Genomic DNA, 57,671 nt, shown 5'->3' on the forward strand with positions numbered 1-57,671 from the left:
CCTGCAGGCCGCGGTGGCGGTCCTCGCCGACTGGGCGCGCTCCGCGGGCGGCTGGGCGCCGAGTGTCCCGGACGCCACTGCACGGCCGGTGGGCGTCGTCGCCGTACCGTCCCTGACCCGCCCGCAGCTGGTCGGCTCCCTCGCCCGGGGAATCGCGACGATCGGCCGCCTGCCCTTCCTCGGCACCCTGACGTACACCGGGCCGGACGGCGCGCATACGGCACGCCGCAGCAACTCCGCCCAACGCCTCCGGGCGCTCTCCGGCGCGTTCGCCGTCCCCGAGGAGCTGGCCGACGCCCTGGCACGCACTCCCGGTCCCGTCCTGCTCGTGGACGACTGCACCGAATCCGGCTGGACCCTCGCGGTCGCCGCCCGGCTACTGCGCCAGGCAGGCAGCGACCAGGTCCTACCACTGGTCCTCGCCGCAGCAGGCTGAGGCGCGCTGTCGGCACCCGCCGACGAGTCGGGCACGTACGGAGTCGGCGAGGCCCTGAGAGCCGCGCGGGTCGAGTGCGTCATGCCCCCATGCAACCCGCCGGGTACGGCGGACCGCCAGCACCCCGTGCCCCCTGTGGACAAGTTATCCACAGGGGGTCGCGGAATCCCGCTTCTCGCGGGACGGTCATGCCATGAACCAGCACCACGAATCCACCGGTCCGGCCGACGAGCAGCAGATCACCCTCCGAGGGCCTGCCGAACTCGCCGATGCTCTCCCCTACCTCATGGGGTTCCACCCGAACGACAGCGTGATCATGGTCGCCCTGCACGGCGGCAGGGGCCGCTTCGGCGGCCGGCTCAGGCTCGGCATCCCGCAATCGCCCCAGGAGTGGGCGCCCGTCGCCGAGCAGCTCGCCGAGTGCCTGATCAAGGGGAGCGAGCGGCGCGGTGAACGCCCCGACGCGATCGTCATCTTCCTCTGCCAGGACCCCGCCGAGGGCGAGTCCGGCAGCCGGATCATGGAGCGGCTGCGGCCATTCGCCCAGCGTCTGCGTACGGCCTGCGGCGGGCTGGACGTACCGGTGCTCGAAGCGCTCTGCATCTCCGACGGCCGGTACTGGTCCTACTGCTGTCCGGACGAGCGTTGCTGCCCGACGGAAGGAAACCAACTGGCCATGCCCGGCACTTCGGTGATGGCGGCCGCTGCCGCGTACGCCGGCATCCAAGTGCGGGGAACGCTGCGGGAGATGGAGGCGAGGCTCGCTCCTCTGACCACCTCGGCGGCTGTGGGCCAGCAACGCGCGCTCGACTCGGCGGGTGCCGAGCTGGTGCCCAAGCTCCTCGACGAAGCGGGACGCGAGGACGTGGCCCGAGAGACCCTGGACCTGGCCCGGCAGCTCATGAAACGCCTGGGGGAGGCGCCGGGGACGACGCCCTCCGCCTCGGACATCGGCGATGACGGACTGATCAGTCATGACGAGGCAGCCGCCGTGATTCTCGGACTGCAGGACCGGGAAACCCGCGACAGGGCGGCGGAGTGGATGGAGGGCCCGGAAGCCGATTCGGCGCTGCGGCTCTGGCGCGCGCTGTCCCGTCGTTGCGTGGCACCGTACGAGGAGCACGCCGCGGCGCCACTGACCCTGGCCGGATGGGTCTCGTGGTCGACGGGCGACGAGCCGGGCGCGCGGGTAGCACTGGGCCTCGCCCTGCGGATGGATCCCACGTACACCTTTGCCCAACTGCTTCATGAGGCGTGCAACCAGGGCCTCGACCCGGAGACTCTGCGCCGATGCCTGCGCGGGGAGCGCAGTGTACGAACGGGGCGGCGCGGGCACCGGCCGGACCGGAGCGCGCGACCGCGCACAGCCCGGCCGGCCACCACGCGCCGGAAGAAGACCCCGTCCGGCTCCGCCCGTCCCGAATCGGCGGCCACCCGGCGCCGCTCCGGGCAAGGCACCCCCGGTCGGCGTGTGTCCCAGGACGATGGATGACTCGCGCGCCCCGTCGCTCCACGAGGCCTCGCGTCACTGCCATGTACTGGGCGTCCGTGCCAGGGCCCATGCGGTGCCGTGGTGACACGCGTCCCGGCGCCGTGCCAGGACGCGGTGCGGCCATCCGCCCCCGGAGGAGCCACTACCGGAACAGCCGAGGGACGAGCCCTGCGAAGGGAGTGTTTATCGTCAGGCAGACGACTATGATCACCGCATGCCGCCCTACGACCCGTCGACCTTCCCGCCCTTCGCCGTCACCGTCGACCTGGTCGTGCTCACGGTGCGCCGCCACGCGCTCTGCGCGCTGGTGGTACGCCGTGGTGAGCCACCGTTCCAGGGGCGATGGGCACTGCCCGGCGGGTTCGTCAAAGCCGATGAGGATCTCGGAGCCGCAGCAGCGCGCGAACTGGTCGAGGAGACCGGCCTGTGCGCCCAGGATCCGTCGGCCCCGGCGGTCGGTAACGGTGCCCACCTCGAACAGCTCGCCACCTACGGGGACCCCGGCCGTGACCCGCGGATGCGAGTCGTCAGCGTCGCCCACCTCGCCCTGGCACCCGACCTGCCGGCCCCACGGGCCGGCGGCGATGCGAACAGCGCGCGATGGGCGTCCGTCGAAGACCTGCTCGGAGCGGACGGGAGCTTCGGCCACGAGGGAGAGAGTCAGGCCCCGCTGGCCTTCGACCACGCGCAGATCCTTGCCGACGGGGTCGAACGCGCCCGCTCCAAGATCGAGTACTCCTCCCTGGCCACCGCCTTCTGCCCTCAGGAGTTCACGGTCGGCGAGCTCCGGAGGGTGTACGAGGCGGTGTGGGGAGTGGTTCTCGACCCGCGGAACTTCCACCGCAAGGTCACCGGCACCCCCGGCTTCCTGGTGCCCACCGGCGGTACGACCACGCGCCAGGGCGGTCGCCCGGCCCAGCTCTTCCGGGCCGGGGCGGCCACCGTGCTCAATCCCCCGATGCTGAGGCCGGAAGTCTGACCTCGCGGAACACTCACCGGGCTGAGGCTGCGCAAAAAGTCGGATATGTCGGGTTATATTTCATTGGTACCCGCACTGCCGTCGAGCGGTCTCACCTTCCGCGAGGGAAGCGATGCTCCAGGCCATCGGACTCACCACCAGCGCCCCCCGCCGCGGCCCTCGGGCCGCCGTGGACGATCTCACCTTCGAAGCCCGGCCCGGCCATGTCACCGCTCTTCTGGGCGCCCCCGGCTCGGGCAAGACCGCGGCCCTCCGCCTCATGCTGGAGCTCGACCCGGGGCGGGGGGTCACCTACTTCCGGGGCAGGCCGATGCACCGGATCCCGCACCCCGCGCGTGAGGTGGGTGTGCTGCTCGGAGACGTACCGGGGCATCCGGCCCGGACCGCTCGCGGTCAGCTCCGGATGCTCTGCGCCGCCGCGGGCGTACCCGCGACACGGGCTGATGAGCTGCTTGAGCTCGTAGGCCTCGCCGGGCTCGGTGACCAGCGCATCGGCGCCCTCTCGCTCGGCATGGACCGACGTCTCGCCCTCGCTTCGGCGCTGCTGGGTGATCCGCACACGCTCGTCCTCGACGATCCGACGGAGGGCCTCGCTCCGCGCGAGGGCTCTTGGCTGCACGGGGTGTTGCGGGCCCGTGCGGCCCGGGGCGGGACCGTTCTGTACTCCACGGCAGACCCCAAGGAGGCCGCCCGGTCCGCCGACCGAGTGGTCACCATCGACGGCGGTCGCCTGGTCGCCGACCAGGACGGCGGAGACTTCTCCCGTACCCGTCTGCGCCCCCGGGTCGCGGTCCGGACCCCGCACGCGGCCCGCCTCGCGGCAGTGGTCAGCCGTGAGGCCCGGGCGGCCCGGCGCTCGGTCGAGGTGGTCACCGAAGCCGGCGGCCGTCTCGCCGTGTACGGCTCCACCTGCGCGGAGATCGGTGACATGGCGTTCCGGCACGGGCTTCCGGTGCACCAGCTGGCCGACGAGATCGGTGACACCGGCCCCACGGCGCCCGGGAACTCAACGGATTCAGGAGCCCCCGGAAGCCCCACGGATCCCGCAAATCCCACGGATCCCGCACGCCCCGCAGACCCTGACTCCGCAGACCCCGCCGGACGAGACGGCGGCGCGGGAGCAGGCGGTCCGCGACCGGTCACGCGGGCATCGGTGCCGGAGTCGGCGCTGCTTATCCGGCGTCGCCCGGCCCGGGGCCCGCTTCAGCCGCTGCGATACGAGTTGCGCCGTCTGTTCGGCGTCAGAACAACCACCTTGATCATGGCCGCTGTTCTGGCCGTCTCCGTCGGGCTCTCCGTGCTCCTCGCCCGCAACGCCCATGCGCCTCTGCCGAAAGTGCTGGCGGCCTGGCCGTCGCTGCTGCCGCTGCCGCCCGCGGCGGTCGGGGCCGGAGTGCTCGGCGCCCTCTCGTTCGGCGACGAATTCCGCTACCCGGCGCTCGCGGCGGGCCGTGGCACGGTTCCCCGCCGCCTGGGGCTGCTCCTGGCCAAACTGATGGCGTCCGCGGGTGTCGCCGTGGTGCTCGCCCTGGCCGTCGTACTGGTCTCCGCGGAAACCCTTCGCCTCGTGTACGGCCATGACTGGATCCATGTACCGCCGAATTCCGTTTCACTGGCAGCGAGTTGGGTGGCGCTGAACGTGGGCTGCGCCTGGGCGGGCCTCCTGGCCGCCGGGGTCTTCAGGGTGACTACGGCCGGTGTCGCCGCGGTACTTGCCGTTCCCGTACTGGTCGTACCACTTGTCCAGCTGGTGCTGACGGGACCCGGGGTCCGTCCGGTCGCCGGGCTTCCGGCCGGGCTCCGTGAACTGATGTGGCCGCGCTGGCCGCACGAGACGGACCACTGGATCGCACTCGCCGTGGGTGTCGTGGCGCATCCGGTGGGGACCGCGTTGGCGCTCTCGCTGTCGGTTCTGGTCTGCGCCTATCTGTTCACCGGCCTTCACGGCAGGGCCCGTTGGCGGTCGCAGAGGACCGCCGGGTCGAGTCAAGTCTCGTAACCCTCTTAAATGTGCCCGGTTTATACCAGTAAAGCGTCAATTGGGGGGCTGGCGCCGATCACCCTTTCGTGTGCTTTTCACCAAAGACCTCAAGAGCCGAGTGAGCTGCGCCGACAAAAGATGCGTGAGTACCCTTGCGCACACCATGATGACCGCCGCCCGCTCCGCCGATTCCGGCCTCGCCGGCCCGGGTGAAATCGACCGCTACCCGTACGCGGAGGCGCCGGCCGGCGAGCGGGCCGCTCTTCGTTCCTGGGGCGGCCCCGACGCCGACCTCGGTCGCGTGAGCCGGCGGGGCTCGGCCAGTCGGGGCCGCGGCCTCCACGGCCAACTCGTTCAGCAGCTGGGTCAGATGATCGTCTCCGGTGACCTGGGCGCCGACCGCCCCCTCGTGCCGGAGGAGATCGGTCAGCGTTTCGAGGTCTCCCGCACCGTCGTACGTGAATCGCTGCGTGTCCTGGAGGCAAAAGGCCTGGTCAGCGCCCGGCCCAATGTGGGCACCCGGGTCCGCCCCGTCAGCGACTGGAACCTGCTCGACCCCGACATCATCGAATGGCGCGCCTTCGGCCCTCAGCGTGAGGACCAGCGTCGCGAGCTCGGGGAGCTCCGTTGGACGATCGAGCCCCTCGCGGCCCGTCTCGCCGCGGGCCACGGCCGCGAGGACATCCAGCAGCGCCTCGGCGACATGGTCGAGATCATGGGGCACGCCGTTGGGCAGGGTGACGCGATCACCTGCTCCCGGGCCGACGCGGAGTTCCATTCCTTGCTCATCCAGGCGGCGGGCAACCGCATGCTGGAGCACCTCTCCGGCATCGTCTCCGCGGCACTGCAGGTCTCGGGCGGCCCGGTCACGGGCTGTGACCGCCCCGGCGAGGCGTCCCTCGGCCACCACGCCCGGATCGTCGACGCCCTCGCATCCGGTGACGCGGCGGGTGCCGAATCGGCCATGCGGCAACTGCTCGTCGTCCACCCTGAGGTGGAGCGCGTGGTGCCCGCGCCCCGCGAGCACTGAGCGCAACACGGCCGGGGTCTGTGAACCTCGTGTCGCCGGGCCGCCACGGTCCGGCGACACAGTTGTGGGGACTTTGTACCCTTGGTCAGGTCTATCGCAAATGAGGTGTGACTCGGGCCACGCGGATTGGGCGTAACACTCCTCGAAACAGTGCGATGACTTAAGAGGTGACCGTCGCGGAAGGAATACAGCAGCCATTCAGTGCGCTGTGCAGTTCTGAGGCCAAACCCGCGCCGCCGGTACATTCCCAGCCCGGCGGTCGTCGGCTCCAGTCCTCTCCAGGACAGGGCCGGAAGCCGTTTCCATCGTTCCGAGAGGTTGTTCGTGTCGGCCAGCACATCCCGTACGCTCCCGCCGGAGATCGCCGAGTCCGAGTCTGTGATGGCGCTCATCGAGCGGGGAAAGGCTGATGGGCAGATCGCCGGCGATGACGTGCGTCGGGCCTTCGAGGCTGACCAGATTCCGCCAACCCAGTGGAAGAATGTTCTGCGCAGCCTCAACCAGATCCTCGAGGAAGAGGGTGTGACGCTGATGGTCAGTGCCGCGGAGCCGTCCAAACGTGCCCGCAAGAGCGTCGCAGCGAAGAGCCCGGTCAAGCGCACCGCCACCAAGACCGTCGCGGCCAAGACGACCGTGACCAGGACGGTCGCGGCCACTGCCGCCCCGGCAGAGACCGTGGACGTGGTGGCTGACGACGCTGCCGCGGCCGGCCCTGCGAAGAAGGCGGCAGCCAAGAAGACGGCTGCCAAGAAGACCGCCGTGAAGAAGACGGCGGCCAAGAAGACAGCATCGAAGAAGTCCGGAAAGCAGGACGACGAGCTCCTCGACGGCGACGAGGCGGTCGAGGAAGTAAAGGCTGGCAAGGGCGAGGAAGAGGAGGGCGAGGGCGAGAACAAGGGCTTCGTCCTCTCCGACGACGACGAGGACGACGCACCTGCGCAGCAGGTCGCCGTCGCCGGCGCCACCGCCGACCCGGTCAAGGACTACCTGAAGCAGATCGGCAAGGTTCCCCTCCTCAACGCCGAGCAGGAGGTCGAGCTCGCCAAGCGCATCGAGGCCGGTCTGTTCGCCGAAGACAAGCTGGCGAACTCCGACAAGCTCGCTCCGAAGCTCAAGCGCGAGCTGGAGATCATCGCCGAGGACGGCCGCCGCGCCAAGAACCACCTGCTGGAGGCCAACCTCCGTCTCGTGGTGTCGCTGGCCAAGCGCTACACCGGTCGCGGCATGCTCTTCCTGGACCTCATCCAGGAAGGCAACCTCGGTCTGATCCGTGCGGTCGAGAAGTTCGACTACACCAAGGGTTACAAGTTCTCCACGTACGCCACCTGGTGGATCCGTCAGGCGATCACCCGCGCCATGGCCGACCAGGCCCGCACCATCCGTATCCCGGTGCACATGGTCGAGGTCATCAACAAGCTCGCCCGTGTGCAGCGCCAGATGCTCCAGGACCTGGGCCGTGAGCCCACGCCGGAGGAGCTGGCCAAGGAACTCGACATGACCCCCGAGAAGGTCATCGAGGTCCAGAAGTACGGGCGTGAGCCGATCTCCCTCCACACCCCGCTGGGTGAGGACGGGGACAGCGAGTTCGGTGACCTGATCGAGGACTCCGAGGCGGTCGTCCCGGCCGACGCGGTCAGCTTCACGCTCCTCCAGGAGCAGCTGCACTCGGTCCTCGACACGCTCTCCGAGCGTGAGGCCGGTGTGGTCTCGATGCGCTTCGGTCTCACCGACGGTCAGCCGAAGACCCTGGACGAGATCGGCAAGGTCTATGGCGTGACGCGTGAGCGCATCCGTCAGATCGAGTCGAAGACCATGTCGAAGCTGCGCCACCCGTCGCGTTCGCAGGTGCTGCGCGACTACCTCGACTAGGTCGCAGGAGTACACGGACCGAGGGCCCGGATCCCATTGAGGGAACCGGGCCCTCGGCCTATCAACGCGTGCGGTCGGCGACCGGTGGGATGACCCTGGGTGGGAATGGTTCACCACAGAGTCAGGAGCCCGCATGTCCCGTACCGTCTTCCGTACTCTGACCGGGGCGTTCGCCCTGGTCGCCGCCACGGCCCTGATACCGCTCGGGTCTCCCGCCAGGGCGGCCGAGGACGGCATAGTCATCGGTGGTCAGCCGGCACACGTCAAGGACAGCCCCTGGGTCGTGGCACTCTCCAGCCGTGACCGGTTCGGGGATGCGCGGGCCGGCCAGTTCTGCGGCGGTGTCGTGGTGGCGCCGAAGAAGGTGCTGACCGCTGCGCACTGCCTGAGCCACGAGGCGCTCGGCGTAGATGTCGGCAGCGTGCGTGATCTGCGGATCATCGCGGGACGCGACGCTCTGCGCGGGACCGGGGGGCAGGAGGTACCCGTACGGGAGACCTGGACCAACCCTGGATTCAACCCCGCCACGAACGCGGGAGACCTGGCCGTGCTCACCCTCGCCGACGCACTACCCGGGAAGAGTGTGATCCCGATGGCCGAAACCGGCGATGAGGCGTACGCGCCGGGCACGGCGGCGGTCGTCTACGGGTGGGGTGACACAACGGGCAACAGTGACTACGCGTCGTCGCTGCGGTCCGCGAAAGTGAGCGTTCTGCCCGACACCGCGTGCGCACAGGCCTACCCGGGCGGCAGGAACGGCACGTACGACGCCTCAGCGATGCTCTGCGCGGGCGAACTGCTCGGTGGGTACGACGCATGCCAGGGCGACAGCGGCGGGCCGCTGGTGGCCCGTGGGAGGCTCATCGGACTGGTGTCCTGGGGGAACGGCTGCGCCAGGGCAGGCAGCCCCGGGGTGTACACGCGGATCTCCGCCGCGATCGGCTGGATGCCGGAAGGCGGCTGAACGACACCACCGCGCTGGTACGAGAACGGGCGGCCCCCCTTGGGGGAGCCGCCCGTCGGCAGGTCCGGGACCTGGCCCTTGCTCGTCGTGGATGCGAGGTGTCAGTGTTGTTCCTCTTCGGCGGCTTGGGCCTGCACAGCCGTGAGCCGGTCCGTCTCATCCTGTATTTCCGCGGCGATCTTCTTGAGTTCCGGCTCGAACTTGCGACCGTGGTGGGCGCAGAAGAGCAGTTCACCGCCGCTGATCAGGACGACGCGCAGATATGCCTGGGCGCCGCAACGGTCACAGCGGTCTGCTGCGGTCAGCGGGCTCGCGGGGGTCAGAACAGTAGTCACGTCGCCTCTTCTCTAGCTCGACGAGCTGTCGTACCAGGGTCAACATCCAACCAGGCCGAAAACGTTCCCGCTCGTGGCTTTTCTTCGAAACTTCTTCTCGAGATGGCTGTCTGTTGCCGGTTGGCGGCGAATGTGCCGTATTGCGGAGCGCTACGGTTTCGCGTTGCTTGTCTTGGTGGGATCCTCCCGGCCGGCTTGCCGGTTTGTTCATGAGGACGTGCCCGGAGCCTAAATGGTTCATGCCTGGAAGGGAACGTGATGTTCGCGTCACTCCTACGAGGGATCGAACGTGCATGCGAGGCTGGACTAGTGTGAGGGTTGTCGAAGGGTGGCGGTACAACCGCTCTACCAGGCCTCGGTACCCTCTCAGCGGCGACCGAAGCCGAGCCCGTTACCCACTGGGCCCCAAATGAAATTCAGCGAGGAGCGAACCGCGTGACCGCCGATACGTCCGTGCCGTCCACTGCGCTGCTGACCGGAGCAGACCGAGACGGTTCCAACTACACCGCGCGGCATCTGCTCGTACTCGAGGGGCTCGAAGCGGTTCGCAAGCGCCCCGGGATGTACATCGGGTCCACCGACAGCCGCGGTCTCATGCACTGCCTCTGGGAGATCATCGACAACTCCGTCGACGAGGCCCTGGGCGGTTACTGCGATCACATCGAGGTCATTCTCCACGACGACAACTCCGTGGAGGTCCGGGACAACGGGCGTGGCATCCCCGTCGATGTCGAGCCCAAGACGGGCCTGTCCGGCGTCGAGGTCGTGATGACCAAGCTGCACGCCGGAGGAAAGTTCGGCGGCGGTTCCTACGCCGCGTCCGGCGGTCTGCACGGCGTCGGCGCCTCCGTCGTCAACGCGCTCTCCGCCCGGCTCGACGTCGAGGTCGACCGCAGCAGCGCGACGCACTCGATCAGCTTCCGGCGCGGAGTGCCGGGGATCTTCACCGAGCAGGGGCCGGACAGCCCCTTCGACCCGGCCAACGGCCTGCTCAAGGGCAAGCGGGTACCGAAGACGCGCACCGGCACCAGGGTGCGTTACTGGGCGGACCGGCAGATCTTCCTCAAGGACGCCAAGCTCAACCTGGAGACGCTCCACCAGCGGGCACGGCAGACGGCCTTCCTCGTTCCGGGCCTCACGATCCTCGTCCGCGATGAACGCGGGCTCGACGGCGAGGGCAAGACCGAGGAGACCTTCCGCTTCGACGGCGGCATCAGTGAATTCTGCGAGTACCTCGCCCAGGACAAGGCGGTCTGCGACGTCCTGCGCCTGACCGGACAGGGCACCTTCAAGGAGACCGTGCCGGTCCTGGACGAGCGCGGTCACATGACGGCGACCGAGGTCACGCGTGAGCTCGCGGTCGACATCGCCCTGCGCTGGGGCACCGGGTACGACATCAACCTCAAGTCGTTCGTCAACATCATCGCCACCCCCAAGGGCGGCACCCATGTGACCGGATTCGAGCGCTCCGTGACCAAGACGGTCAACGAGGCGCTGCGCTCCGCCAAGCTGCTCCGCGTCGCCGAGGACGACATCGTCAAGGACGACGCGCTGGAGGGCCTCACCGCGGTGGTCACCGTGCGTCTGGCCGAGCCGCAGTTCGAGGGCCAGACCAAGGAGGTGCTCGGCACCTCGGCGGCCAACCGGATCGTCGCCAACGTCGTGGCCAAGGAGCTCAAGGCGTTCCTGACCTCGACGAAGCGCGACGCCAAGGCCCAGGCCAGGGCGGTCCTGGACAAGGCCGTCGCGGCCGCGCGGACCCGCATCGCGGCCCGCCAGCACAAGGACGCCCAGCGTCGCAAGACGGCGCTGGAGTCCTCCTCGCTGCCGGCGAAGCTCGCCGACTGCCGCAGCGACGACGTGGACCGCAGCGAGCTCTTCATCGTCGAGGGCGACTCCGCGCTCGGTACGGCGAAGCTCGCCCGGAACAGCGAGTTCCAGGCGCTGCTGCCGATCCGGGGCAAGATCCTCAACGTCCAGAAGGCCTCCGTCTCGGACATGCTGAAGAACGCCGAGTGCGGCGCGATCATCCAGGTCATAGGAGCCGGGTCCGGACGGACCTTCGACATCGACGCGGCCCGCTACGGGAAGATCGTCCTGCTGGTGGACGCCGATGTCGACGGCGCGCACATCCGCGTCCTGCTGCTGACGCTCTTCCAGCGGTACATGCGGCCCATGGTCGAGGCCGGACGGGTCTTCGCCGCGGTGCCGCCGCTGCACCGGATCGAGCTGGTCCAGCCGAAGAAGGGCCAGGACAAGTACATCTACACGTACTCGGACAACGAGCTGCGCCAGCGGCTGCTGGAGCTCCAGCGCAAGAACGTCCGGTACAAGGACTCGATCCAGCGTTACAAGGGTCTGGGCGAGATGGACGCCGACCAGTTGGCGGAGACCACGATGGATCCGCGCCACCGCACCCTGCGGAGGATCAACATCGGAGACCTGGAAGCGTCCGAGCAGGTCTTCGATCTGCTGATGGGCAATGAGGTGGCGCCGCGCAAGGAGTTCATCACCAGCTCCGCCGCCACGCTGGACCGCTCGCGCATCGACGTCTGAGCGACGCCGTCTCCACCCCTGGGTGGAGACGGCACCTCCACCCGTGATCAACCCCTGAGCCGATGCTCCGATCAGGCCGCTTCCGTAGCGTCGAAGGCATTCACCTTCCCGCACATCGGAGGCAGCCATGTCAGGGGTCGTCAACGTCCTGGTGATCGGCGCAGTGATCGCTGTCGTCGTCTTCCGCCAGTGCTCGGCACAGCGGATCACGGACGACCGGCGCTGGTGGGTCCTGCCGGGGATACTCCTCGTCCTGTCGCTGCGCGAGCCCGGGTTGGTGGATCCGCGTCACGTGGCGCTGTCCGCAGCGGTCCTGGGCGCCGAGATGGTGGTGGGGCTCGTGACGGGCGCCGGCTGGGCCTGGACCACCCGGCTGTGGCGCGAGGCGGACGGCTCGCTGTGGAGCAAGGGCACCAGGGCCACCGCCTTCGTCTGGACAGGGGGATTGGCGCTGCGGGCGGCTCTCTACGGGGCTGCCGCCCTGATGGGTATACATCAGGGCACCGCGGCCCTGCTGGCGGCCCTCGCGGCGATGCTGGTGGCGCGCGGCGGTGCGCTGATGTGGCGGGCCGGGCAGATGCGTCCGGCGTCCGGCGACTCCGTGCGCGGCGACTCCATGCATGGTGGCTCCGCGTACGGTGGCTCCGACGGCAGGGCGATGTCGCGGCCGGCGTGGAAGGACCGCGTATGACGACGCGTACGACCTGGACCAGTTGGCCGTCCTGGGAAGCTCTGTCGGGAACGAGCCGTACGCGTCCGCGAAAGCTGATCACCTGGTCCATCCGGGTGGGGCTGCTCACCGCCATGCTCTGGGGCACGTTCAGCGGCGGACAGTTCGGGCCCTGGGAGATCGTGCTCGGTCTGGTGGGTGTACTGGGCTGTGCGTTCGCCGCCTGGGCGTTCTTCCGGACCAGCCTGGAACACCGGCTGTGGCCCTCGCTGGGACTGCTGGCGCTGTTGATGCTGGTGGCGTTCGGGGCGCAGCAGGCCGGTGCCGATGTGCCCGCGGTGATTCTCTGGTGCGGATGCGCGATCGCCGCGCTGGAGCGGTTGCCGCTCACCGCGGGCCTCCCGGCCACGGCCGTCGCCCTCGGCGCGTACGCCGTCGTCAACACCGACGGTTGGCTCTCCACGGCCATGTCCACAGCGGGTCTCTCATTGGCGGGTTACGTGCTCCGGCTGGATGCCGAGGCCCGGGGAAGCGCCCAGCGGCTCCTGGTGCAGGAGCGTGCGGCACGCAAGGCCGAGGCCGAGACGGCCGCGCTGGACGAGCGGGCCAGGATCGCCCGGGAGATACATGATGTGCTCGCACACAGCCTCTCCGCCCAGTTGGTGCATCTGGAGGCGGCACGGCTGCTGATCGAGCGGGAGCCTGCGGGGGAGTTCCGGGACCGGGTGCTGGAACGGGTCGTGGCGGCGCGTGCCATGGCACGTGAGGGGCTCGCGGAGACCAGGCAGGCCCTCTCCGCGCTCCGGGGGGAGGTGTCTCCGGTGGAAGAATTCCTGGAGCAGTTGGTGGCCACGGATCCGGCGCAGGTCAGTGTGGAGGGGGAGCAGCGGACGCTGACCGCCGAGGCGTCACAGACGGTTCGGAGGGTGGCGCAGGAGGCCCTGACCAATGTGCGCAAGCACGCGCCGGGGGCCAGGGTTCTCGTGAGGCTGGAGTATCTGCCGGACGAAGTCGCCCTGGAGGTCAGTGATTCGGGTGGACGTAGACCCGGGGGAGAGCTGTCCGGCAGTGGCTCCGGATACGGTCTGCTCGGGATGAGGGAACGGGCCGAGCTGATGGGCGGGACGCTGGAGGCAGGCCCCGGCGAGGAGGGTTTTGTGGTGAGTCTGCGGGTGCCGACGTGAACGCACGGGTCGTGGTCGCCGACGACCAGTCGGTGGTGCGTGAGGGGATTGTGATGCTGCTGGGGCTGCTGCCCGGAATCGAGGTGGTCGGGTCGGCGAAGGACGGGGAGGAAGCTGTGGAGCTCGTGGCCGAACTGGCCCCCGATGTCGTTCTGATGGATCTGAGGATGCCCCGGTGCGACGGGGCGGAGGCGACACGGCGGATCCGCAGGGACCATCCGGGGACCCAGGTGGTGGTGCTCACGACTTTCGCGGACGACGACTCGCTCTTCCCCGCGCTGCAGGCCGGAGCCCGCGGCTATCTCACCAAGGACGCCGGGGGCGAGGAGATCGTACGGGCCATCCAGGCGGTGCTGTCCGGCGAGGCCGGCCTCTCGCCGAGTGTGCAGCGTCGTCTGCTGGAGCGCGTGACCGCGGGCCCGCCACCGCTCCCGACGGCACCGGAGCCGCAGCTGCCCGACGGTCTGACGCCACGTGAGCTGGAGGTGCTGCTGCTGATCGCGGAGGGCCTGTCCAACCTGGAGATCGCCCGCAGTCTGAACATCTCGCAAGCCACCGTGAAGAGCCACATCAACAACCTCTTCGCCAAGGCCGGAGTGCGCGACCGGGCACAGGCCGTTCGCTACGCGTATGTTCGGGGCCTCGCACAGCCGCCCGGATGAGCCATCACCTGAAGAGGTGAAGACCGGCGAATGAAGTGCCCGGGATCTTCCCGATCTGCCCATTCTTGGGTACACGGCCGAAGTGGTCCGTGGACAAGGGGAGTTGTTCCGTGGAGAAGGAAGCAGGGCGTGAGGCCGCAGCGATGCGGCTCGACGACCCGTGGTACGACGCGCCGGCCTCCGGATGGGGCGAGCTGGACGGTGCGGGGGGCTTCGCTCCCGCCGGACCACCCGGGCCCGTGGACCCGCGGCGCGGCCACAGCGCGGCCGACATCTATCTGGAGGTGCAGCGCAGCGAGGCGTTCCAGGAAGTGCGCCGCCGGTACCGGCGGTTCGTCGTCCCCGCCAGCCTCGCCTTCCTCGCCTGGTACCTCGTCTACGTCGTCGCCGCGATCACCGCGCCCGGACTGATGGCCCGCCCGGTGGCGGGGGCGGTCAATGTGGCGATGGTCGCGGGGCTCGGGCAGTTCCTCACGACCTTCCTCCTCACCGGAGCGTACGCGCGCCACGCGCGGCTGCGCCGGGACCGGGCCGCACTCGAACTGCGCTGGGAGACACAGGAGATGACGAGGGGAGCCGGACGTTGAACGGGAACCATCAGACGCTGGCGCTCCTGCTGTTCAGCGCCTTCATCGCGGTGACGCTCGCCATCACCACCTGGGTGAGCCGTAACCGCCATGGCTCGGCGGAGGAGTTCTATGCGGGCGGCCGTCTGTTCTCCCCCATGGAGAACGGATTCGCCATCGCGGGTGACTACATGTCGGCCGCCTCCTTCCTCGGTATCTCCGGTCTGATCGCCCTCTTCGGCTATGACGGCATGCTCTATTCGGTCGGCTTCCTCGTCGCCTGGCTCGTCGTGCTGCTGCTCGTCGCGGAACTGGTGCGCAACTGCGGCCGGTTCACGCTCGCCGACGTGGTGGCGGCGCGGATGGCGGAGCGTCCGGTCCGGATCGCGGCGGGCACTTCATCCGTCACCGTCTCCGTGCTCTATCTGGTGGCGCAGATGGTGGGTGCGGGCAGCCTGGTCGCGCTGCTTCTCGGTGGTACGAGCGGCGCCGCCCGCTCCTGGACCGTCATCGGCGTCGGGGCACTCATGGTCATCTATGTGTCGCTCGGCGGGATGCGCGCCACCACCTGGATCCAGATCGTCAAGGCCGTTCTGCTGATGGCGGGAGCGGTCGTGCTCACCGTTCTCGTCCTGCTCCGCTTCCATGGCGATTTCAACGCCCTGCTCAACTCCGCCGCCGAACGGAGCGGGCACGGAAGCCGCTTCCTGGCGCCAGGTCTCCGGTACGGCGGATCGTGGACCGCGCGCATCGACTTCGTCAGCCTGGGGCTGGCACTGGTGCTCGGTACCGCCGGGCTGCCGCACATCCTGTCGCGGTTCTACACCGTGCCCACCGCCCGTGCGGCCCGCCGTTCGGTCGTCTGGTCGATCGGGCTCATCGGCAGCTTCTACCTGATGACGATCGCGCTCGGGTTCGGGGCGGCTGCTCTGGTCGGTTCCGCCGATGTGCGGGCGTCCAACGCCGCGGGCAACACCGCGATCCCGCTGCTGGCCATGGAGCTGGGCGGCGGCGATGGGTCCACCGGGGGAACGATCCTGTTCGCCGTGGTCGCCGCGGTCGCCTTCGCGACCATCCTCGCGGTCGTCGCGGGGATCACCCTCGCCTCGTCCGCCTCCGTGGCCCACGACCTCTACGCCTCGATCAGGCGCCCGGGCTCCAAGCCGTACAGCGAGGTCGCCGTGGCCAGGGTGGCCGCGGCCGCGATCGGGGTGGCCGCCATCGGGCTCGGGCTGATCGCCCAGAACCTGAATGTGGCGTTCCTGGTGGGACTCGCTTTCGCCGTCGCCGCCTCGGCCAACCTTCCGGTGCTCCTGTACTCCTTGTTCTGGCGGAACTTCACCACCCGGGGCGCGGTCTGGTCCGTCTACGGCGGGCTGATTCCGGCCGTGCTGCTCGTGCTGCTCTCCCCGGTCGTCTCCGGCAGCCCCGCCTCGCTCTTCCCGGGCGTCGACTTCCAGCTCTTCCCGCTGGAGAACCCCGGACTGGTCTCCATCCCCCTGGGCTTCCTGGCCGGCTGGGTCGGAACGGTCACTTCCACCGATCCGCCCGACGAGGCCAAGCACGCGGAGACCGAGGTCCGCGCGCTGACCGGTGCGGGCGCGGTCTAGTGGGCCTGCGCGTTCCACGGACCAGCCTGCGCGTTCCACGGACCAGCGGCCGCGAGGGCCCAACGGCTCCGGAAACTGTCCCCCGTCGACCCCATGGCCAGACCCTGGCCTCCGTGCGGGACCGCGGTGAACATCCGTGAGCCGCTGGACATCCCTGGCCGGGCAGGGTCAGGCCTGTGCGCCGGTGGACCAGGTGTAGCGGTGTTCCGGGCGGCCCGTCTCGCCGTACCGCAGCGTCAGCCGTACCCTGCCGGTCCGTTCCAGCAGCTTCAGATAGCGCTGTGCGGTCTGCCTGCTCATGCCGGCGCTCTCCGCGATCTCCTGAGCGGAGAGCGGCCCCTCCGCGCTGCGGAGCGCCTGCCTGACCAGTTCCGCCGTGGTCGGCGAGTGGCCCTTGGGCAGATCGGGTTCGCCCGCCGCCCACAGAGCGCCGAAGAGCCGGTCCACCTCGCCCTGTTCGGCCTCGCCGCCGCGTTCCAGGGCGTGGCGCAGGGCCGCGTACGCCTCCAGCTTGGTGCGCAGCCCCGCGTAGGCGAACGGCTTCACCAGGTACTGCAGGGCGCCGTGCCGCATGGCTTCCTGCACGGTGGCGACATCGCGCGCCGCCGTCACCATGATCACGTCGGTGTGGTGGCCGCGCCTGCGCAGCTCCCGCACCATGGCCAGGCCGTTGCGGTCGGGCATGTAGTGGTCCAGCAGCACCAGGTCCACGGGCCGGCTCTCGATCGTGGCAAGGGCTTCGGCGGCGGAGTGTGCCTGGGCGGTCACCCGGAATCCCGGCACCCTGGCGACATACGCCGCGTTGACCTTCGCGACCCGGATGTCGTCGTCCACGACCAGGACCTCGATCACTGCGCTTCTCCCGCGATGCCGGTATTCGATTCGGTCATTTCCACCGTGTCGGTGAGGGCCTCCGGCAGTACGACGGTGAACTCGGCGCCGCCGTCCACGGCCTCGTCGACGCCGACGCTGCCACCCTGCCGTTGTGCCAGCCGCCGCACCAGGGCGAGGCCCAGGCCGCGCTTGCCGTGCGCCGGGACCTCCTTCGTCGACCAGCCCTCCGTGAAGATCGATTCACGCTGACCGGGCGGCACTCCGGGGCCGCTGTCGCTGACCCGCAGCACCACCGTACGGCCCTCGGCGCGCAGACCCACCTCGACCAGCGCACCGTCCGCCCCGGCCGCCGCGTCCAGCGCGTTGTCCACCAGGTTGCCGACGACCGTGACCAGCCCGCGAGGATCGACCAGACGGTCCGGGAGCAGCGTCCCCGGGGCCAGGCGCAGTGCGGCACCGCGCTCCGCAGCCACGGTCGCCTTGCCGACCAGGAGCGCGGCCAGCAGTGGATCGTGCACCTTCTCGGTGACCTGCTCGGCGGTCGCCCGGTGGACGCCCACGATCTCGGTGACGTACTCCATGGCGTCCTCGTGCATGTCCAGTTCCAGCAGCCCCAGGAGCGTGTGCATCCGGTTGGCGTGCTCATGGTCCTGGGCCCGCAGCGCGTCGATCAGGCCGCGCGTCGAGTCGAGCTCGCGGCCCAGATGTTCGAGTTCGGTGCGGTCGCGGAGGGTGGCTACGGCGCCGCCGTCGTCGGTCGGCATCCGGTTGGCGAGCAGGACCCGCGCACCCTGCACCGTCAGCAGATCGTCGCCGAGCACCCGGCCCGACAGCACATCGGCCGTCCGGCCCGCGCCGAGCACGGCGTCCAGCGGGCGGCCCGCCACATCGGGACCGAGCCCGAGCAGCCGCTGCGCCTCGTCGTTGAGCAGCCGGATCCGGCCCGTCCGGTCGAGTGCGACGACCCCTTCCCTGATGCCGTGCAGCATCGCCTCGCGCTCCGTGAGCAGCGCGGAGATGTCGGAGAACGCGAGGTCATGGGTCTGCCGCTGAAGACGCCGGGAGACCATATAGGCGGCCAGTGCCCCGACGGCCAGCGCACCGCCCGCGTAGGCGAACAGCCCGGGAATCGCGGCGAGGAGCCGGGCACGCACGCTGTCGTACGCGATCCCGACGGAGACGGCGCCCACGACGTGCCCCGCCCCGTCGCGCAGCGGCACCTTGCCGCGGGCGGAGCGGCCGAGCGTCCCGCTGTCGATCTCCATGACGTCTCGGCCCGCGAGGGCGTCGCTCGGGTCGGTCGAGACGACCCTGCCGATCTCGTCGGCGTCCGTGTGCGACCAGCGCACCCCGCGCCGGTCCATGACGACGACGTACTCGGCGCCGGTGGCGCGCCTGACCCGCTCGGCCGCGGACTGCACGGGGCCGGTGGGGGAGGGGGCCGTGGCGAGCAGCGCCTCGGTGAGCCGCGGCTCGGCCGCCGTGCTCTGCGCGATGGCCAGCGCACGGCGCATCGCCTGGTCGTCGAGCTGGGCACTGAGCGGTGCCAGGAAGAGGCCGGTGGCGAGCACGGTGACGCCGGTGGCGATGGCCAGTTGCATCAGCAGGACCTGGGAGAAGACCCGCCGCGGCCAGACGGACCGGCGTGCTCTCCTGGCGGTGGGCGGTGGGGCGCTCATCGTATGAACGGTAAAGGGCATTCCGGCGCTTTCTGAAATTCCCCTCGCGCGAACTCCCCTCGTGCGTGCCCTGCGGACCGTCTATCGCGGCGGTTCGCCCGTGGCGGCGGGCAGCGGCTGCGGTGGCCGGGGCCCGGCGTACTGCCCTCTGGGGCGCATCCGCAGGGGCCGTTCGCTGTACTCCTCCAGGGCATGGGCGATCCAGCCGGCCGTGCGGGACACCGCGAACACCGTCTCACCGGCCTCCGCGGACATGCCGCAGGAGACCGAGAGCACGGCGAGCGCCAGGTCGACATTGGCGTGCAGGGGAGTGTGCCGGGCCGTCGTGGTGACCACGTCGCGTGCCGCGGCGAGCGCCGCTGCCGCCTGCGGCACCTGTGCGAGCAGGGCGAACAGCGCCCGCGCCCGCGGGTCCTCGGCGGTGTAGAGCCGGTGGCCGAGTCCGGGCACCCTGCGTCCGGTACGCAGATGGTCCGCGACCACCGGTACCGCGCTGCCCCGCTCCAGGACCTCGGTCAGCATCCGGTGCGCCAGCCCGCTCGCCGCCCCGTGCAGCTGGCCCTCCAGGACTCCGAGGCCCGCGGAGACCACCGCGTACGGATGGGCGCGGGCGGACGCGGCGACCCTGGCGGCCAGTGTCGAAGCCGCGAGGTCGTGGTCGATCAGCAGGGCGAGAGCGGTGTCCAGCGCGGCGATCGACGGTTCGTCGGCCGGTCGGGGGGTGAGTTTCGGCCACAGCTGCCGGGCCAGCCCGGCATCGCTCGCCTCCGCCCGTACCTCGGCTCTCCCAGCCGCCGACGATGCGTCCACGGCCGGGGGGAGCGCGCCGACCAGGGTCGGGACGAGGCTCCGCGCGGCGGCGAGCACCGCCTCGTGCGAGAGGTCGAACCGGAGCGGATCGGCGGTCGACGAGGCGACCACCGCCACCCGCAACCGGTCCGTCGAGCCGCTGTGCACGGGCAGCGCGCCGACTGCCCGGCGCGCCGCGGCCAGCGTCTCGTCCGGTGCCGTGAAGCGGACGCCGGGCCGCAGCTCACCGGTCCAGAGCCACTCGGCGACCTCCTCGTAGGCGTACCGCCGGGCCAGCTCGACCGCGTCGACCCCGCGGAAGTAGTAGGCGTCGTCCTCGATCAGCGTGATGCCGGTACGGAAGGCCAGGTCACCGACAGCGGCGGGGGAGGGGGTCCTGCGGCCCGTGCGGCGGGCCAGCGCATCGACCTCGGCGGCGTCGAACGTGCTGCCGCGGCCGCCCGGGGCGCGGCTGCTGCTCAGCTGGCCCCGGCTGACGTACGCGTACACCGTCTCGGGCTTCACGCCGAGGCGTTCGGCCGTCTCCCGGGTGCTGAGCCGACGCGGAGCCGTCGCCCCCGGGTCGTCGCCGGGCTCTGCTTGATCCTTCATATCGCAACCGTATCCATATTGATTCAATCAACATTGACAGGATTATAGTCAAGCATGGAAGGTCTGGATCAATATCAATGAATCCACCGGAACACTCACGGAGGAAGAGATGCCGACCACGACCGGCGGAACCCCGCTCGACGTACCCCGAGGTCTCGCGGGTGTCGTCGTCACCGACACGGCCCTCGGCGACGTCCGGGGACGCGAGGGTTTCTACCACTACCGGCAGTACTCGGCGATCGAACTGGCCCGGACCCGCAGCTTCGAGGACGTCTGGTACCTGATGTCCGAGGGCACGCTGCCCGACGCCGCGGCCCGCACCGAATTCGCCGCCCGCACCGCCGCGCTGCGGCCGCTGCCCGCCGAGGTCCGCGACGCCCTGCCCGCCATCGCACGCGCCGGCTCGGGACCCCTGGCCGGTCTGCGCACCGCCCTCTCGCTCCTCGGCGCCTCGACCGGCTTCCGGCCGGTGTACGACATCGACGCCGACGACCGCCGCGCCGACGCGCTGGCCGCCTGCGCCGCCGTCCCCACCGTGCTCACCGCCCTGCACCGCCTCGGCCGGGGCCTCGAACCGGTCGAGCCGCGCGACGACCTGCCCCACGCCGCCAACTACCTCTACATGCTCACCGGCTCCGTACCGGACGCCGCCCGTGCCAGGGCCGTGGAGCAGTACCTGATCTCCACCGTCGACCACGGCTTCAACGCCTCGACGTTCACCGCCCGCGTCGTCGCCTCCACCGGCGCCGACGTGGCGGCCTGCCTGGTGGCGGCCGTCGGCGCGCTCTCCGGGCCGCTGCACGGCGGGGCCCCCAGCCGGGCGCTCGACACCCTGGACGCCATCGGTACCCCCGACCGCATCGACGGCTGGATCCGTGAACGGGTGCTCGCGGGCGAGCGGATCATGGGCTTCGGACACCCCGTCTACCGCACCGAGGACCCCCGCTCACGAATGCTGCGGGGCATCGCCCAGAGCTTCGGCGGCCCGCTCGTCGACTTCGCCGTCGAGGTCGAGCGCCAGGTCGAGGCGATACTCGCCGAGCTCAAGCCGGGCCGGGAGCTGCACACCAACGTGGAGTTCTACGCCGGAGTCGTCATGGAACTGTGCGGGCTGCCGCGCGAGATGTTCACGCCGACGTTCTGCGCGGCGCGGGCGGTCGGCTGGAGCGCCAATATCCTGGAGCAGGCGGAGGACTCGAAGATCATCCGCCCGGCGGCCCGCTACGTCGGTACGCCCCCGCCCCAGCCGGTCCCCATGCCCTGAGGACCCCGAGAGAGGTCTCCGTTGAACGCGTCGTCCCCGCCCCGCAAGCAGCAGATCCCGGTCATCGTCCTCGCGGGGTTCCTGGGGTCGGGCAAGACGACGCTGCTCAACCACCTCCTGCGCAACCGCGCGGGAAACCGGATCGGCGTGATCGTCAACGACTTCGGCGCCATCGAGATCGACGCCATGACGGTCTCCGGACAGGCCGGCTCCACGGTCTCGCTGGGCAACGGCTGCCTGTGCTGCGCGGTCGACGCGAGCGAACTCGACACCTTCCTGGAGACGCTGACCGGGCCCGCCGCCCGTCTCGACGTGATCGTGATCGAGGCCAGCGGACTGGCCGAGCCGCAGGAACTCGTACGCATGATCCTCGCCAGCGGGAATCCGCACATCGTGTACGGGGGACTGGTCGAGGTCGTCGACGCCGCCGAGTTCGACGCCACCCGGGACCGCCATCCCGAGATCGACCGCCATCTCACCGTCGCCGACCTCGTCGTCCTGAACAAGACCGACCGGGTCGCGAGCGAGGAACAGACCCGCATCCAGGACGTCATCGCCGCGACAGGCGCTCCCGGCCGCCCCGGGGCGGCCGTCATCCGCGCCACGTACGGACGCGTCGACCCGGAGCTGCTCTTCGACCCGGCACTGCGGCCGGACGGCGAGGAGAAGGTCCGTCAGCTCACCTTCGAGGATCTGCTCCGGGCTCAGAGCGAGGAGGAGGCGGGTGAGGGCGGGCACGCGCACCACCTGCACGCCGCTTACGACAGCGTTTCCTTCACCGCGGACGTGCCCATGAACCCCCGCCGGCTGATGGAGTTCCTCGACTCCCGGCCGCAGGGCCTCTACCGGATCAAGGGGTTCGTCGACTTCGGCGTGGGCGACCGGGCCAACAAGTACGCCCTGCACGCGGTCGGCAGGTTCCTGCGGTTCGACCCGCAGCCCTGGGGGCGCGACGAACCACGCCGGACCCAGCTGGTGCTGATCGGCTCGGGCATCGCCCCCGACTCGCTGCACAAGGAGCTGGCCGACTGCCGCGAGAACGCCGCGCCGGCCCCGGACGCGACGCAGGACGCCGCACACGAACGAAGCATGTGGGGCGTCCTGCGGTACGTACAACGGCCCGACGACGACGCGTAGCACTCCGCCACGCGTCGCCCGGCCGACGACCGGCTACACCGGTCCCGCGATCACCGCGACCGGCTTGATCAGCGGCGTTCCCGAACCGTCGCGCCGCGGGTCCGGCTCCGGCAGCTCGCTCGGCGTGCCGTTCTCCTGAGTGGCGCGGGCGGGCGTCTCACCCGCCCAGCCGAACACCAGCAGGTCCTCGCCCTTGAGGAACCGCTGGCAGCGCACCCCACCGGTGGCCCGGCCCTTGCGCGGGTACTGGTCGAACGGGGTGAGCTTGCACGTCAGCACCGAGTCGTCCAGCGTGCCGTGCGAGCCCGCGACGGTGAACACCACCGCGTCCGCGGCCGGATCCACCGCCGTGAACGAGATCACCTCGGCGTCCGCCGTGAGCTTGACCCCCGCCATGCCACCGGCGGGACGGCCCTGCGGCCGCACCTGTGCCGCCGGATAGCGCAGCAGCTGCGCGTCGGACGTGATGAAGACCAGATCCTCCTCGCCGGTCCGCAGCTCGGCGGCGCCGACGATCCGGTCACCGTCCTTGAGGGTGATGACCTCCAACTCGTCCTTGTTGGCCGGGTAGTCCGGCACCACCCGCTTCACGACGCCCTGGAGGGTGCCGATCGCCAGGCCGGGGGAGGCCTCGTCGAGCGTGGTGAGACAGACGACGGACTCGTCGCTCTCCAGCGTGAGGAACTCCGCGACCATCGCCCCGCCCGACAGACTGGGCGCCGCATGGGTGTTCGGCAGCTGGGGCAGATCGATCACCGCGAGCCGCAGCAGCCGGCCCGTCGACGTCACCACGCCGACATCGCCGCGGGCCGTCGCCGGCACCGCCGAAACGATCACGTCGTGCTTGGCACGCTTGGTGTCCTCGGCGAGCACGATCGGCTCGTCATTGGCGGTACGGGCCAGCAGGCCGGTCGACGACAGCAGCACCCGGCACGGGTCGTCGGCGACCTCCAGCGGCACCGAGGAGACCTGCGAACCGGCCGACTCCAGCAGCACCGTGCGCCGGTCGGTGCCGAACTTCTTGGCGACCGCGGCCAGTTCCGAAGAGACCAGCTTGCGCAGCTCGGTGTCCGATTCGAGGATGGCGGTCAGCTCCTCGATCTCGCTGTTGAGCCGGTCCCGCTCGCTCTCCAGCTCGATCCGGTCGAACCGGGTCAGCCGGCGCAGCGGGGTGTCCAGGATGTACTGCGTCTGGATCTCGCTCAGCGAGAAGCGCTCGATGAGCCGCTCCTTCGCCTGCGCCGAATTGTCACTGGACCGGATGATCCGGATGACCTCGTCGATGTCGATCAGCGCGACGAGCAGGCCCTCGACCAGGTGCAGCCGGTCGCGGCGCTTGCCCCGGCGGAACTCGCTGCGCCGGCGGACCACGTCGAAGCGGTGGTCGAGATAGACCTCCAGCAGCTCCTTGAGCCCCAGGGTGAGCGGCTGACCGTCGACCAGCGCCACGTTGTTGATGCCGAAGGACTCCTCCATCGGCGTCAGCTTGTAGAGCTGCTCCAGAACGGCTTCCGGCACGAAGCCGTTCTTCACCTCGATGACCAGGCGCAGGCCGTGCTCGCGGTCGGTCAGGTCCTTCACGTCCGCGATGCCCTGGAGCTTCTTGGCCGAGACCAGGTCCTTGATCTTGGCGATCACCTTCTCCGGGCCGACGGCGAAGGGCAGTTCGGTGACGACCAGGCCCTTGCGGCGGGCCGTCACGTTCTCCACCGAGACGGTCGCGCGGATCTTGAACGTGCCGCGGCCGCGGGCGTACGCGTCCTTGATGCCGCCCAGGCCCACGATCCGGCCGCCGGTGGGCAGATCGGGACCGGGCACGAACCGCATCAGGGTCTCCAGGTCCGCGCCCGGATGCTTGATCAGGTGCCGGGCGGCGGCGATGACCTCGCCCAGATTGTGCGGCGGCATGTTGGTCGCCATGCCGACCGCGATCCCGGACGAGCCGTTGACCAGGAGGTTCGGGTACGCGGCGGGGAGAACGGTCGGTTCCGTCTCCTGGCCGTCGTAATTCGACTGGAAAGCGACGGTGTCCTCGTCGATCGACTCCGTCATCAGTGACGTCGCGTCGGCCATCCGGCACTCGGTGTACCGCATGGCGGCCGGCGGGTCGTCGTTTCCGAGCGAGCCGAAGTTGCCGTGGCCGTCGACCAGGGGGAGCCGCATGGAGAACGGCTGCGCCAGACGGACCAGCGCGTCGTAGATCGACGCGTCGCCGTGCGGGTGCAACTTACCCATGACCTCGCCCACGACGCGGGCGCACTTCACGAAGCCGCGGTCGGGGCGCAGGCCCATCTCGTTCATCTGGTACACGATGCGGCGGTGCACCGGCTTCATGCCGTCGCGGGCGTCGGGCAGGGCCCGTGAGTAGATCACCGAGTACGCGTACTCGAGGAAGGAGCCCTGCATTTCGTCGACGACGTCGATGTCGAGGATCTTCTCCTCGAAGTCGTCCGGCGGCGGGGTCTTCGTGCTGCGGCGGGCCATCGCTGCTGCGACTCCTTCACGGATTCTGTTCGGGCAACCTCAGGTTCTGTCGCGGACCATTGTGGACCGCCGCACTGACATCGCCGACCTCGACCCGTCCCAAGAGGCGTTCCGGGCCCCGGTCGAGGCGCTTTCGCGCCCCGCCGCGCGGGGGATGCGCCCCCCTTTCACGCGAACTTCCGGGTTACGGGAACTTCGCCAGGTGCCCGTGCGCTTGCCTAAGGTGGCAGGTCTCGCAGGAAATCCAGTATCGCGATCGAAGGGACGTACATGCCCATGGGTCACACGGCCACCGCTCAGGCCGGCTCCGGCGGCTTGACAGCGACCGAGCACCGCCTGGCCAACGGCCTGCGCGTGGTGCTCTCAGAGGACCATCTGACCCCGGTCGCCGCGGTCTGCCTCTGGTACGACGTCGGCTCGCGCCACGAGGTCAAGGGACGCACCGGGCTGGCTCACCTCTTCGAGCACCTGATGTTCCAGGGCTCCGGCCAGGTCAAGGGGAACGGCCACTTCGAGCTGGTGCAGGGGGCCGGCGGCTCGCTCAACGGGACCACCAGCTTCGAGCGCACCAATTATTTCGAGACCATGCCCACGCACCAGCTGGAGCTGGCCCTGTGGCTGGAGGCCGACCGGATGGGCTCGCTGCTCGCCGCGCTCGACGAGGAGTCCATGGAGAACCAGCGCGACGTCGTCAAGAACGAACGCCGCCAGCGCTACGACAACGTCCCGTACGGCACGGCGTTCGAGAAGCTGACGGCACTGGCCTACCCCGAGGGCCACCCGTACCACCACACCCCGATCGGCTCGATGGCCGACCTGGACGCCGCGACCCTGGAGGACGCGCGCACCTTCTTCCGTACGTACTACGCGCCCAACAACGCGGTGCTCTCGGTGGTCGGCGACATCGACCCCGAGCAGACCCTCGCCTGGGTCGAGAAGTACTTCGGCTCCATCCCGTCCCACGACGGCAAGCAGCCGCCGCGCGACGGCACGCTCCCGGAGGTCATCGGCGAGCAGCTGCGCGAGGAGGTGCGCGAGGAGGTCCCGGCGCGGGCGCTGATGGCCGCCTACCGGCTGCCGCACGACGGCACCCGCGAGTGCGACGCGGCGGACCTCGCGCTGACCGTGCTCGGCGGCGGCGAGTCGTCGCGGCTGCACAACCGCCTGGTCCGCCGTGACCGTACGGCCGTGGCGGCCGGGTTCGGGCTGCTGCGGCTGGCCGGCGCGCCCTCGCTGGGCTGGCTGGACGTCAAGATGTCCGGCGGCGTCGAGGTGCCGCAGGTCGAGGCCGCGGTCGACGAGGAGCTCGCCCGGTTCGCCGCCGACGGCCCCACGCCCGAGGAAATGGAGCGCGCGCAGGCCCAGTTGGAGCGCGAGTGGCTGGACCGTCTCGGTACGGTCGCCGGCCGCGCCGACGAACTGTGCCGGTTCGCCGTGCTGTTCGGTGACCCGCAGCTCGCCCTGACCGCCGTTCAGCGGGTGCTCGACGTCACGGCGGAGGAGGTGCAGGCGGCTGCCAAGGCCCAGCTGCGCCCCGACAACCGCGCGGTGCTGGTCTACGAGCCGGTCGAACCGGCCGAGCCCGCGGACGCGGCGGACACCGACGAGACCGACACCGACGCGCACGAAGGGGCGGACCAGTGACCGACGCTGCCGCGACTGGAGTTTCGATGCAGTACCACCCGCAGCCGGCCCCGGGCACCGCCCGCCCCTGGGCCTTCCCCGCGCCCGAGCGCGGCGCCCTGCCCAACGGCCTCACGGTGCTGCGCTGCCACCGCCCCGGCCAGCAGGTCGTGGCGGTCGAGATCTTCCTCGACGCCCCGCTGGACGCCGAGCCCGAGGGCCTCGACGGCGTGGCCACGATCATGTCGCGCGCGCTGAACGAGGGCACCGACAAGCACACGGCGGAGGAGTTCGCCGCCGAGCTGGAGCGCTGCGGCGCCACCCTCGACGCGCACGCCGACCACCCGGGTGTCCGGGTCTCCCTGGAGGTCCCCGCCTCCCGGCTGGCCAAGGCCCTCGCGCTGGTCGCCGAGGCGCTGCGGGCGCCCGCCTTCGCCGAGAGCGAGATCGAGCGGCTGGTACGCAACCGGCTCGACGAGATCCCGCACGAGCAGGCCAACCCGGCCCGGCGTGCCGCCAAGCAGCTCTCCAAGGAGCTGTTCCCGGCCACGGCGCGGATGTCGCGCCCGCGCCAGGGCACCGAGGAGACGGTGGAGCGGATCGACGCGGCGGCCGTGCGCGCCTTCTTCGACGCCCACATCAGGCCGTCCGCGGGGACCGCCGTGGTCGTCGGGGACCTCACCGGCATCGACCTGGACGCCCTGCTCGCCGACACCCTCGGCGACTGGTCCGGAGACACCGCCGCGCCGCGCCCCGCCCCGCCGATCACCGCCGACGACACCGGCCGGGTGGTCATCGTCGACCGTCCGGGCGCGGTGCAGACCCAGCTGCTCATCGGCCGGATCGGCGCCGACCGGCACGACAGCGTGTGGCCGGCCCAGGTGCTCGGCACGTACTGCCTGGGCGGCACCCTCACCTCCCGGCTCGACCGGGTGCTGCGCGAGGAGAAGGGCTACACGTACGGCGTGCGGGCCTTCGCCCAGGTGCTGCGGTCCTCGGCCCCGGACTCCGCCTCGGGGGCGACCGGCGCCGCGATGCTCGCCATCAGCGGCTCGGTGGACACCGAGTCCACCGAGCCGGCGCTCAAGGACCTGTGGACCGTCCTGCGGACCCTGGCGGCCGAGGGCCTGACCGACGAGGAGCGCGAGACGGCCGTGCAGAACCTCGTGGGTGTGGCACCCCTGAAGTTCGAGACGGCGGCCTCCGTCGCGGGCACCCTCGCCGACCAGGTCGAGCAGCACCTGCCGGACGACTACCAGGCGCAGCTGTACGCCAGGCTCGCGGAGACCGGCACGGTCGAGGCGACCGCGGCGGTCGTCAACGCCTTCCCGGGTGACCGGCTGGTCACGATCCTCGTCGGCGACGCGGCCCGGATCGAGGAGCCCGTCCGGGCCCTGGGCATCGGAAAGGTGTCGGTGGTCACCGGCTGACGACCGGCCCGCCACGGCACGTCCCACCTCAGTATTTCACCGCATATCGGGACATAGAGGAGGCCCCTGCGAGCGCGATCTCGCCGGGGCCCTCCTTTTTGTCCGTTCTGAGGGGGAGGTTGCCTGTCTGCCCTGTGGGATGCGCTACAAAACGGCCTGTCCGTTTGGTGAATGAAAGTGACCCCGCTTAGCGTCGGCTCGACTGCCCGCCACTCGTATGCCGCATCCGCGACGTACCGGACAGTCATCGCCGAGTCCCCGTCAGGCGCGAGCCTGGGGAGCCGGGGACCCACGCAGTCCCTGGGGTGAATCGGATGCCTGAGCCCGGATGGGGCCGGGGCGTCCGTAGGAGACCTTCCTGCTCCGAACCCGTCAGCTAACCCGGTAGGCGAGAAGGAAGGAAAGGACCAGCCACTCCATGGCGTTCACCCGTGCCACCGGGAAGCACCGTGCCCCGAGCCGACTGACGCGCGGCAGCGCGAAGGCCGTCGGCGTCGCGGCTCTGGCCACCACCGGCGTCATCGGCGGCCTGGCCGCTCCCGCCTTCGCCGCGGACTCCGACGCACCCTCCGTGAGCGACACCGGCCTCAACCAGGTCATCGCCATCGACAAGACCCTCGCCGAGCGGATCGACGCCCAGGCCGACGCCCAGCAGCACCAGGCCGACGTCGCGGCGAAGGCGAAGGCCGAGGCCGAGGCCCACCGCAAGGCCGAGGCCAAGAAGAAGGCCGAGGCGAAGGCCAGGGCCAAGGCCGAGGCGAAGCGTGCCGCCGAGGCCCGCGCCGAGAAGGCCCGCGCCGCCCGGTCCGCCGAGCGCACCCGCCTGGGCTCCTTCCGGCTCCCGGTCGCCGGCTCGTACGTGAGCACCGGCTACAAGTCCAGCGGCTCGCTCTGGTCCTCCGGCAGCCACTCCGGCATCGACTTCCACGCCGCCTCCGGCAGCTCCGTCGTCGCCGTCGGCGCCGGCACGGTCGTCGAGGCCGGCTGGGGCGGCGCGTACGGCAACAACATCGTGCTCCGGATGACGGACGGCACGTACACGCAGTACGGCCACCTCTCCTCGATCGGCGTCTCCGTCGGCCAGAGCGTCGGCGCGGGCCAGCAGATCGGCCTCTCCGGCTCGACCGGCAACTCCACCGGACCGCACCTCCACTTCGAGGCCCGTACGACCCCGTCGTACGGCTCCGACATGGACCCGGTCGCGTACCTGCGCGCCCACGGCGTCCGCGTCTGACCGACGCTCCACCGCACCACTTCGTCGAAGGCCCCGGCAGCGCGCCGGGGCCTTCGACGTGCCCGCCGCCCCGGCCGCTGGGGGCGACCGCCCGGCGAACCGTTCCGCGGCCAGAAGATATTCATGAATTCCCGCCCGGCATCGGAAATTCGGCCGCATTGCAATAGAGTCGCGGAACAGGCGTAGGCCGGCCGCGATTCGCGGGGATTGAGGCGGAGGTTCGGACATGCGCATTCCGGCGCATTCGGTATGCACGGCAATCCGCGACGACATCGTCTCCGGTGTCTTCGAACGCGGCAGCCGACTCACGGAGGAACTGCTGGCCCGCCGTTACGGGGTCTCCCGCGTCCCGGTGCGCGAGGCGCTGCGCACCCTGGAGTCCGAGGGCTTCGTGGTCACCCGGCGGCACGCGGGCGCCTGCGTCGCCGAACCCACCGAGCTGGAGGCGGCCGACCTCCTGGAGGTCCGCACACTGCTGGAGCCACTGGGCGCCGCCCGCGCCGCGCAACGCCGCACCGAGGCACACCTCAAGGTGCTCCGCGGCCTCGTGCGGCTCGGTCAGGACCGGGCCCGGCGCGGCGAGGGCGACGATCTGCGCTCGCTGGGCGGCTGGTTCCACGAGACGCTGGCGCAGGCCTCCGGCAGCCCCGGCCTGATCGCGCTGCTGACCCAGCTGCGGCACAAGATCGACTGGATGTACGCGGTCGAGCAGCTCGCCCGGCCGGTGGATGCCTGGGCCGAGCACGGGGCGATCGTGGACGCGGTGGCGCGCGGCGACGCGGAACGGGCCAGGGCGCTGGCCGCCCATCACGCGGAACGGGCCGCGGCCGCGCACCGGCTGCGCCGACGGCCCGGCGCGCCCGGGGCCGAGCGGGTGAGGACCTCGCAACATTCCGTAAACAGCGCGGGTGTCCGGCATTAACAATCGCGCCGTATACAAGCCGTATACAGAGAGAAGCCATTGCGCGGGCGCGTTCCGGACGGTCCAAATGTGCCCGGTCTGAATTCAGTCCTGCCCGAATTCAGTACTGCCCGGATTTCGTTCCACCTGTATTCCGCGTGCCTGATTTTTCCGGCGGCACCGGAAGACAAAAGAGCCGCGGCCCCGGTTCAGGGTGCCACGGCTCTCTCGCGGAAAATGTTTCAGACGGTCTCCGGGAGCTCCTCAAGACCCTCGGCGACCAGCTTCGCCAGACGGTCCAGGGCGGCTTCGGAGTCGTCGGCCTCGGACGCGAGCACGATCTCCTCGCCACCCTGCGCGCCGAGGCCGAGAACCGCGAGCATGGAAGCGGCGTTCACCGGGTTGCCTTCGGCCTTGGCGATCGTCACGGGGACGCCGGAAGCCGTGGCGGCACGGACGAAGATGGAAGCGGGGCGGGCGTGCAGGCCCTCGGCCCAACCGACGTTGACGCGGCGCTCAGCCATGGTTCTGCCCTTCACGAATCAACAGTTGTCTAGACCAGTCTCTCACGCGGTGCGCAGTGCTCCGGCCGACCCCGGGAGCAGCCCGTAACGCCTGAGGACCCGCCGATCGGCCCTCTCAGACTGCCCCGGCCCCGGGACCTACGCGACCGCTGACGGAGCCGTACTCTTTGCCCATGCAGCCCGCGCCGGAGCAGAGTCCGCATCACGCTTATCCCGACCACTGGGAAGCGGACGTGGTGCTCCGCGACGGAGGCACCGCGCGCATCAGGCCCATCACCACGGACGATGCCGAACGGCTGGTCAGCTTCTACGAGCAGGTCTCCGACGAGTCGAAGTACTACCGGTTCTTCGCCCCGTACCCACGGCTGTCCGACCGGGACGTGCACCGCTTCACCCATCACGACTACGTCGACCGGGTGGGGCTCGCCGTCACGGTCGGCGGCGAGTTCATCGCGACCGTCCGCTACGACCGGATCGACGAGCGGGGCAGGCCCGCCTCCGCCCCCGCCGACCAGGCCGAGGTCGCCTTCCTCGTCCAGGACGCGCACCAGGGCCGGGGCGTGGCCTCGGCGCTCCTCGAACACATCGCAGCCGTCGCCCGTGAGCGCGGCATCCGCCGCTTCGCCGCCGAGGTGCTGCCCGCCAACAACAAGATGATCAAGGTGTTCCGGGACGCCGGGTACACCCAGCAGCGCAGTTTCGAGGACGGCTCGGTCCACCTCACTCTGGACCTCGAACCGACCGCCGAGTCCCTCGCCGTCCAGCGCGGCCGCGAACAGCGGGCGGAGGCGCGGTCCGTGCAGCGCCTGCTGGCCCCCGGCTCCGTCGCCGTCATCGGCGTCGGCCGGACCCCCGGTGGCGTCGGCCGCACGGTCCTGCGCAACCTCCTCGGAGCCGGCTTCACCGGCCGCACGTACGCCGTGAACCGCTCCTTCCCCGCCGACCGGGCCACCGTGGACGGCGTCCCCGCCCACCGCTCGATCGGCGAGATCGAGGAGCCGGTCGACCTCGCGGTCGTCGCCGTTCCCGCCGACCGGGTCCCGGAGGCCGTCGCGGACTGCGGCGAGCACGGCGTCCAGGGCCTGGTCGTGCTCTCCGCGGGATACGCCGAATGGGGCGCCGAGGGCCGGGAACGGCAGCGCGAACTGGTCCGGCAGGCCCGTTCGTACGGGATGCGGATCATCGGCCCGAACGCCTTCGGCGTGATCAATAATGCCGAAACGGTCCGGCTGAACGCCTCGCTCGCCCCCGAGCCGCCCGCCCCCGGACGCATCGGCCTGTTCACCCAGTCCGGAGCGATCGGCATCGCGCTGCTCTCCGGGCTCTACCGGCGCGGCGCGGGCCTGTCCACCTTCATCTCCGCGGGCAACCGTGCCGACATCTCGGGCAACGACTTCCTCCAGTACTGGTACGAGGACCCCGACACCGACGTCGCCCTGCTGTACCTCGAATCGCTCGGCAACCCCCGCAAGTTCACCCGCCTCGCCCGGCGCACCGCGGCGGTGAAGCCGGTGGTCGTGGTGAAGGGCGCCCGGCACAGCGGTTCCACCCCGCCCGGCCACGCGGTGCCGGTCAGCCGCATCCCGGACGCGACGGTCTCCGCGCTGATGCGGCAGGCGGGCGTGATCCGGGTCGACACGGTGACCGAGATGGTCGACGCGGGGCTCCTCCTCGCCGACCAGCCGCTCCCGGCCGGCCCCCGGGTCGCGATCCTCGGCAACTCCGAATCGCTCGGCCTCCTCACGTACGACGCCTGCCTCGCCGAGGGGCTGCGCCCGCGCCCGCCCCTCGACCTCACCACCGCCGCCACCCCGCAGGACTTCAGGAACGCCCTGGCCGAGGCCCTCGCCGACGACGGCTGCGACTCGGTGGTCGTGACGGCGATCCCTTGGGTCGGCGAGGACGGAGAGGCGGAATCGGGCGACGGAGAGGTGCTCGCGGCCGCCCTGCACACGGCCGCCGCCGCGGGCCCGGCCAAGCCGGTGGCCGTCGTGCACGTCGAGATCGGCGGGCTGGCCGAGGCCCTCGCCGCGGCCACCAGCACGGTCGCCCAGCCGCGCCCCCCGGCACAGCCCGCCCCGGCCGCGAGCCCCACCCGCACCGGAGCCACCACCCCGCCCGGCTCCGGCCCGGCACCCACGACAGCTGTCGCCGGAGACACCACCCCGCCCGGCTCCGGCCAGGCGCCCACGACCGCCGTCGCCGGCGCCCCCGGCGCCCGCAACGGCCGGATCCCCGCCTACCCCGCCGCCGAACGGGCGGTGCGCGCCCTGGCCGAGGCGGTGCGGTACGCACAGTGGCGACGGCAGGCCGCCGTGCCCGGCAAGGTGCCCGAGTTCCTCGACGACACCATCGACGAGCCCGGCACCGCCGGACTCATCGACTCCCTCCTCGGCCCCGACCCCGACCCGAGGGGCCTCCAGCTCGCACCCGACCAGGCCCGCGAGCTCCTCGGCCGCTACGGCATCACCGTGCGGCCGACGCTCCCTGCACCCGACCCGGACGCGGCCGTCGCGGCGGCGGCCCGGCTCGGCTACCCCGTGGCGCTCAAGACCACCGCGCCGCACCTGCGCCACCGCGCCGACCTCGGCGGTGTCCGGCTCGACCTCGCCAATGAGACCGCGCTGCGCCGGGCGTACGGCGAACTGACCGACCTGCTCGGCAAGCCCGCCGAACTCCAGCCGGTGGTCCAGGCCATGGCGCCGCGCGGCGTCGACACCGTCGTACGGGCCACGATCGACCCGGCGGCCGGTGCCGTGCTCTCCTTCGGGCTCGCCGGCGCGCCCTCCGAACTCCTCGGTGACACCGCCCACCGCCTCGTCCCGGCCACCGACCGCGACGCCGCCGAGCTGATCCGGTCCATCCGGGCGGCCCCGGTGCTGTTCGGCTGGCGCGGTGCCGCGCCGGTGGACACCGCATCCCTCGAAGAGCTGCTGCTGCGGGTCTCCCGGCTCGTCGACGACCACCCCGAGGTGGTCTCCATCGCCCTGGAACCCGTGGTGGTCGCCACTCAGGGGCTGACCGTCCTCGGCGCGGCCGTCCGGCTCTCGCCGCCCCCGGCCCGCACCGACCTCGGCCCCCGCCGCCTCCCCAACTACTGACGCCGGCCGGGGCGGGCGCCGTCCCGCCCACCGCTCCCGGTCCGCCCTGCCGCGCAACGTCCCCGGCAGTCATCCGCCCCCCGTAGGATGGTCCTCATGGCTAAGACCGGTACGACGACCCAGGGGCTGCGCGCGGCGATCGAGCGCAGCGGCTACTACCCGGCCCTCGTGGCCGAGGCGGTGGAGGCCGCCGTGGGCGGTGAGCCGGTCGCTTCGTACCTGGTGCACCAGGAGACCACCTTCGACTCCAACGAGGTGCGCCGTCACGTCACGGTCCTGGTCCTGACGGACAACCGTTTCATCGTCAGTCACACCGACGAGCAGAACGCCGACACCAGCTCCCCGACCCCGTACGCCACCACCTCCACGGAGTCGGTCAAGCTCGACCGGATCTCGTCGGTCGTGGTCAGCCGGGTCGTCGCCAACCCCGAGAAGTACGTACCGGGCACGCTGCCCCGCGAGGTCGTCCTCACCATCGGCTGGGGCGCGGTCTCCCGGATCGACCTGGAGCCGGCCGCCTGCGGCGACCCCAACTGCGAGGCCGACCACGGCTACACCGGCAACTCCACCGCCGACGACCTGAGCCTGCGGGTCAGCGAGGCCGGTGATGGCCCGGACACCGTGCGCCAGACCCTCGCCTTCGCCCAGTCGCTCTCCGAGGCCACGGCCGCGACCGCGGCGACCGGCCGCTGATGGCTCAGCCGGCCTGGCAGGACCCCGTTCCGCTCTCCGTCGACAGCGCCCCGGTGCCGGAGTACGGCAGCGGATCGCTCGCCGATCTGCTGCCCACGCTCGCCGCCGGACAGGGCGTCGCCGGCTTCACCGCGGCGATCCCCGAACTCACCCCCGCCGACCGGAACTGCGTGTTCCTGATCGACGGCCTCGGCTGGGAACAGATCAGGGCCCACCCCGACGAGGCACCGTTTCTGCACTCCCTGCTCCCCACCTCGCGCGGCGGCACCGGCCGCCCGATAACGGCGGGCTTCCCGGCCACCACGGCGACCTCGCTCGCCTCGGTGGGCACCGGGCTGCCGCCCGGGGAGCACGGCCTGCCCGGCTACAGCGCACGCAATCCGGAGACCGGCGAGCTGATGAATCAGCTCCGCTGGAAGCCCTGGACCTCCCCGAAGGTCTGGCAGCCGTACCCCACCGTCTTCCAGCTCGCCGACGCCGCGGGCGTGCGCACCGCCCAGGTCTCCGCCCCCGCCTTCGAGCAGACCCCGCTCACCAAGGTCGCGCTCAGCGGCGGCTCGTTCCTGGGCCGGCTCACCGGCGAGGAGCGGATGGACATCGCCGCCGAACGGCTCGCTGCGGGCGACCGGTCGCTCGTCTACACGTACTACAGCGAGGTCGACGGCAAGGGCCACCGCTTCGGTGTCGACTCCGACGCCTGGCGCGGACAGCTGATGTATGTCGACGGGCTGGCGCGGCGCCTGGCCGAACAGCTCCCGCCCCGCTCGGCGCTCTACATCACCGCCGACCACGGCATGATCGACATCCCGTTCGACGAGCAGTCCCGGATCGACTTCGACGAGGACTGGGAGCTGCGCGCGGGCGTCGCCCTGCTCGGCGGCGAGGGCCGGGCCCGTCATGTGTACGCCGTTCCGGGCGCCGAGAACGATGTGCTGACCGTCTGGCAGGAAGTGCTCGGCGAGCAGTTCTGGGTGGCGAGCCGGGACGAGGCGATCGCGGCCGGCTGGTTCGGCCCGAAGGTCGACGAACGGGTCCGTGGCAGGATCGGCGACGTCGTCGCGGCGGCCCACGACGACGTGGTGATCACCGCCTCCGTCAACGAGCCGCACGAGTCCGCGATGGTGGGCATGCACGGCTCGATGACCCCCGTCGAGCAGCTCGTCCCGCTCCTCGAAGTACGCTCGTAACCGCTTTTCTCCCCGCATCCCTTCCCCCACGTCTTCGCTTGCCCGAAAGGTGCTCGACCTCTCATGCCCGAGCTTGTGTTCTTCTCCGGAACGATGGACTGCGGAAAGAGCACGCTGGCGCTCCAGATCGGCCACAACCGTTCGGCACGCGGCTTGCAAGGCGTGATCTTCACCCGCGACGACCGGGCGGGGGAGGGCAAGCTCTCCTCACGCCTGGGACTGGTCACCGACGCCGTCGAGGCCGACGAGGGCATGGACCTGTACGCCCATCTCGTCGACCGGATAAGCCGGGGCGGCCGGGCGGACTACGTGATCGTGGACGAGGCGCAGTTCCTGGCCCCCGTCCAGATCGACCAGCTGGCGCGCATCGTCGACGACCTCGACCTGGACGTCTTCGCGTTCGGCATCACCACCGACTTCCGGACCAAGCTGTTCCCCGGCTCCCAGCGGCTGATCGAGCTGGCCGACCGGGTGGAGACCCTCCAGGTCGAAGCGCTCTGCTGGTGCGGCGCACGGGCCACGCACAATGCCCGGACGGTCGGCGGCGAGATGGTCGTCGAAGGCGCCCAGGTGGTCGTGGGCGACGTCAACCAACAGGCGGGCGAGGTCGGTTACGAGGTGCTGTGCCGGCGCCACCATCAGCGCAGGACCACCAGCGCCACCGCCCGCGCGGGCGCGCTGTCGCCGGACGTGCTGCCCGTCACCTCCGCCTGAACCGCCCGTCCGCCACCCGTGTCCCGCTGCTTGGACCGACCGGCAATTGGGGGGCGGCGTCGCGGGGCTGGGCACGCGCCTTCTTCCACCCCCAATTGCCGGTCGGTCTTAGGATGAGGCCGTGAACACGGTGAGCGCGGAAGAGGACGACTCCGGACCGGGCCCGCTGGGCAAGGTGCAGCCCAGACAGCTGATCGTGACCGTCTACGGGCTGTACGCGCGCGACACCGACGGCTGGATGTCGGTGGCCTCACTGATCCAGCTGCTCGCCGACCTCGGCGTCGAGGCACCGACCGTACGCTCCTGCGTCTCCCGGCTGAAACGGGCCGGACTGCTCGAAGCCCGGACGGTGTCCGGAGCGGCCGGCTACCGGATCTCGCCCGAGACCGAGCGCATGCTGCGCGACGGCGATCCGCGCATCTTCGCCGCCCGACGGGCCACCGTGGACGAGGGCTGGGTACTGGTCGTCTTCTCGGTGCCCGAGTCCGAACGCGCCAGGCGGCACACCCTGCGCACCCAGCTCACCCGGCTCGGCTTCGGCTCGGTGTCCGCCGGCGTGTGGATCGCACCCGGGCATGTGCACGACGAGGCGGAGTCCATGCTGGCCAGACACGGCCTGCGCTCGTACGCCGACCTCTTCCGGGCCGACTACCTCTCGGCCGGCGAGGGCGACGGCGGCGAACTCGCCGCGAAGGTCCGCTCCTGGTGGGACACCGCCCGGCTGCAACGGCTGTACGTCGAATTCCTCGCCGCGCACCGCCCGGTGGCCGAGCGGATCGCGCAGCGGCCGGGGGTGACGGACGGGGAGGCGTTCACGACGTACATCAGGGTCCTCACCGACTGGCGCCGGCTGGTCTACCTCGATCCCGGTGTCGCGCGGGAACTGCTGCCCGCCGAATGGAGCGGAACCCACGCGTCCGAGCTCTTCGACGAGATGCACGCCCGGCTGGCCGGCCCCGCCCACCGGCACGTCGAACGGGTCCGGACCGGCTGAGATCCCGCCGCCGGGCGGCTCAGCCGACGGCCGACCGGACGATCGTGAAGGCCGCGCCCTCCGGGTCCGCCACGGTCGCCACCCGGCCGCCCGACCCCTCCCGGGGCGGCTGCAGGATGTACCCACCCAGCTCCACCACCCGCCGGGCGGCCTCGTCGGTGTCGGAGACCTCGAAGTGCGTCATCCAGTGCGGGCCCCGGTCGCGCGGCAGGGCATGGCCGACACCGTGCAGCGACGCCACCGGCCGGCCCTCCAGATGCAGGGTCTGGTAGTCGAAGTCGGCCGAGACGACCGCCTCCGCCTCGTAGCCGAAGACCATCTGGTAGAACTTGCAGACCGTCGCGGTCTCCCGGGTCACCAACTCGTTCCAGACCGGAGTGCCGGGGGCGCCGGCGAGCGCGGTGCCGACATGCGCGGCGGCCTGCCAGACCCCGAAGACCGCACCGCCGGGGTCGGAGGCGATGGCGAGCCGGCCCGCCTCGCCCGCGTCGAGCGGCCCCACGGCGACGGTGCCCCCGCAGGACCGGATGGCCTCCGCGGTGAGATCCGCGTCGTCGGTGGCCAGATAGGTCGTCCAGGCGACCGGCAGATGCCGGTCCGGCGGCAGCTGTCCGATGCCCGCCACCACTTTTCCGTCGATCAGCGCCCGGACGTACGGACCCAGCTGGTCCGGACCCGGCACGAATTCCCAGCCGAACAGATCGGCGTAGAAGGCCTGGGTCGTGCTCATGCTGTGCACGATCAGACTCACCCAGCAAGGTGTTCCGGGCGTACGCGGCGCGGCAGCCTCGGTCATCGTCACTCTCTCCTCGGACCATCGGGGTGGCCGTACGGGGGAAAACGGGGCCGGCTCGCCGTCGTGCGGTACGGGATGTGTACGCCCCGTGCAGATGTTGGCACCACCCGGCGCACGAAGTGCTCCGGCCGCGCCGCACTTTCCGGATCTCGACGGAGGGAGACCGGTTTGCAGCGGTGCGCCCGTTTCGAGGGTGTTACGGGTGGGGTGCCTCCTGCGCGAGGATGGCACCCATGAAGCCCATCATCACCGCATCGGAATACGCGAGCGAGTCGGCGGGGCCACGTCCGCCGGTGCTCCTGGACGTACGTTGGCAGCTGGGCGGCCCGAACGGGCGGCCCGAGTACGAGGCCGGGCACATTCCCGGTGCGGTCTTCGTCGACCTGGACGCGGAACTCGCCGGACCCGCGGGCCGCGGCGGCCGCCATCCACTGCCCGATCCGGACGAATTCGGGGCGGTGATGCGCAGGGCCGGTGTCTCCCGGGACACCCCGGTGGTCGTGTACGACGGCGGCCAGGGCTGGGCCGCGGCCCGCGCCTGGTGGCTGCTGCGCTGGACGGGACACCCGGACGTCAGGGTCCTGGACGGCGGTCTCGCCGTCTGGACGGGCGACCTCGACACCGGGATCCCGGCTCCGGCCGGGGGTGACTTCCGGCCCGTCCCCGGTGCGCTGCCGCTGCTGGACGCGGACGGAGCGGCGGAGCTGGCCCGCTCGGGGCTGCTGCTCGACGCACGGGCCGCCGAGCGCTACCGGGGCGACGTGGAGCCGATCGACCGGGTGGGCGGCCACATCCCGGGCGCGGTCTCGGCCCCGACCTCCGAGAACACGGGGGACGACGGGCGGTTCCTGGCCCCGGAGGCGCTGGCGGTCCGCTTCAAGGAACTCGGCGCCGGCCCGGCGGAGGAGATCGGCGTCTACTGCGGCTCCGGCGTCTCCGGCGCCCATGAGGTCTTGGCCCTGGCCGTCGCCGGGATCCCCGCGGCGCTGTACGCGGGCTCCTGGTCCGAGTGGTCCGGCGACGAGTCCCGCCCGGTGGCAACGGGGCCCGAGCCCCAGTAACGGAGGGCGCGCCGACCGGGACCGCCGCGCCCGGCCCCGTAAGCGCGAGGCGCGGCGGACGCAGACGGCACGAGGGCCCGTACGCAGTGGCGTACGGGCCCTCGTCATGCCGCGGTTCCCCCGCTCAGTCCTGCTTCTTGCGGCGGGTGCCGAAGACGATCTCGTCCCAGGTCGGTACGGCGGCCCGGCGGCCGGGCCGGACGCCGTCCGCCTCGGCCTGGCGGTCCGTCGTACCGGTCAGCCGGTCGCGGTGACCGGCCACCGCTCGTGGCATCAGCACATCGGCGTAGGCGGAACCGGCACCCGCGGAGGCCGCCGCGGCCGGCGGTTCACCGGCCCCCGGCTCCTGCGTGGCGGGCTCGATCGCGGGCGGCTCGGGCTGCGCCGGCCGTTCCGGCACCACCATGTCGCCGCGGAAGCTCGGCACCGCCTCCAGCAGGCTGGTCAGCGAATCGCGCTCACCGGCCGAGACCGACGCGATGTGCTCCTCCGGCTCGGGCGGGGGCGGCGGAGCCGTGGGCCGCTCCATCTGGCGGTCCAGGGCGCGGTCCAGCGGCCGGTCGCGCGGCAGCCGGGCGATCCGGGGCACGAACGGGAAGCTCGGCTCGGGGGCGGCGACGTCGTCGGTCTCGCCGATCAGCGAGCGCGCCTCGTCGTCCACCGCCTGGACCAGCCGACGCGGCGGGTCGTACGTCCAGCTCGCCGAGTGCGGCTCGCCCGCGACCCGGTAGACCAGGAGGACTTCCCAGGTGCCGTCATCGCGGCGCCAGGAATCCCACTGGACGGTCTCCTTGTCGGCGCCGCGCAGCAGCAGCCGCTCCTGCACCGCCTCGCCGAGCTGGGGGCCGGTGTTCTCGCCGGGACGGCGCACGGGAGTCTTCCGGGCCCGCTCGGCCATGAAGGCGCGCTCCGCGAGCACGGGGCCCTCGAAGCGGCGGACACGGTCGACGGGGATCCCGGCGAACTGGGCGACCTCCTCCGCGGAGGCACCGGCTCGTATCCGGGCCTGGATGTCGCGGGGGCGGAGGTGGCTCTCCACCTCGATCTCGATCTGGCCGAGTCGCGCGCGGTCGTTGCGCACGGCGGCGCGCAGCCGCTCGTCGATGGGAAGCGTGTACTCCGTGCTGTCCGCAGCCTTGAGCACCAGTCGTGTGCCGTCGTTGGAGACGGCCACGACACGCAGTTCGGGCATGGGGACCTCCCGGGTGGTGCCTGCCGACGTCACGTGCGTCGCTGCTTCCGCTAGTCGAGTGTGGCCTGCCCGGGTGCAGCCTGCCACAACATTGCCGTGTTGCCCGGCGTGTCGGGCGTGAGCCCTTGATCGCCGGTATGACACGGTGACCTATTCTGCAACAGAAAGTGACCTCTCGTCACCTCATGTAGCCAGTCTCCGTGCGATGCCGTGGCGCCGCCGGATCGAGTGCCTCCTTCGGCCCCCTCCCGAAGATCCCGGACACTCGTACGGGAGTCCGGCCCCAGGGCTCGCCACAGTACTCCATTCGGGCCATGAGGGTGGACCGCCGCGCCGTCGAAGTTCTCCTGAGGTGGGGGAGTCGGGTCACCGGGCCGGGGGTGGTGCGCCCCGCGCTCGTGTCCTGCTTCACAGAATCCCCGGAACCGGAACTATTCACTTCGCTCAAATGTCCCTTCCTGTTGCATGGTGGGAGAGATGTCAATCAAGGGCTGGAAATGGTGCGGAAGCCGGAAAGTGACACAGAACCCAAAGGAAGGCGTATAGATCTGAGCCTGCCGCAGGTCGCGGGCAGTGCCGTGGCAGCGGTCGCGGCGGCGGTGGCCGCCTCCCAGCTGGGTGTGTACGGAACGATCCTCGGCGCCGGAGTGATGAGCGTCGTCGCCACCTGCGGCGGTTCGGTCTTCCAGCACTTCTTCCGGCGCACGGGGGAGCAGATCCGCGAGGTCACGGTCCAGGTGAAGCACCCGGACCGTGAGGTGACGGTGCATACGCGGGAGACCAGCGGTGCGCGTGCGACGAAGGGGACGCGACGGCCGTCGGCCGGAACTCCCTCCGCAACCCCCTCCCGAGCTCCCGACGGAGCCATGGACGCCACCACGATGATGCCCGCCATGGACGCCACCACCGTGCTGCGCGGGGCGGACGTCACGGCCGCGCCGGGTGCCGCGGCAGACGACCAGGACCGTACGCGAATGCTGCGGACCCCCGACGCGACCCAGATGCTCTCCACGGGGCGCCCGGATCCGGACGAGGAGTTCTCCGAAGCCACCACACATGGCACCCGGGTCCGCGGCTGGAAGCGGCCGGCGCTCGGGGCGGCGGTGGTCTTCGTCCTCACGATGGCCGGAATCACCACGTACGAGCTGATCTCCGGCAACGACCTGAGTGGTGGCCAGGGCACAACCGTCGGCTCCGTCGTGCGTGGCGGGGAGCGGACTTCCGGGTCGGACGATCCGGCACCGTCGACGAGCACCGACCCGGGCCAGGGGCGGACACCCGACCGGGAGAGCGGCACGACGCCCGGTACGGACTCGCAGGGAGACCGGGGCCAGAACCCCGACTCCGGTCAGGGCGACGGCTCCTCGGCCGGTCCGACGCCGAGCCCCACGCCGTCCAGCGGCACCGGTGACCGTACGAGCCCGTCCCCGGCGGCCACTCCCTCCCCGGCGGCACCCAGCGACGGCGCCTCCGCCGGCACGGCCCCCGAGGGCGGCGGCGGGGCCCCGGCCCAGGGCGACGGTGCCGCCACCGGCACGGACACCGGACAGTGAGGCACGGCCCGGCGTCCGGGGCTACTCGCCCAGGACCCGGCGCAGGTAGTCGTTGCCGAAGAGCCGGTCCGGGTCGAGCCGGTCGCGTACGGCGGTGAACTCGCCGAACCGCGGGTACACCCCGGCGAGGTACTCCGCGTCACGGGTGTTGACCTTGCCCCAGTGCGGGCGGCCGCCATGGGCGGTCATGATCCGCTCGACCGCCGTGAAGTACGCCTGGTAGGGCGTGCCCTTGTAGAGGTGGACGGCGATGTACGCGCTCTCGCGGCCCGAGGCCGTGGAGAGCGCGATGTCGTCCGCCGGGGCGGTACGGACCTCCACCGGGAAGCTGATCCGCAGCGGCGAACGCTCGACCATCGCCTTCACCTCGCGCAGCGCCTCCACGGCGGCCTCGCGCGGCAGCGCGTACTCCATCTCCACGAAGCGGACCCGGCGCGGGCTGGTGAAGACCTTGTACGGGATGTCGGTGTACGTGCGGGCCGACAGGGCGCGGCTGGAGAGCTTGGCGATCGACGGAATGGCGGCGGGGACCGCCCGGCCGAGCGAACAGGCCACCTGGAAGATCCCGTTGGAGAGGAGCTCGTCCTCGACCCAGCCGCTGACCTTTCCGGGCGGGGCGGCGGGGCCCGCGCTGCGGTTGTTGCGCTTGGTGTTGCAGTTGCCGGTGTGCGGGAACCAGTAGAACTCGAAGTGCTCGTTCTCCGCGACCAGCGCGTCGAAGTCGCCCAGAACCCGGTCGAAGGTCATCGGCTCCTCACGGGCCGTCAGCAGGAAGACCGGCTCCACGGCGAAGGTGATCGCCGTAATGACACCCAGTGCGCCGAGCCCGATCCGGGCGACGGCGAAGATGTCGGCGTTCTCCTTCTCCGAACAGGTCAGCACCGTGCCGTCGGCGGTGACCAGTTCGAGGGCGCGGATCTGCGCGGATATGGACGCCGAGTCACGGCCGGTGCCGTGGGTGCCGGTCGAGGTGGCACCCGCGACCGTCTGCTCCATGATGTCGCCCATGTTGGTGAGCGAGAGGCCCTCGCGGGCCAGGGCGGTGTTCAGCCGCTTCAGCGGGGTGCCGGCCTCGACGGTCACCGTCATCGCCTCGCGGTCGATGTTCCGGATGCCGGTGAGCAGGTCCGGGCGGATCAGCACGCCGTCGGTGGCCGCCGTCGCGGTGAAGGAGTGCCCGGTGCCGACCGGCTTCACCCGCAGACCGTCCTCGGACGCCCGGCGCAGCACCTCGGCGAGCTCCGGCACGGAGGCCGGGGACACGGCCCGTACCGGACGGGCGCTGACATTGCCCGCCCAGTTACGCCACGCGTTCGTCGTCGTCCGTGCGTCGGTGTCGGTCATCTTCCGCGCGCCCTTCCATAGGAACCGGCCCGCTGAGCCGGCGATACCCCAGGAACGCCACCGCGGCCGCGAGCGCTCCCGCCGCGACGGGCACCGCGTACCCCGCCTCTGCTCCCGACGCGTCGACCACCCAGCCGGCGGCCGAGGAGCCGAGCGCCACTCCGACGGCGAGCCCGGTGCTGGTCCAGGTCATGCCTTCGGTCAGTTCGGTGCGCGGTACGTGCTGTTCGACGAGGGCCATGGTGGTGACCATCGTCGGTGCGATGGCGAGACCCGCGACAAAGAGCGCCACGGCCAGGAACGGCAGGTTCCCGGCCAGTTGGAGGGGGATCATACTCACGGCCATCGCGCACACGCCCACCAGCCACCTGGTGGACGCCTTCCCCTTCAGGTGGAGCAGGCCGAAGACCGCTCCGGCCAGGCAGGACCCCAGCGCGTACACGGCCAGTACGAGGCTCGCCGCGGCCTTGTGGCCCCGGTCCTCGGCGAAGGCCACCGTCACCACGTCGACCGACCCGAAGATCGCGCCGGTGGCCACGAACGTCACCACGAGCACCTGGAGTCCCCGGGAGCGCAGCGCGGAGCCGCCGGTGTGTTCCCGGCGCGGATGCGGAACGGGCTCGGTGGACCGCTGCGCGGTCAGCCAGACCACACCGACCAGCAGGAACCCGGCCGCCAGGAGCGGCCCGGCCTCCGGGAACCAGGCGGTGGACAGACCGATCGAGATGATCGGCCCGAAGATGAAGCACACCTCGTCGACGATCGACTCCCACGCGTACGCGGTGTGCAGCTGCCGCGGCGAACCGCGGTAGATCTCCGCCCAGCGGGCCCGGATCATCGAACCCACGCTGGGCACGCAGCCGGCGCCCGCCGCGAAGACGAAGAGCGTCCAGTCGGCCAGCCGCTGCTGCGCGCAGATCAGCAGCCCGGCCACCGCCGTCAGCGCGACCAGGGTGGCGGGCCGCAGGACCCGGCGCTGTCCGTGCCGGTCGACGAGCCGGGAGATCAGCGGCCCGATCACCGCCGCCGACATCGCCAGCATCGCGGAGAGCGCGCCGGCCAGCCCGTAACGGCCGGTGAGCTGGGAAATCATGGTCACCACGCCGATGCCCATCATGGACAGCGGCATCCGGCCGAGGAATCCGGCCGCCGAGAACCCCTTGGTGCCGGGGACGGCGAATATCGCGCGGTAGGGACTGGGCAAGGAGGGCTCCGGAACAGCGTGATCGCACACGCCTGTAATACATGAACGTAACCGATACAGCTTACGGCCTCACCCGCGATGGGCAGCGCGACGCCGCTGCCAACGGCGGGTGAGGTCATTGCGGTCGGGGCGATCGGCCCGACAGCGGGGTGGGCCCGGAGCCGATGTCGGTGGGAGGGCCGTCCGAGGCGGGTGGCAGGATCGTTGTCATGTCCGATCTGCGCGATCCCGCTCCCTACGACGCCCTGCTGCTGCTCTCCTTCGGCGGCCCCGAAGGCCCGGACGACGTGGTCCCGTTCCTGGCGAACGTGACCCGCGGCCGGGGCATCCCCGAGGAGCGGCTGAAGGAGGTCGGCAAGCACTACTTCCTGTTCGGTGGCGTCAGTCCGATCAACGCCCACAACAGGGCCCTGCTGGACGCCCTGCGCAAGGACTTCGCCGAGCACGGCCTGGACCTGCCGGTGTACTGGGGCAACCGCAACTGGGCGCCCTACCTCACCGACACCCTGCGCGAGATGGCCGCGGCCGGACACCGCCGCATCGCCGTCCTCGCCACCAGCGCCTACGCCTCCTACTCCGGCTGCCGGCAGTACCGCGAGAACCTCGCCGAGTCACTGGCCGTCCTGGAGGCGGAGGGGCTGCCGGTGCCCCGGGTGGACAAGCTCCGGCACTACTTCAACCACCCCGGATTCGTGACCCCCGTGGTGGACGGCGTCCTCGCCTCCCTGGCCGACCTCCCCGAGGACGTACGGGCCGGGGCGCACCTCGCCTTCACCACGCACTCCATCCCCACCTCCGCCGCCGACACCTCCGGCCCCGTGAAGGCGCACGGCGACGGCGGCGCCTATGTCGCCGAGCACCTCGAGGTCGCCCGGCTGGTCGTCGACGCGGTGCGTGAGGAGACCGGCGTCGAGTACCCCTGGCAGCTCGTCTACCAGTCGCGCAGCGGCGCCCCGCACATCCCCTGGCTGGAGCCCGACATCTGCGACCACCTGGAGGCGCTGCACGCCGACGGTGTGCCCGCCGTGGTGATGGCCCCCATCGGCTTCGTCTCGGACCACATGGAGGTCCTGTACGACCTCGACACGGAGGCCACCGCGAAGGCCGCCGAGCTGGGGCTGCCGGTGCGCCGGTCGGCCACCGTCGGCGCCGACCCGCGCTTCGCCGCCGCCGTGCGCGATCTGGTGCTGGAGCGCGCCGCCACCGAGCGGGGACAGGGCGGCCGGCGGTGCGCGCTGGGCTCGCTCGGGCCGGGCCACGACCTCTGCCCGGTCGGCTGCTGCCCCGCCCGGGCCCTCAAGCCCGCCGCCGCGGGTGCCGACAGCCCCTACGCGTAAGAGCCCTGCCGTACGCCCACGACCCCCTGGAGAGCCGTGACCGACCCGAACCTGTCCGAACTGCTCGCCCTCGCCCTGGAGGCCGCCTCACGGGCCGGAGCGCTGCTCCGTGACGGCCGCCCGGCCGATCTGGGGGTGGCCGCGACCAAGTCCAGCCCGATCGACGTCGTCACCGAGATGGACATCGCGGCCGAGAAGCTGATCACCGGCTTCCTGAGCGAGCGCCGCCCGCAGGACGGCGTCCTCGGCGAGGAGGGGGCCAGCGCCGAGGGCAGCAGCGGGATCCGCTGGGTCGTCGACCCGCTCGACGGCACCGTGAACTACCTGTACGGGCTGCCCACCTGGGCCGTGTCCATCGCCGCCGAACGGGACGGCGTGCGGGTCGTGGGCGTCGTGGCTGCCCCGATGCGCCGCGAGACCTACCGGGCGGTGCTCGGCGGCGGCGCGTACGCCGAGGGCGGCGCGTACGGCGACGGCACCCCCCTGCGCTGCCGGCCCGCGCCGCCGCTCGACCAGGCGCTCGTCTCGACCGGTTTCAACTACGTCGGTGACGTCCGTGCGCACCAGGCGGACGTGGCCCAGAAGCTGATCCCGCGGCTCCGTGACATCCGCCGCAGCGGCTCCGCCGCCGTGGACCTCTGCGATGTGGCCGCGGGCCGCCTCGACGGCTACTACGAGCGCGGGCTCCATCCCTGGGACCTGGCGGCCGGCGACCTCATCGCCCGCGAGGCGGGCGCGTACACCGGCGGGCGGCCCGGCCTGCCCGCCGACGGTGATCTGACGGTCGCCGCGACGCCGGGCGTCTTCGAGCCGCTCCAGGCCCTCCTGGAGGAGTTCGGCGCCTGGCACGACTGAAGCCGCCGGCCGGGCAGGCCCGGCACACGAGAAGGGCCCCCGACGCCGGTGACGGCATTCGGGGGCCCTTCTCGCCGATGTGCTCAGACGCTGGTGACGCCGATCTCGACGCCGTGCTCGGCGGCGAGGCGGTGAAGGTCGTCCAGCTCGCTCTGCTCGACATCCGCGAGGAAGTCGTCGCCGGTTTCCCGAGCTCTCGTGAGGTCGTACTCGGTGGTCTTGATCCGCTGCAGCAGACCTGCGGTGAAAGCGTCCATAACGCGCCCCCTCATCGTGGGTCGGTGGCACGGGGGTGTGCCCGGGGTTTCCCTCCGCACGGAGGCGGTAGGGCGGGTGATCACGCGCTCTCCGGGGACGGAGTGGCCTGTGGCACGCCACATTCAAGGCGTGATCTCGGGTGTGAATGCGTCCTCCCCGGGCCTGGCCCAGGGGAAACCTCAACTGGCCCGAAAGTCCGGTGAATTCCAGCGGGCCCCAGGCCGCGGCACGTCGTCTTACCGCCGGTTTATGCGCGTTGCGGGCAGGATGGAGCCGCACAGACCTGTGCCGACGGGTGTCCGGATCACGGACCGTGGGCACTTTGGGACGTTCTGAAGTTTCTACGTAGGTTTCTAAGGAAGGACAGCGCCGTGCGCGTACTCGTCGTGGAGGACGAGCAGCTGCTCGCCGATGCGGTGGCCACCGGATTGCGCCGGGAGGCCATGGCCGTCGATGTCGTGTACGACGGCGCCGCGGCCCTGGAGCGCATCGAGGTCAACGACTACGACGTCGTGGTGCTCGACCGGGACCTCCCGCTGGTCCACGGCGACGACGTCTGCCGGCGGATCGTCGAGCTGGGCATGCCCACCCGGGTGCTGATGCTCACCGCGTCCGGCGACGTCAGCGACCGCGTCGAGGGCCTGGAGCTGGGTGCCGACGACTACCTGCCCAAGCCGTTCGCCTTCAGCGAGCTGACCGCACGGGTGCGGGCGCTCGGCCGGCGCACCACGGTGGCCCTGCCGCCCGTCCTGGAGCGGGCCGGCATCAAGCTCGACCCCAACCGGCGCGAGGTCTTCCGGGGCGAGACGGAGGTCCAGCTCGCACCGAAGGAGTTCGCCGTGCTGGAGGTACTGATGCGCAGCGAGGGCGCGGTCGTCTCGGCCGAGCAGCTGCTGGAGAAGGCCTGGGACGAGAACACCGACCCGTTCACCAATGTCGTCCGGGTGACCGTCATGACGCTGCGCCGGAAACTCGGCGAGCCCCCGGTCATCGTCACCGTGCCCGGTTCCGGTTACCGGATCTGACGGCCGTGCCCACCGCCCCCGCGCCGCCGACGGCGCCTCCGAAGCCCACCTGGGAGCCCAAACAGCAGGAGCCCCCCTACTGGCTGCGCCCGACCATCCGGATACGGCTCACGCTGCTCTACGGCGGCATGTTCCTGATCGCCGGCATCCTGCTGCTGTCGATCATCTACATGCTGGCCGCGCAGGCCCTGCACGTGGGCAGCGAGCTGCCGTTCAAGATCGTCAACGGGCAGGTCACCAGCGATGTCTGCAACCTGCCGGAGAAGGCATCGCCGGAATCCTTCAACGCGGCGATGAACTCCTGCGTCAACCACCAGCGGCAGCAGGCACTCGACACGCTCCTGAACCGCTCGCTGCTGGCCCTGGTGGGGCTGAGCGTCATCGCCTTCGCCTTCGGTTACGCGATGGCCGGACGCGTGCTCTCGCCGCTGGGCCGGATCACCCGCACCGCCCGCAGAGTGGCCGGAACCGATCTGTCCCGCCGGATCGAGCTGGACGGCCCGGACGACGAGCTGAAGGAGCTCGCCGACACCTTCGACGAGATGCTCGACCGCCTGGAGCGGGCCTTCACCGCCCAGCAGCGGTTCGTCGGCAACGCGTCGCACGAGCTGCGCACCCCGCTCGCGATCAACCGCACGCTCCTGGAGGTCCATCTGTCCGACCCCCAGGCCCCGCCGGAGCTGAAACAGCTCGGCAAGACCCTGCTGGCCACCAACGAGCGCAGCGAACAGCTGGTCGAGGGCCTGCTGCTGCTGGCCCGCAGCGACAACCAGATCGTCGAGCGCAAGCCGGTCGACCTGGAGGAGGTGGCCTCGCGTGCGATCGACCAGACGCGTGGCGAGGCCGAGGAGCGCGGCGTGGAGATCCGCGGCGAGCGGGCCCCCGCCGTAGTCCAGGGCAACGGGGTCCTGCTGGAGCGGATCGCGCTTAACCTCGTGCAGAACGCCGTGCGCTACAACGTCCCCGAGGGGGGCTGGGTGGAGGTCACCACCGAGCTCCGGGGCGGCCAGGCCCTGCTGGTCGTCTCGAACACCGGCCCGGTGGTGCCGGCGTACGAGATCGACAACCTCTTCGAGCCCTTCAGACGGCTGCGTACGGAGCGAACGGGCAGCGACAAGGGGGTCGGGCTCGGCCTGTCGATCGCGCGCTCCGTGGCGCGCGCTCACGGCGGCCGTATCATCGCGGAGCCCCGTGAAGGCGGTGGTCTTGTGATGCGTGTCTCATTGCCCGTCTGAGAGGCCGGGCCGAACGATCCGGGCACGAATTAATTTGTTCGCTTTGAGCGGAATTTTCGGGACCTGCGCCCGGATCGTCCGTGTGTGATCGATCACAGGAGCGAATTTATTGCTGTCAACGCTCCGTGAGCAGGGACTCCACCGGAAAACCCGTAAAAGTCGGGGTTTTCGGGGCCCGATATCACGGGAAGTACACGGGGTGGCGCCCGTGAAGGGCGACACCGGGACCGTGTACGGTCCCCATCGCCACCCAAGCCGGCCACTCGTGAGCGGCCCTTTTGGGTGTCGATTGAGTAACAGACCTTGATGTGAGGCAAAATCTCCGCCTCGGGTCGGGCACAAGTCCGGCCTCTCACGCGTTACGTGCGCTGAGACACCGCAGACACCCAGAGGGGGAGAGCGACATGGCAACGGATTACGACACCCCACGCAAGACCGATGACGACGTCGACCAGGACAGCCTCGAAGAACTCAAGGCTCGCCGGAGCGACAAGACGGCGTCCGCCGTCGACGTCGACGAATTCGACGCGGCCGAAGGACTGGAGCTGCCCGGAGCAGACCTGTCCAACGAAGAGCTGGCCGTCAGGGTCCTGCCCAAGCAGGCCGACGAGTTCACGTGCATGAGCTGCTTCCTCGTGCACCACAGGAGCCAGCTGGCGCGCGAGAAGAACGGCCAGCCCATCTGCCGCGACTGCGACTAGGTCGCACCGACCGTGGCAGGCGACACACCGTTCCGGAAGCGGCGCTTGCGGCGCAAGAGGTCGTCGGAGGCGTATCAGGGCGGCACAGGCCCGGCAGAAGGTGTGACAGCGCCTGCCGAGCGGTCCGCCCTGCCACCCTCCGCGGGTGAGCGGGACGACGAGCGGGGCCGGCCGGCCTCGCTCGAAGAAGTGATCGCGGCGATCGAGGAAGTCGACGCGGCCTATGGGGCCGGACAGGTCGACAGGACGGAGCCCGTGACCGGGGCAGGCCGTCTGAGTTCAGCGAAACGGGGCGTACGCAAGGGCGGGGAGAGCGCCAAGGCGGCGATCGGTCATATCGCCGACCTGATCATCGAGAACGCTCCCCGCGTCCCTGTGCGCGATCTCGCCACCCTGCGCAAGCAGTTCCCCGGGCTCGGCCCGGAGGAACTCGCCGACAAGCTCATCGCAGGCGCGAGCAAGGGCACCGCCACCATCGGCGCCGGAATCGGCGCGGCGGCGATGCTGCCCGTGCCGCCCGCCATGCTCGCCGAGCTGGCGGCGGAGATCACCGGTGTGGCCGCGATCGAGATGAAGCTCGTCGCGGAGCTGCACGAGGTCTACGGGCTGCGCCCGCCGGGCGGGCTCGGCCGGCGTTCCACCGCCTACCTCACGTCCTGGACGGAGGAGCGCGGGATCGACGTCGCCCACCCCACGACGGTCAACGCCGCGCTGGGCGGCCAGATGAAGCGCGAGCTGCGCCAGCAGATCATGAAGCGCATGGTGCGCGATGTGCCGAACCTGATCCCGTTCATGATCGGCGCCGCCGTCGGCGCGATGATGAACCGGCGCGACACCAGAAAGGTCGCCGAACGGGTCAGGAAGGACCTGCGCAAACGCCAGATCCCCTGGGACCGGCTCCCCGAGCTGCCGCCGCTGGAGCGGCAGCTGGGCCCGAGCAGGGCCGTACCGCCCGAGCTGGAACCCTAGGCCGGGAGCTCCAGGGCCTGTGAACGGCCCTGACGGCCCGCGAAGGGGCTGCGGCCGTCCCCGGTCCCGATCAGGCGCGTACGGCCGTGAGGGCCGCCACCAGGGCCTGCGGCTCGCGGGTCGAGAGATAGACGTACGGGGTCGGGTCCTGCGGGTCGGTGATCTCCACCCGGACCGCCGTCGGAATGTAGCTGCGCAGCAGCATGAACGCCCGGGTGTCCGCCTTGTACGAGCGCCACGCGCGCGCCTCCTCGCCGTCCAGCACCTCGGCCTCGCCGAGCGCCGTCACGGGGATCCGCGCGTCACCGGCGACCAGGGCACCCGCCACGACCCGGATCCTGGCCGAGCCGTAGGAGCTCACCGCGACCGCCGACAGGGCCGTGCCGCCCGCCAGACCGGCCAGCAGCGGCAGGGTGCCGAGCGGCAGCAGCATCAGCGCGCAGGCGATGCCGACCAGGAAGGCGATGAGCCACCACGAACGGGGTGCGGTCAGTCGTTCGTCGAAAGGCGGGGTGGAAGGCTGCATGAACCCAAGCTTGGCACGGCGCGACCCGCGGGTAGCCGCGCGGGTAAGGTCTGCGCCTGTGAGTGGAACATCTGCGGCTCTGAAGCCCCCGGCCGACGCGGTGAAACCGGTCCGGCACCCCGAAGCCCCGGCCCCCGGCGAACTCCTCGGCGCGCACTACGAACACTGTTTCGGCTGCGGCGATGGACAGCGGCATGGGCTGCACCTCCAGGCGCGGGCCGGTGACGGTCTCCGCGTCACCGCCGAGTTCACCGTGCAGGCCGCCCACCAGGGCGCCCCGGGACTCGCGCACGGCGGCATCCTGACCACCGCGCTGGACGAGACGCTCGGCTCGCTGAACTGGCTCCTGCGGGTGATCGCCGTGACCGGACGGCTGGAGACCGACTTCGTCCGCCCGGTGCCGGTGGACACCGTGCTGCACCTCGACGCCGAGATCACCGCGGTGCACGGCCGGAAGATCTACTCCCGGGCGACCGGCCGGATCGGCGGCCCCGACGGGCCCGTGGCGGTCCGGGCCGAGGCCCTCTTCATCGAGGTCAAGGTCGACCACTTCATCGAGAACGGCCGCCCGGCCGAGATCGAGGCGGCGATGGCCGACCCCGACCAGGTCAGGCGTGCCCGTGCCTTCGAGGTGAACCCCTGATGCGCCCGCCCGTGGACGTACTCATCCGCCGGGTCGACCCGGACGTGCCGATTCCGGCCTATGGGCACCCGGGCGACGCCGGGGCGGACCTGGTGACCACCGAGGCCGTCGAACTCGCCCCCGGCGAGCGGGCGGTGCTGCCCACCGGGGTTTCGATCGCGCTGCCCGACGGGTACGCCGCGTTCGTGCACCCGCGCTCCGGCCTCGCCGCACGCTGCGGAGTCGCCCTGGTGAATGCCCCGGGGACGGTTGATGCCGGGTACCGTGGAGAGATCAAGGTGATCGTCATCAACCTCGACCCGCGAGAGCCGGTGCGGTTCGAGCGGTTCGACCGGATTGCCCAACTGGTCGTCCAGCAGGTCGAGAAGGTGCGCTTCCACGAGGTGGCCCAGCTGCCGGGCTCGGCCCGCGGCGAGGGAGGCTTCGGATCCACCGGGGGGCACGCCTCCGGTGATGTCGATGGCGTCAGGGGCGGGAACACCCAGGGCGGGAACAGCTACGCTTCGGTCGTACCCGACCGGGAAGGACAGTGACGTGTTCGGACGTCGCAAGAAGAGTGGTTCCGCCGAGGACGTGGCGGACGAAGCGCGCGAGGCCGAGCAGGTCGTCGACGAGCTCGATGACGCCGACGGCGCCGACAGCGGCTCGCGTCGGGTGAACCTCCCGCCGGCGCCGCGGCCGGACGGGCCGTGGGACGTCTCCGAGGTCTCCCAGCCCGCCGAGGGCCGGGTCGACCTGGGCGGCATCTTCGTGCCCGGCGTCGAGGGCATGGAGCTGCGTGTCGAGGTGGCCGGTGACGCGATCGTCGCCGCGACCGTGGTGCTGCGCGACAGCGCCGTCCAGCTCCAGGCCTTCGCCGCGCCCAAGAAGGAAGGCATCTGGGGCGAGGTCCGCGACGAGATCGCCTCCGGCATCACCCAGCAGGGCGGGATCATCGACGAGGTCGAGGGCCCGCTGGGCTGGGAGCTGCGTGCCCAGGTCCCCGTACAGCTCCCGGACGGGACGAACGGCGTGCAGCTGGTGCGCTTCGTCGGCGTCGACGGGCCCCGTTGGTTCCTGCGCGGAGTGATCTCCGGCCAGGGTGCCGTGCAGCCGGAGGCGGCCGGGCTGCTGGAGACGATCTTCCGGGACACCGTCGTGGTCCGGGGCGAGGGCCCCATGGCGCCGCGCGATCCGATCGTCCTCAAGCTGCCCAACGACGCCCAGATGGTCCCTGAGGGCGTGCAGCAGGAGGACCAGGAGAGCTCGAAGTTCTCCGGTGGCATGGGCCAGCTCCAGCGCGGACCCGAGATCACCGAGGTGCGCTGAGCGGATCCGGGCAGCCGCCCGGCACAGCTTCGGCCGGTGGGCCGTACTCCCTTGCGAGGGGGTACGGCCCACCGGCCGTTTCCGTGTCCGGGGGCGGTTTCCGGACAGTGCGCGGAAGACGCGCGTATGGGGCGCGTATGGGGCACGTAAGCGCGCCGTCAAGGGCTCGCCGTTCCCCGTAAGGAAGCCATCAACGCAGGCCAGGACGGCCGTGGCGAGAGGTTTGCTCAAGAGGTCCGAGAATCCGTACCTCATCTAGGAGCACACGATGGCCGATGTGGCCTTCGTCGTCACCACGATCGCGGTCTTCGCGCTGGTGGCTCTCGTCGCCAAGGGGGTGGCGAAGCTGTGACTGCCGAGAACATCGTCGGTCTGATAGTGGCCGTCGCCCTGCTGGGCTACCTCGTCCTCGCCCTTCTGTACCCGGAGAGGTTCTGAGCGCGATATGAGCCCCGTCCTCGCCGGTGTGCTCCAGGTCCTCGCGCTCGTGGTGGCGCTGGGGCTGGCGTACCGTCCGCTCGGCGACCACATGGCCGGCGTCTACTCCTCGACCAAGCACCTCCGGGTCGAGAAGTGGATGTACAAGGCCGTGGGTGCCGACCCCGACCGGCAGATGCGCTGGCCCGCGTATCTGCGTGGGGTGCTCGCCTTCTCCTCGGTGAGCGTCCTCTTCCTCTATCTGCTGCAACGGCTGCAGGGTTCGCTGCCCGGTTCGCTCGGCTTCGCCCCGATCGATCCGGACCAGGCGTTCAACACGGCGGCGTCGTTCGTCGCCAACACCAACTGGCAGTCGTACTCCGGCGAACAGGCCATGGGCCACGTCGTGCAGACCGGCGGCCTCGCGGTGCAGAACTTCGTCTCGGCGGCGGTGGGCATCGCGGTCGCCGTGGCGCTCGTACGCGGTTTCGCCAGGTCCCGCACCGGCGAACTCGGCAACTTCTGGGCCGACCTGGTCCGGGGGGTCGTACGGATCCTGCTGCCGATGGCCGCGGTGGGCGCACTGCTGCTGGTGGCCTGCGGCGCGATCCAGAACTTCGCCGGCATCCACGAGGTCGGACAGTTCATGGGCGGTCCGCAGCAGTGGAACGGCGGCGCCGTGGCCTCCCAGGAGGCCATCAAGGAGCTCGGGACCAACGGCGGCGGCTACTTCAACGCCAACTCCGCCCACCCGTTCGAGAACCCCAACGGGCTGTCCAACCTGCTGGAGATCTTCCTGATCCTGGTCATCCCCTTCGCACTGACGCGGACCTTCGGCCGGATGGTCGGCTTGCTCAAGCAGGGTTACGCGATCCTCGCGGCGATGGGCGTCATCTGGCTGGGTTTCACCACCCTGATGATGTGGACCGAATTCGCCCACCACGGGCCCGCTTTCGACATCGCGGGCGGGGCGATGGAGGGCAAGGAGACCCGGTTCGGGATCGCCGGATCGTCGATCTTCGCGGTGGCCACGACCCTCACCTCCACCGGTGCGGTGAACTCCTTCCACTCCTCGTACACGGGCTTCGGCGGCGGGATCACCATGCTGGGCATGCAGCTCGGCGAGATCGCCCCCGGAGGCGTCGGCTCCGGTCTCTACGGGATGCTCGTCATGGCGATCATCGCGGTGTTCATCGCCGGACTGATGGTCGGCCGCACGCCGGAGTACCTCGGCAAGAAGATCGGCACCCGGGAGATCAAGCTCGCGGCCTGCTACATCCTCATCACCCCGGCCCTGGTGCTCTGCTTCACCGCCGCGGCGATGGCGCTGCCCACCCCGCCCCACTCGATGACCAACACCGGCGCACACGGATTCTCCGAGATCCTCTACGCCTACACCTCGGGCGCGAACAACAACGGTTCGGCGTTCGCCGGGCTCAACGCGGACACCCAGTGGTTCAACACCACGATCGGCCTCGCGATGCTGCTCGGCCGGTTCCTGCCGATGGTGTTCATCCTCGCGCTGGCCGGCTCGCTCGCCGAGCAGAAGCCCGTACCGGCGACCGTGGGAACCCTGGGCACGCACAAGCCGCTCTTCAGCACCCTCCTGGTCGGCACGATCCTGATCATCACCGGGCTGACCTACTTCCCGGCCCTGGCGCTGGGGCCGCTGGCCGAAGGGCTGGCGTCATGACCACTCGTACGGAGCAAGAGGACTCGATGTCCACTGTCACCCCCACCCGGGCACCGCACCAGGACGCGCCCACGGGTCACCGGAGCGAAGAGCGGGTCGGCGGGGGCCTGTTCGACCCCGCACAGCTGATCCGGTCCTTCCCCGACGCCGTACGCAAGCTCGACCCCCGGGTGATGGTCAAGTCCCCGGTGATGTTCGTGGTGCTGGTCGGTTCGGTATTCACCACCGTGCTGGCGTGCCTGAACCCGGGGGAGTGGTTCGGCTGGGCGATCGCGGTCTGGCTCTGGCTGACCACGATCTTCGCCAACCTGGCGGAGGCGGTCGCAGAGGGCCGCGGCAAGGCGCAGGCCGACACGCTGCGCAAGGCCAAGACCGACACCGTCGCCCGCAGGATCATCGGCTCGAACGAGGAGCGGGTGCCCGGCACCGAACTCCGCGTCGGCGACCTGGTGGTCTGCGAGGCCGGTGACATCATCCCCGGCGACGGAGACGTCGTCGAGGGCGTGGCGAGCGTCGACGAATCCGCGATCACCGGTGAGTCCGCGCCCGTCATCCGCGAGTCCGGCGGCGACCGGAGCGCCGTCACCGGGGGTACGAAGGTGCTCTCCGACCGGATCGTCGTCAAGATCACCACCAGGCCCGGCGAGACGTTCATCGACCGGATGATCGCCCTGGTCGAGGGCGCCGCCCGGCAGAAGACACCCAACGAGATCGCGCTGAACATCCTTCTCGCGTCCCTGACCGTCGTCTTCCTGCTCGCTGTCGTCACCCTCCAGCCCTTCGCGGTCTACGCCGGGCAGAAGCAGTCGATGATCGTGCTGACCGCCCTGCTGGTCTGCCTGATCCCGACGACGATCGGAGCACTGCTCTCCGCCATCGGCATCGCCGGCATGGACCGCCTCGTGCAGCGCAACGTCCTCGCCATGTCGGGGCGGGCCGTCGAGGCCGCCGGGGACGTCTCGACGCTGCTGCTCGACAAGACCGGCACCATCACGCTCGGCAATCGGCAGGCCGCCGGGTTCGTACCCGTCAAGGGCACCACCGAGGCCGAACTGGCCGACGCCGCCCAGCTCTCCTCGCTGGCCGACGAGACGCCGGAGGGCCGCTCGATCGTCGTGCTCGCCAAGGAGAAGTACGGGCTGCGCGAGCGCCACCAGGGCGAGCTCCGGCAGGCCGAGTGGGTCGCGTTCACCGCCCAGACACGCATGTCCGGCGTCGATGTGGACGGGCGCAGGGTCCGCAAGGGCGCCACCGGCTCGGTCGTCGCCTGGGTCGAGGAGCGCGGCGGCAGCGTCTCGCAGGAGGCGCAGGCGCTCACCGACAGGATCTCCGAGGCGGGCGGCACACCGCTGCTGGTGGCCCTGGAGGACGAGCGGGGAGCCCGGGTCCTCGGTGTCATCCACCTCAAGGACGTCGTCAAGGAGGGGATGCGGGAGCGGTTCGACGAGCTGCGCCGGATGGGCATCCGTACGGTCATGATCACCGGTGACAACCCGCTGACCGCGAAGGCCATCGCCGATGAGGCCGGCGTCGACGACTTCCTCGCCGAGGCCACGCCCGAGGACAAGATGGCCCTCATCAAGCGGGAGCAGGCGGGCGGCAAGCTCGTCGCGATGACCGGCGACGGCACGAACGACGCCCCCGCGCTCGCCCAGGCGGATGTCGGCGTGGCCATGAACACCGGCACCTCGGCCGCCAAGGAGGCCGGGAACATGGTGGACCTGGACTCCAACCCCACGAAGCTGATCGAGATCGTCGAGATCGGCAAGCAGTTGCTCATCACCCGTGGAGCCCTGACCACCTTCTCGATCGCCAACGACGTCGCGAAGTACTTCGCGATCATCCCGGCGATGTTCGCCGTGGTCTATCCCGGCCTGGACAAGCTGAACATCATGCAGCTGTCCTCGCCCCAGTCCGCGATCCTGTCGGCCGTGATCTTCAACGCGCTGATCATCGTCGCGCTGGTGCCGCTCGCCCTGAAGGGCGTGCGCTACCGGCCCAGCAGCGCCGACTCGATGCT

50 protein-coding genes and 1 riboswitch (2 of these 51 cut by a window edge) are annotated in these 57,671 nt (G+C 70.9%); of the genes, 38 read left to right on the top strand and 12 right to left on the bottom strand.

The features are described from left to right. From ABZ622_RS25220 to ABZ622_RS25250, 7 genes are all read left to right on the top strand, one after another. Nucleotides 1–436, top strand: the end of a protein-coding gene (locus ABZ622_RS25220; RefSeq protein ID WP_360546769.1) for a RecQ family ATP-dependent DNA helicase. It extends 1,724 nt beyond the left edge of the window; 436 of the gene's 2,160 nt are visible here — the last part of the coding sequence; the start codon falls outside the window, past its left edge; it ends in the stop codon at nt 434–436. 193 nt (nt 437–629) lie between these two features. After that, entirely contained in the window at nt 630–1,928 is a 1,299-nt protein-coding gene (locus tag ABZ622_RS25225; RefSeq protein WP_360546771.1) for a DUF4192 domain-containing protein, read from the top strand. A gap of 214 nt (nt 1,929–2,142) precedes the next feature. Then, nucleotides 2,143–2,907, top strand: coding sequence for an NUDIX hydrolase (locus ABZ622_RS25230; protein WP_360546773.1), 765 nt, complete (start codon nt 2,143–2,145; stop codon nt 2,905–2,907). A 112-nt stretch (nt 2,908–3,019) separates the two neighbouring features. Then, nucleotides 3,020–4,906: an ATP-binding cassette domain-containing protein gene (locus tag ABZ622_RS25235; RefSeq protein ID WP_360546775.1), complete on the top strand. Its 1,887-nt coding sequence runs from the start codon at nt 3,020–3,022 to the stop codon at nt 4,904–4,906. Between the two features lie 124 nt (nt 4,907–5,030). Continuing rightward, a complete protein-coding gene (locus ABZ622_RS25240; protein ID WP_360546777.1) occupies nt 5,031–5,918 on the top strand; it encodes a FadR/GntR family transcriptional regulator in 888 nt (295 codons plus the stop codon). Nucleotides 5,919–6,242: 324 nt separating this feature from the next. Continuing rightward, nucleotides 6,243–7,787: an RNA polymerase sigma factor gene (locus ABZ622_RS25245; protein ID WP_360546779.1), complete on the top strand. Its 1,545-nt coding sequence runs from the start codon at nt 6,243–6,245 to the stop codon at nt 7,785–7,787. Nucleotides 7,788–7,920: 133 nt separating this feature from the next. Continuing rightward, a complete protein-coding gene (locus tag ABZ622_RS25250) occupies nt 7,921–8,751 on the top strand; it encodes a serine protease (protein ID WP_360546781.1) in 831 nt (276 codons plus the stop codon). 101 nt (nt 8,752–8,852) lie between these two features. On the opposite strand, the gene ABZ622_RS25255 is transcribed toward ABZ622_RS25250, so the two are convergent. Continuing rightward, nucleotides 8,853–9,086 (bottom strand): hypothetical protein, encoded by a 234-nt coding sequence (locus tag ABZ622_RS25255; RefSeq protein ID WP_024489001.1) that lies wholly within the window; start codon nt 9,084–9,086, stop codon nt 8,853–8,855. A gap of 435 nt (nt 9,087–9,521) precedes the next feature. Here ABZ622_RS25255 and ABZ622_RS25260 point away from each other — a divergent pair, with 435 nt between their 5' ends. From ABZ622_RS25260 to ABZ622_RS25285, 6 genes are all read left to right on the top strand, one after another. Further along, complete coding sequence (locus ABZ622_RS25260) at nt 9,522–11,642, top strand: DNA topoisomerase IV subunit B (RefSeq protein WP_360546783.1); 2,121 nt, start codon at nt 9,522–9,524, stop codon at nt 11,640–11,642. A 127-nt stretch (nt 11,643–11,769) separates the two neighbouring features. Next, nucleotides 11,770–12,333, top strand: coding sequence for a DUF1453 domain-containing protein (locus ABZ622_RS25265; protein WP_360546785.1), 564 nt, complete (start codon nt 11,770–11,772; stop codon nt 12,331–12,333). Next, the gene (locus ABZ622_RS25270; RefSeq protein ID WP_360546787.1) at nt 12,330–13,496 is read left to right on the top strand and encodes a histidine kinase; all 1,167 of its coding nucleotides are present in this window, start codon (nt 12,330–12,332) and stop codon (nt 13,494–13,496) included. Before ABZ622_RS25265 ends, ABZ622_RS25270 begins: the two co-directional genes overlap by 4 nt. Then, complete coding sequence (locus ABZ622_RS25275; RefSeq protein ID WP_266911307.1) at nt 13,493–14,158, top strand: response regulator transcription factor; 666 nt, start codon at nt 13,493–13,495, stop codon at nt 14,156–14,158. Before ABZ622_RS25270 ends, ABZ622_RS25275 begins: the two co-directional genes overlap by 4 nt. Nucleotides 14,159–14,301: 143 nt before the next feature. Further along, nucleotides 14,302–14,745 (top strand): DUF485 domain-containing protein, encoded by a 444-nt coding sequence (locus tag ABZ622_RS25280; protein WP_259933888.1) that lies wholly within the window; start codon nt 14,302–14,304, stop codon nt 14,743–14,745. Then, nucleotides 14,742–16,334, top strand: a complete 1,593-nt coding sequence (locus ABZ622_RS25285) for a cation acetate symporter (RefSeq protein ID WP_360546789.1) — start codon at nt 14,742–14,744, stop codon at nt 16,332–16,334. Before ABZ622_RS25280 ends, ABZ622_RS25285 begins: the two co-directional genes overlap by 4 nt. A 168-nt stretch (nt 16,335–16,502) precedes the next feature. On the opposite strand, the gene ABZ622_RS25290 is transcribed toward ABZ622_RS25285, so the two are convergent. From ABZ622_RS25290 to ABZ622_RS25300, 3 genes are all read right to left on the bottom strand, one after another. Beyond that, nucleotides 16,503–17,186, bottom strand: a complete 684-nt coding sequence (locus ABZ622_RS25290) for a response regulator (RefSeq protein ID WP_360546791.1) — start codon at nt 17,184–17,186, stop codon at nt 16,503–16,505. Beyond that, nucleotides 17,183–18,847: a sensor histidine kinase gene (locus ABZ622_RS25295; RefSeq protein ID WP_360546793.1), complete on the bottom strand. Its 1,665-nt coding sequence runs from the start codon at nt 18,845–18,847 to the stop codon at nt 17,183–17,185. Before ABZ622_RS25295 ends, ABZ622_RS25290 begins: the two co-directional genes overlap by 4 nt. Before the next feature lie 81 nt (nt 18,848–18,928). Next, on the bottom strand, nt 18,929–20,248 hold the full coding sequence (locus tag ABZ622_RS25300; RefSeq protein WP_360546795.1) for a citrate synthase: 1,320 nt from the start codon (nt 20,246–20,248) through the stop codon (nt 18,929–18,931). Nucleotides 20,249–20,357: 109 nt separating this feature from the next. On the opposite strand from ABZ622_RS25300, the gene ABZ622_RS25305 reads away from it, so the two are divergent. Together ABZ622_RS25305 and ABZ622_RS25310 are read left to right on the top strand one after the other, a co-directional pair. Then, nucleotides 20,358–21,512: a citrate synthase/methylcitrate synthase gene (locus ABZ622_RS25305; RefSeq protein ID WP_360546797.1), complete on the top strand. Its 1,155-nt coding sequence runs from the start codon at nt 20,358–20,360 to the stop codon at nt 21,510–21,512. A gap of 21 nt (nt 21,513–21,533) precedes the next feature. Then, a complete protein-coding gene (locus tag ABZ622_RS25310; protein ID WP_360546799.1) occupies nt 21,534–22,649 on the top strand; it encodes a GTP-binding protein in 1,116 nt (371 codons plus the stop codon). A gap of 33 nt (nt 22,650–22,682) precedes the next feature. Here the strand turns inward: ABZ622_RS25310 and ABZ622_RS25315 are convergent, their stop codons facing one another. Continuing rightward, nucleotides 22,683–25,133 (bottom strand): DNA topoisomerase IV subunit A, encoded by a 2,451-nt coding sequence (locus tag ABZ622_RS25315; RefSeq protein ID WP_360546801.1) that lies wholly within the window; start codon nt 25,131–25,133, stop codon nt 22,683–22,685. A gap of 270 nt (nt 25,134–25,403) precedes the next feature. Between ABZ622_RS25315 and ABZ622_RS25320 the strand changes: the two genes are divergently transcribed. The 4 genes from ABZ622_RS25320 to ABZ622_RS25335 all read left to right on the top strand — a co-directional run bounded on the left by ABZ622_RS25320 (nt 25,404) and on the right by ABZ622_RS25335 (nt 30,342). Next, entirely contained in the window at nt 25,404–26,777 is a 1,374-nt protein-coding gene (locus tag ABZ622_RS25320) for a pitrilysin family protein (RefSeq protein ID WP_360546803.1), read from the top strand. Between the two features lie 26 nt (nt 26,778–26,803). Then, nucleotides 26,804–28,186: a pitrilysin family protein gene (locus ABZ622_RS25325; RefSeq protein ID WP_360546805.1), complete on the top strand. Its 1,383-nt coding sequence runs from the start codon at nt 26,804–26,806 to the stop codon at nt 28,184–28,186. Between the two features lie 238 nt (nt 28,187–28,424). Continuing rightward, nucleotides 28,425–28,591, top strand: a riboswitch (cyclic di-AMP (ydaO/yuaA leader). A 13-nt stretch (nt 28,592–28,604) separates the two neighbouring features. Then, nucleotides 28,605–29,420: a M23 family metallopeptidase gene (locus ABZ622_RS25330; RefSeq protein WP_360546807.1), complete on the top strand. Its 816-nt coding sequence runs from the start codon at nt 28,605–28,607 to the stop codon at nt 29,418–29,420. 226 nt (nt 29,421–29,646) lie between these two features. Then, nucleotides 29,647–30,342, top strand: a complete 696-nt coding sequence (locus tag ABZ622_RS25335; protein WP_360546809.1) for a GntR family transcriptional regulator — start codon at nt 29,647–29,649, stop codon at nt 30,340–30,342. Nucleotides 30,343–30,563: 221 nt separating this feature from the next. On the opposite strand, the gene ABZ622_RS25340 is transcribed toward ABZ622_RS25335, so the two are convergent. Then, complete coding sequence (locus tag ABZ622_RS25340) at nt 30,564–30,845, bottom strand: HPr family phosphocarrier protein (protein WP_360546811.1); 282 nt, start codon at nt 30,843–30,845, stop codon at nt 30,564–30,566. A gap of 173 nt (nt 30,846–31,018) precedes the next feature. On the opposite strand from ABZ622_RS25340, the gene ABZ622_RS25345 reads away from it, so the two are divergent. The 5 genes from ABZ622_RS25345 to ABZ622_RS25365 all read left to right on the top strand — a co-directional run bounded on the left by ABZ622_RS25345 (nt 31,019) and on the right by ABZ622_RS25365 (nt 37,534). Continuing rightward, nucleotides 31,019–33,946 carry a GNAT family N-acetyltransferase gene (locus tag ABZ622_RS25345; RefSeq protein WP_360546813.1) on the top strand — a complete coding sequence of 976 codons (2,928 nt, stop codon included), beginning with the start codon at nt 31,019–31,021 and terminating at the stop codon, nt 33,944–33,946. Between the two features lie 96 nt (nt 33,947–34,042). After that, nucleotides 34,043–34,639, top strand: coding sequence for a DUF5998 family protein (locus ABZ622_RS25350; RefSeq protein WP_093539487.1), 597 nt, complete (start codon nt 34,043–34,045; stop codon nt 34,637–34,639). Next, nucleotides 34,639–35,826 (top strand): nucleotide pyrophosphatase/phosphodiesterase family protein, encoded by a 1,188-nt coding sequence (locus ABZ622_RS25355; RefSeq protein ID WP_360546815.1) that lies wholly within the window; start codon nt 34,639–34,641, stop codon nt 35,824–35,826. Before ABZ622_RS25350 ends, ABZ622_RS25355 begins: the two co-directional genes overlap by 1 nt. A 63-nt stretch (nt 35,827–35,889) precedes the next feature. Then, nucleotides 35,890–36,540 (top strand): thymidine kinase, encoded by a 651-nt coding sequence (locus ABZ622_RS25360; protein WP_124720986.1) that lies wholly within the window; start codon nt 35,890–35,892, stop codon nt 36,538–36,540. 121 nt (nt 36,541–36,661) lie between these two features. Then, entirely contained in the window at nt 36,662–37,534 is an 873-nt protein-coding gene (locus ABZ622_RS25365) for a PaaX family transcriptional regulator C-terminal domain-containing protein (RefSeq protein ID WP_360546817.1), read from the top strand. A gap of 19 nt (nt 37,535–37,553) precedes the next feature. Here ABZ622_RS25365 and ABZ622_RS25370 read toward each other — a convergent pair whose 3' ends face one another. Beyond that, complete coding sequence (locus tag ABZ622_RS25370) at nt 37,554–38,330, bottom strand: VOC family protein (protein WP_360546819.1); 777 nt, start codon at nt 38,328–38,330, stop codon at nt 37,554–37,556. A 233-nt stretch (nt 38,331–38,563) separates the two neighbouring features. Here ABZ622_RS25370 and ABZ622_RS25375 point away from each other — a divergent pair, with 233 nt between their 5' ends. Then, nucleotides 38,564–39,391, top strand: a complete 828-nt coding sequence (locus ABZ622_RS25375; protein ID WP_360546821.1) for a sulfurtransferase — start codon at nt 38,564–38,566, stop codon at nt 39,389–39,391. 124 nt (nt 39,392–39,515) lie between these two features. On the opposite strand, the gene sepH is transcribed toward ABZ622_RS25375, so the two are convergent. Further along, a complete protein-coding gene (gene sepH, locus ABZ622_RS25380; protein WP_360546823.1) occupies nt 39,516–40,583 on the bottom strand; it encodes a septation protein SepH in 1,068 nt (355 codons plus the stop codon). Between the two features lie 497 nt (nt 40,584–41,080). Between sepH and ABZ622_RS25385 the strand changes: the two genes are divergently transcribed. Further along, nucleotides 41,081–42,136: a hypothetical protein gene (locus tag ABZ622_RS25385; protein ID WP_360546825.1), complete on the top strand. Its 1,056-nt coding sequence runs from the start codon at nt 41,081–41,083 to the stop codon at nt 42,134–42,136. A gap of 21 nt (nt 42,137–42,157) precedes the next feature. On the opposite strand, the gene ABZ622_RS25390 is transcribed toward ABZ622_RS25385, so the two are convergent. Continuing rightward, nucleotides 42,158–43,480 carry a D-arabinono-1,4-lactone oxidase gene (locus ABZ622_RS25390; protein WP_360546827.1) on the bottom strand — a complete coding sequence of 441 codons (1,323 nt, stop codon included), beginning with the start codon at nt 43,478–43,480 and terminating at the stop codon, nt 42,158–42,160. Further along, complete coding sequence (locus tag ABZ622_RS25395; RefSeq protein ID WP_360546829.1) at nt 43,437–44,684, bottom strand: MFS transporter; 1,248 nt, start codon at nt 44,682–44,684, stop codon at nt 43,437–43,439. The genes ABZ622_RS25390 and ABZ622_RS25395 overlap by 44 nt, the downstream gene beginning before the upstream one ends. A 209-nt stretch (nt 44,685–44,893) precedes the next feature. On the opposite strand from ABZ622_RS25395, the gene ABZ622_RS25400 reads away from it, so the two are divergent. Continuing rightward, entirely contained in the window at nt 44,894–46,021 is a 1,128-nt protein-coding gene (locus ABZ622_RS25400; RefSeq protein ID WP_360546831.1) for a ferrochelatase, read from the top strand. Nucleotides 46,022–46,057: 36 nt separating this feature from the next. Then, nucleotides 46,058–46,876, top strand: a complete 819-nt coding sequence (locus tag ABZ622_RS25405) for an inositol monophosphatase family protein (RefSeq protein WP_360546833.1) — start codon at nt 46,058–46,060, stop codon at nt 46,874–46,876. An 83-nt stretch (nt 46,877–46,959) separates the two neighbouring features. Here ABZ622_RS25405 and ABZ622_RS25410 read toward each other — a convergent pair whose 3' ends face one another. Further along, nucleotides 46,960–47,133, bottom strand: a complete 174-nt coding sequence (locus ABZ622_RS25410) for a hypothetical protein (RefSeq protein ID WP_360546835.1) — start codon at nt 47,131–47,133, stop codon at nt 46,960–46,962. Nucleotides 47,134–47,505: 372 nt separating this feature from the next. Between ABZ622_RS25410 and ABZ622_RS25415 the strand changes: the two genes are divergently transcribed. The 4 genes from ABZ622_RS25415 (at nt 47,506) to ABZ622_RS25430 (ending at nt 51,064) form a co-directional block, all read left to right on the top strand. Beyond that, nucleotides 47,506–48,159, top strand: coding sequence for a response regulator transcription factor (locus tag ABZ622_RS25415; RefSeq protein WP_072485872.1), 654 nt, complete (start codon nt 47,506–47,508; stop codon nt 48,157–48,159). Nucleotides 48,160–48,164: 5 nt separating this feature from the next. Further along, nucleotides 48,165–49,394, top strand: coding sequence for an ATP-binding protein (locus ABZ622_RS25420; RefSeq protein WP_266911258.1), 1,230 nt, complete (start codon nt 48,165–48,167; stop codon nt 49,392–49,394). Between the two features lie 404 nt (nt 49,395–49,798). Further along, entirely contained in the window at nt 49,799–50,095 is a 297-nt protein-coding gene (locus ABZ622_RS25425; protein ID WP_003965732.1) for a DUF4193 domain-containing protein, read from the top strand. 12 nt (nt 50,096–50,107) lie between these two features. Then, on the top strand, nt 50,108–51,064 hold the full coding sequence (locus tag ABZ622_RS25430; RefSeq protein ID WP_360546838.1) for a hypothetical protein: 957 nt from the start codon (nt 50,108–50,110) through the stop codon (nt 51,062–51,064). 70 nt (nt 51,065–51,134) lie between these two features. On the opposite strand, the gene ABZ622_RS25435 is transcribed toward ABZ622_RS25430, so the two are convergent. After that, nucleotides 51,135–51,590 carry a DUF3093 domain-containing protein gene (locus ABZ622_RS25435; RefSeq protein WP_360546840.1) on the bottom strand — a complete coding sequence of 152 codons (456 nt, stop codon included), beginning with the start codon at nt 51,588–51,590 and terminating at the stop codon, nt 51,135–51,137. Between the two features lie 58 nt (nt 51,591–51,648). Here ABZ622_RS25435 and ABZ622_RS25440 point away from each other — a divergent pair, with 58 nt between their 5' ends. The 6 genes from ABZ622_RS25440 to kdpB all read left to right on the top strand — a co-directional run. Further along, on the top strand, nt 51,649–52,233 hold the full coding sequence (locus ABZ622_RS25440; RefSeq protein WP_360546842.1) for a PaaI family thioesterase: 585 nt from the start codon (nt 51,649–51,651) through the stop codon (nt 52,231–52,233). Continuing rightward, nucleotides 52,233–52,766 (top strand): dUTP diphosphatase, encoded by a 534-nt coding sequence (gene dut, locus ABZ622_RS25445; protein WP_360546844.1) that lies wholly within the window; start codon nt 52,233–52,235, stop codon nt 52,764–52,766. The genes ABZ622_RS25440 and dut overlap by 1 nt, the downstream gene beginning before the upstream one ends. Before the next feature lies 1 nt (nt 52,767). Beyond that, a complete protein-coding gene (locus ABZ622_RS25450) occupies nt 52,768–53,541 on the top strand; it encodes a DUF3710 domain-containing protein (RefSeq protein WP_360546846.1) in 774 nt (257 codons plus the stop codon). Nucleotides 53,542–53,889: 348 nt separating this feature from the next. After that, a complete protein-coding gene (kdpF, locus tag ABZ622_RS25455; protein WP_037701211.1) occupies nt 53,890–53,979 on the top strand; it encodes a K(+)-transporting ATPase subunit F in 90 nt (29 codons plus the stop codon). A gap of 7 nt (nt 53,980–53,986) precedes the next feature. Next, complete coding sequence (gene kdpA, locus ABZ622_RS25460; RefSeq protein WP_360546849.1) at nt 53,987–55,651, top strand: potassium-transporting ATPase subunit KdpA; 1,665 nt, start codon at nt 53,987–53,989, stop codon at nt 55,649–55,651. Continuing rightward, nucleotides 55,648–57,671: the 5' portion of a potassium-transporting ATPase subunit KdpB gene (gene kdpB / locus ABZ622_RS25465; protein WP_360546851.1), read on the top strand. The gene runs 103 nt beyond the window's last position; the window shows 2,024 of its 2,127 coding nt (coding positions 1–2,024); its start codon is at nt 55,648–55,650; the stop codon falls past the right edge of the window. Before kdpA ends, kdpB begins: the two co-directional genes overlap by 4 nt.

Source organism: Streptomyces sp. NPDC007164 (assembly GCF_040634135.1).
Taxonomy (GTDB): domain Bacteria; phylum Actinomycetota; class Actinomycetes; order Streptomycetales; family Streptomycetaceae; genus Streptomyces; species Streptomyces sanglieri.

Bases quoted from the DNA above. Each gene is read 5' to 3' on its own strand.
- ABZ622_RS25225 (WP_360546771.1), top strand. From the start codon at position 630: ATGAACCAGCACCACGAATCCACCGGTCCGGCCGACGAGCAGCAGATC.
- ABZ622_RS25230 (WP_360546773.1), top strand. From the start codon at position 2,143: ATGCCGCCCTACGACCCGTCGACCTTCCCGCCCTTCGCCGTCACCGTC.
- ABZ622_RS25235 (WP_360546775.1), top strand. From the start codon at position 3,020: ATGCTCCAGGCCATCGGACTCACCACCAGCGCCCCCCGCCGCGGCCCT.
- ABZ622_RS25250 (WP_360546781.1), top strand. From the start codon at position 7,921: ATGTCCCGTACCGTCTTCCGTACTCTGACCGGGGCGTTCGCCCTGGTC.
- ABZ622_RS25265 (WP_360546785.1), top strand. From the start codon at position 11,770: ATGTCAGGGGTCGTCAACGTCCTGGTGATCGGCGCAGTGATCGCTGTC.
- ABZ622_RS25270 (WP_360546787.1), top strand. From the start codon at position 12,330: ATGACGACGCGTACGACCTGGACCAGTTGGCCGTCCTGGGAAGCTCTG.
- ABZ622_RS25280 (WP_259933888.1), top strand. From the start codon at position 14,302: ATGCGGCTCGACGACCCGTGGTACGACGCGCCGGCCTCCGGATGGGGC.
- ABZ622_RS25295 (WP_360546793.1), bottom strand. From the start codon at position 18,847: ATGAGCGCCCCACCGCCCACCGCCAGGAGAGCACGCCGGTCCGTCTGG.
- ABZ622_RS25300 (WP_360546795.1), bottom strand. From the start codon at position 20,248: ATGAAGGATCAAGCAGAGCCCGGCGACGACCCGGGGGCGACGGCTCCG.
- ABZ622_RS25305 (WP_360546797.1), top strand. From the start codon at position 20,358: ATGCCGACCACGACCGGCGGAACCCCGCTCGACGTACCCCGAGGTCTC.
- ABZ622_RS25315 (WP_360546801.1), bottom strand. From the start codon at position 25,133: ATGGCCCGCCGCAGCACGAAGACCCCGCCGCCGGACGACTTCGAGGAG.
- ABZ622_RS25320 (WP_360546803.1), top strand. From the start codon at position 25,404: ATGCCCATGGGTCACACGGCCACCGCTCAGGCCGGCTCCGGCGGCTTG.
- ABZ622_RS25325 (WP_360546805.1), top strand. From the start codon at position 26,804: ATGCAGTACCACCCGCAGCCGGCCCCGGGCACCGCCCGCCCCTGGGCC.
- ABZ622_RS25330 (WP_360546807.1), top strand. From the start codon at position 28,605: ATGGCGTTCACCCGTGCCACCGGGAAGCACCGTGCCCCGAGCCGACTG.
- ABZ622_RS25335 (WP_360546809.1), top strand. From the start codon at position 29,647: ATGCGCATTCCGGCGCATTCGGTATGCACGGCAATCCGCGACGACATC.
- ABZ622_RS25340 (WP_360546811.1), bottom strand. From the start codon at position 30,845: ATGGCTGAGCGCCGCGTCAACGTCGGTTGGGCCGAGGGCCTGCACGCC.
- ABZ622_RS25345 (WP_360546813.1), top strand. From the start codon at position 31,019: ATGCAGCCCGCGCCGGAGCAGAGTCCGCATCACGCTTATCCCGACCAC.
- ABZ622_RS25350 (WP_093539487.1), top strand. From the start codon at position 34,043: ATGGCTAAGACCGGTACGACGACCCAGGGGCTGCGCGCGGCGATCGAG.
- ABZ622_RS25355 (WP_360546815.1), top strand. From the start codon at position 34,639: ATGGCTCAGCCGGCCTGGCAGGACCCCGTTCCGCTCTCCGTCGACAGC.
- ABZ622_RS25360 (WP_124720986.1), top strand. From the start codon at position 35,890: ATGCCCGAGCTTGTGTTCTTCTCCGGAACGATGGACTGCGGAAAGAGC.
- ABZ622_RS25370 (WP_360546819.1), bottom strand. From the start codon at position 38,330: ATGACCGAGGCTGCCGCGCCGCGTACGCCCGGAACACCTTGCTGGGTG.
- ABZ622_RS25375 (WP_360546821.1), top strand. From the start codon at position 38,564: ATGAAGCCCATCATCACCGCATCGGAATACGCGAGCGAGTCGGCGGGG.
- sepH (WP_360546823.1), bottom strand. From the start codon at position 40,583: ATGCCCGAACTGCGTGTCGTGGCCGTCTCCAACGACGGCACACGACTG.
- ABZ622_RS25385 (WP_360546825.1), top strand. From the start codon at position 41,081: ATGGTGCGGAAGCCGGAAAGTGACACAGAACCCAAAGGAAGGCGTATA.
- ABZ622_RS25390 (WP_360546827.1), bottom strand. From the start codon at position 43,480: ATGACCGACACCGACGCACGGACGACGACGAACGCGTGGCGTAACTGG.
- ABZ622_RS25400 (WP_360546831.1), top strand. From the start codon at position 44,894: ATGTCCGATCTGCGCGATCCCGCTCCCTACGACGCCCTGCTGCTGCTC.
- ABZ622_RS25410 (WP_360546835.1), bottom strand. From the start codon at position 47,133: ATGGACGCTTTCACCGCAGGTCTGCTGCAGCGGATCAAGACCACCGAG.
- ABZ622_RS25425 (WP_003965732.1), top strand. From the start codon at position 49,799: ATGGCAACGGATTACGACACCCCACGCAAGACCGATGACGACGTCGAC.
- ABZ622_RS25435 (WP_360546840.1), bottom strand. From the start codon at position 51,590: ATGCAGCCTTCCACCCCGCCTTTCGACGAACGACTGACCGCACCCCGT.
- dut (WP_360546844.1), top strand. From the start codon at position 52,233: ATGCGCCCGCCCGTGGACGTACTCATCCGCCGGGTCGACCCGGACGTG.
- kdpA (WP_360546849.1), top strand. From the start codon at position 53,987: ATGAGCCCCGTCCTCGCCGGTGTGCTCCAGGTCCTCGCGCTCGTGGTG.